Here is a 57,671-nt window from a genome sequence, read left to right as displayed (position 1 = left end):
TCAGGTTGACCGCGTTACTTGTACCTACAATGACAAAGTAAGTCAGAATGATATACATCAAACCAAGCTGCGGCATGATGTCTTTAAAGAATGGCACCACTAGCTGAGTTGCTGCTGTGTCTTTACCGTAAGCATACAATGCGAAAGCGACGACAAACGCGATCAACGACTGCCAGAAGTACTTCCAACGCGCGATCAAGCCATCGGTATTTTTGCGTACCACTTTACGATAATCATCAACAAATCCGACCGCACCGTAGCCAAGTAAGACTGTCAGTACCGCCCATACGTAAGGGTTGGATAAGTCTGTCCATAGCAAAATCGTGATTGAGATGGCCGCTAAGATCATGATACCGCCCATTGTTGGGGTACCACGCTTACTAAAGTGAGATTCAGGACCTTCGTTACGCACTACCTGACCAATTTGCAGCATTTGCAAACGCTTGATCATGATTGGTCCCATCCATAATGACAGACCTAGAGCGGTTAATACGCTTAGGATTGCTCGAAAAGACAAGTATTCAAACAATCGGAAAAAAGACAGGTATGGCTGTAGCAGCTCGGCAAGCCAAATAATCATTAATAATACTCCTTCAAAGCAGCAGCGACTTCAAACATACGTGCACCGTTCGCTCCTTTCACCAATATCGTATGGTTTTCAGGAACGGCTTGGTCTAGATGCTGCTTGATGTATTCAATCATCTCTTGGTGCGTCTCAAAATGAATGCCTTGGCAAAGATCACTGATCACCTTGGCGTCTGCACCATATGTGAGAACATGTTCAAATTTTTGTGGGGCAGCATGTTCCCCGACTTGACGATGAAGTGCAAGACTTTCCTCGCCCAATTCCGCCATATTACCTAAAATCAGCCAGCGTTGACCTGGGAAAGCGGCCAATAAATCAACTGCCGCTTTCATGGCTGGCACGCTCGCGTTGTAGCTGTCGTCAATCAATTTTATCTTTTCGCTCAGCGCTTCAACCTCGACGCGACCTTTCACTTTGTTCAAATGTTTAAGGCCAGCTCGAACCTCTTCTAATGTGGCGCCCATTTGTAACGCAATAATAGAAGCAGCGATGGCATTCGCAACGTTGTGTTGACCTATAATACCCAGAGACAGTTCAATTTCTTGTGAGCTTGCTGCGATATGTAAGTCAAAGCTTGCTTCACCTGCGGCGTTCAATACGATGTTAGAAGCGAAGAAGTCTGCATCAGTATTACTTTGTGAAAAAGTAATGACTTTCTTATCTGCTAACACTTCATCCCACTTGGCTTCACCATTGCTGTCTAGGTTAACAATCGCAATACCACCAGCTGAAAGGCCTTGGTAGATTTCACCTTTGGCTTGTTTCACGCCATCGATAGAACCAAAGCCTTCAAGGTGAGCGGCTGCTACATTGTTCACTAACGCGATATCTGGTTTTACTAACTGAGTCGTGTAAGCAATTTCACCTATATGGTTAGCACCAAGCTCAATCACGGCATAATCATCATCCTGCTGTGAGCGTAATAATGTCAACGGAACACCAATATCATTATTGAAGTTACCCGCCGTGAATAGCACTTTGCCTTTCAATTGCAGGATACTCGCAACCATTTCTTTTACGGTCGTTTTACCGCAACTTCCGGTGATCGCAACGGTAGGTGTTTGGCATGCTTGATGCACCCAAGAAGCAAATTCACCCAATGCAAGTTTGGTATCCGACACCACAATTTGCGGCACATTCACATCTAAGCGTTTTTCCACGAGTAAAGCACCGGCACCTGCATCTACCGCTTGTTGGCAAAAGTTGTGCGCATCAAAGCGCTCCCCTACTAACGCCACAAATAGAGCCCCACGCTCAATCGCTCGTGTATCAGTAGAAACCGCGTCGATAAGTAGATCGTCGCCGAATCGCTCGCCACGTGTGATGTCTGCAATTTGAGATAACGTTACTTTGATCATGAGGTCAATCCTAAAAGTTGCATTGCGGACTCGCGGTCGGAGTAATGAATCGTTTCGCCATTACGAATCTGATAATCTTCATGACCCTTCCCAGCTAACAAGATAATGTCGTTTGGCGAAGCATTTTCAATGGCATAAGACAGTGCTTTGAAGCGGTCATGCTGAACAATCGCTTCAGCAGGTTTTGACAGCCCAGCTAACATGTCTTTCACAATCTGAACCGGGTCTTCGCTGCGTGGGTTATCGTCAGTCAACACCACTCTGTCGCCTAGACGCTCTGCAATTTCCGCCATCATTGGGCGCTTACCTGCATCGCGATCGCCACCGCAGCCAAAAATAGCCCACAGCTGGCCTTCACAATGAACTCGTAAAGCTTGCAGCGCTTTTTCTAAAGCATCAGGAGTATGGGCATAATCAACCACGACTTTGGCACGATCCTCAGTTTGGAATAACTCCATTCGGCCGAGTACAGGTTGCAGTTGACCTGCGGTTTCGAGTAACGCTTGTTTCTCTTTACCTAAGCTTAATAAGGTCGCAAAAGCGAGCATTAAGTTGGTTGCATTAAACTCACCAATCAATGGCGCGTGCAATTCACCTGAGCCAAATTTACCATCGAACTTAATAGTAATCCCTGACTCCGCGTAACTGACTTCCGTCGCCCAAATTGCGCTTTCAAATTCAGTGTTCGGTTTGAGCGAAACAGCGACCGCATTACTTAACTGCGACGCCCATTGATGACCTACTTCATCATCAACATTGATAATGGCACGTTCACATTGGTGTTGCGTGAACAACCCAAGCTTTGCATTGGCATACTCTTCCATCGTGCCATGGTAATCAAGATGGTCACGACTTAAGTTAGTAAACACGCCCGCCGCAAATGATAATGCTTTGACACGACCTTGCGTCAGGCCATGGGAAGATACTTCTAGCGCGGTGTATGTGGCTTGTTGATTTGCGAGAGAGGAGAGCGTTTTCTGAATTTCAACGGCATTCCCCGTTGTATTCGCAGCTTGTTGCAAGTTATTGAGGAAGCCATTTCCTGTTGTTCCCATTACCGCCGCTTTATGGTCAAGCAGTTCTAGCCATTGCGCTATTAACTGGGTAATGGTGGTTTTGCCGTTGGTGCCGGTGACACCAATCAAATCCATATCAGGGTAAGCATAAAGCTTTCCAGCAATTGCGGATAAACGTTGGTCCAACCTATCAATGTAAATGACGGGAACATCATCAATGATTTCCACCGTACCATGTGTTTTGACATCGCAGGCTTGCGCCAGGGCTGCATTTGCACCTTGCTCAATTGCAGAGGCAATGAATTTACGCCCATCCACAACATGGCCAATCACTGCTACAAACGTGGTTCCAGGTTGAACTCTTCGGCTGTCGAGCTCCAATTCAGAAACAAGAACGGACGATAAGCTAGGGCAATCCACCCAAGGGGAAAGCAGCACGTCCATACTGATGGCTTTAGTCATATTTGTTCTCCGAGCTTTGGCTCAGGTTTTCTTAATTTTGTTTGCTCAGTAAACCACAGGGCTTACTGTTGGAATTTGTTTTCGTCAGGTGCAACATTGAGTATTTGTAGCGCGCCTTTCATGATTTCAGAGAAGACAGGAGACGCTACCGAGCCACCATAGTAGTCATCGCCTTGAGGCTCGTTTACGATCACTACTAAAGCAATTCGCGGATCGCTAACCGGAGCAAGCCCAGCCGTGTAGGTGATGTACTCGTCGCTGTACCCACCGGCAGAAGCTTTACGTGATGTACCCGTTTTCGCTCCTACTCGATAACCAGGAACTGCCGCTCTGCGAGCCGAGCCCCCTTTTTGAGTTACGGTTTCCAACATGTCTAATACTTGACGCGCATACTTCGCACTCACCACTTGACGTGACATGTCATGATCATTGCTTTCAATAATATGAATAGGCTCGTATTTGCCAAGGTTTCCAAGCGTCGCATAAGCATGGGCTAGCTGGATTGGTGTAATTGATAGACCGTAACCAAACGCAATCGTGGCGCGTTCAATTGGCGACCAACGAGTTCGTGTAGGAAAAATACCCGTCACTTCCCCAACTAGGTTTAGGCCAGAAAGCTCACCAAAACCCACTGAACTGTACATCCCAAGAAGCGCCTCTACCGGCATTTGCATTGCTAGCTTCGTCACACCGATATTACTCGACTTTTTAAGGATCGTGGTCAAGCTCGCTTTGCCTACGCGAGAGACATCTCTGACTCGACTACCACCTAAACGTAGGACACCATTACCGGTATCTACGATGGTATCTTTATCGGCTATCCCATTTTCTAAGGCGGCTAAAATAACGAAAGGCTTAATGGTCGAACCAGGCTCCATTGAGTCCGTGATCACTCGGTTACGCATTTGATAGCTTTGCCAATCGCTACGATTGTTAGGGTTGTAAGAAGGAGCATTAACCATGGCCAATACGGCGCCCGTTTTTACATCCAACATGACAACGGAACCTGAAGTGGCGCGGTGGTCCGCAACGGCTTGCTTAATCGCACGATACGCAATCGCCTGTAGGCGCTGATCGATGGTTAACTGAAGTGATTTACCTTCTTGCTTGTCTTGCCAAGCAATGTTTTCCACAACACGACCATAACGGTCTTTACGAATAGTTTTCTTACCCGCCGCGCCAGTGAGCCACTCATCGTAGCTACGCTCCACACCTTCTAGGCCATGCCCGTCAATGCCTGTTACACCGACTAAGTGAGCACTAACCTCACCTGCAGGATAATAACGACGAGATTCCGACTTAAGGCCAACACCTGGCAGCTTTAGCTCACGAATATAGTTCGCCATGGCCGGACTGACCTGGCGCTGCAAGTAGATAAAGCGGCGTTTTTCATTGCGCTTGATTTTGTCTATTAACCCTTGTCGGTCAATACCAAGAACATCCGCTAATGCATGCCAACTTTTGGTCTGGCTTAACGCGTTTTCTTTAAATATAGTGGCAGGATCTGCCCAAACCGCCTCAACCGGTACACTGACAGCAAGCGGCTCACCATTTCGATCCGAAATAATACCGCGAGCAGAAGGAATGGATTTAACACGAACCGAACGTAGGTCACCTTGTTTAATAAGGTTATCTGGCTCAATGATTTGGATGTAGGCTACGCGTGCCACCAAAAGGGCAAATGCACAAAAAACAAAAAACAGTAATAGATGGAAGCGCCAACGAATCAAGAAAGATTCTTCGACCGCCACTTTCACTGCTTTGTTATCGGTTTTCTTATCCCCCGTAGCCGCTTTCTCTTTTGCTACAGGTTTACGCTTATTGGCTTGTTTCGTGTTGGATTTTTTTCTAATCATTTGAGCGTGACAACCACTTCTTTATCGCCATCAGGTCGTTTCATTTCAAGTTCTTTTTTGGCAAGGTCTTGAACACGACTGTGTTCCGCGAGGGCAGTTTCTTCCAACATTAAGTTACGCCATTCGCTATCTAATCGTTCTCGTTCAACCAACGTATGGTCTTTCTCGGTAATCGCTTGACGCGCATGGTGGGTAGCAAATACCACTCCCATTGCCGATGCCACGATCAATAGCAACAACAGTAATGGCCAGCGACCAACAGTGAGGAGATCTGTTGCAATCAACTTAGCAAGATTAGGAGTGGATTTCGTCATAATAATTAAAGCTTTTCCGCAATTCTTAACACAGAGCTGCGCGAGCGAGGGTTCATTTCAATTTCTTGTTTGCTTGGCTTAATCGCTTTGCTCACCGCTTTCATATTCGCACTACCAAGAGCACGAATTTGCTCTTCCGTCATTGGAATACCGTATGGCACTTCAGGCCCTTTGCTCTCTTTACGGATAAAACGTTTGACCATACGGTCTTCCAGAGAGTGAAAGCTAATCACAGATAAACGGCCTTCAGGAGCCAGAATGCTCGCCGCGCCTTTAAGTGCCGTATCAATTTCTTCTAACTCACTGTTGATGTAAATACGAAAAGCCTGGAAAGCACGAGTCGCAGGGTGTTTTTTCTCTTTAAAACTTTTCGGTGCGGCATCTGAAATCAATTTTGCCAGCTGACCAGTGCGAACCATTGGCTCATTTTCTTCGTCTTCACGGTAGGCAACAATCGCTTTTGCAATACGGCGCGCATGTTTATCTTCCCCAAACTCGCGAATGACCCAAGTGATATCATCGAGGTCTGCTTCCATCAACCATTGAGATACTGGAACACCTGATGTCGGGTCCATACGCATATCTAGCGGACCGTCTTTCATAAAGCTAAAGCCACGCTCTGCGTCGTCTAACTGAGGAGAAGAAACGCCTAAATCCAGCAGAACACCATCCACTTTTCCAACTAGCCCATACTCTTCAGCATACTCAGCAATACCAGAAAATGGACCATGAATAATGGTGAAGCGAGGGTCATTGATTTTGCCTGCCTCAGCGATCGCTTGAGGGTCACGGTCGATACTGTACAGTCGGCCATTTTCACCGAGTTTAGATAGAATTGTCCGGCTGTGACCGCCACGGCCAAATGTTCCATCAATATAGACGCCGTCTGGTTTGATAGCTAAGCCATCAATGGATTCATTTAATAACACGGAAATATGTTGGAAGGTTTCGGTCATAGCTTTCTCGTTGAATGATCTTGAAGCGATTCTTTAGTGTACTGATTTCCTACATCATCGCCACCACAAGTCTAAAGTTAGACGTGATTTACGCCAAGTTTATTGGTAATGACATAGTTTGCGTCAATTAAATGCAAAAAACCCATCACTACCGAAGTAGAGATGGGTCTCGAATAGGTGGAGCCGACACATAAGCCGGGTTCTGTTCCGCTTGCGCGGCGGTAGCCATTCGTCTAGGCCAGCAATCACTCACTGGCTCGAGCAACCTACCCGCCTCCTTACGCGAGCAACGCAATGTGGAGGCCTATTTGGTCTTGCTTCAGGTGGAGTTTACCCTGCTACGAACTATTGCTAGTCGTCCGGTGCGCTCTTACCGCACCCTTTCACCCTTACCTGTACCCTTACGGGCCATCGGCGGTCTTCTCTCTGCTGCACTTGTCGTAGGCTTGCGCCCCCCAGGCGTTACCTGGCACCTTGCTCTATGAAGCCCGGACTTTCCTCCCCTTTGTCAGTCTCCCGAAGGACGTCAACGTCAGTCTCCCAAAGGGACTTCGACGTCAGTCTCCCGAAGGACATCAACAAAGCAGCGACTACCCAGTCAGCTCCGAGGGCGGATTGTATAGAGTTCTCACTTCAGAGTCTAGTTAGATCACAGATATGATGAAATGAATGCACTAAGTGATGATTTTTTAGTCAACGTGCCAAAAATAGATAATAAAAAGGCCGATGCCTAAACATCAGCCCTCATTGACCATTTATCTCGCTAGTGGCACTTAGTCTAAGTTTTCTAAGCCCCATTTATATAACGCATTCTTCTTCAAGTTATGTATTTCTGCCACCAAAGCAGCTGCTTTTTTCAAAGGCAGCTCTTTGGTCAAAATGCCTAACGTGCGTAAAGCATCTTCAGGTAGTGAGTCGTCTGTTGTTTCACGATGGCCATGTACCAACAATACCATTTCACCACGCTGTTGGTTATCGTCACTTTTCACCCATTCAATCAGCTCACCTAACGGCATGCCTTGAATGGTTTCAAAGGTTTTTGTTAGCTCTCTTGCCAACACAACTTCTCTATCTGGGCCAAGAACGTCTAACATGTCTTGTAGAGAGTCTAAAATACGGTGCGGTGACTCGTAAAAAATACACGTACGCTCTACCGAAGCAATCTCTAGGAATTTATCCTTACGACCTTTGCTTTTCGGTGGTAAAAAACCTTCGAAGCTAAAGCGATCCGATGGCAAGCCAGAGGCACTTAACGCCGTAATGACCGCACAAGCACCTGGAAGAGGCACAACTCTAACGCCCGCTTGACGACATTTTGTCACCAAATGGTATCCTGGGTCGCTGATAAGTGGCGTACCAGCGTCAGAAACTAATGCGATAGACTGACCGGAAAGCAGCTTTTCTACCAAAACTTGTGCTTTTTGCTGCTCATTGTGGTCATGTAGAGCAAAAGTTTTGGTTTGAATATTGAAGTGAGACAGTAATTTGCCCGTATGTCGAGTATCCTCAGCGGCAATGATGTCCACAGTCGACAGAATTTCGATAGCACGTTGGGTGATATCCGCTAAATTTCCGATTGGAGTCGGTACGATATAGAGAGTTGGCCCCTCATTCGGCAACTTATTTTTATCTGTCATTTGTTTACCATCACTTCAACGATTAATATAGAGACAATTTTGTACAAAATTATAGAGAACTCACGGCAATGATTAACCATAAGAGACTCAGTGTACCACGCATACTTACTCCTGTTGCACTAGCAATTACGCTCGCCGCCTGTTCTTCAGGTCCAAGACAGCCTGATGGCGTTGATGTAACACTTGAGCCTACTCAGTCTGTTCAGAACTATATGATCCAAGCTGATAGCACGGAAGGCAGTTTACAAAATGACTGGTTGATCATGGCAACCAAAGCCGCGATTCAAGCAAACCAGTTTGATCAAGCAGAAATGTTGATCAAGCGCCTGGCTCGTCAACAGTTAACCGAAGTTCAGCAAGCAGAGTGGCAACTAGCGCGTGCGACCATACAGCAAAAACAGGGTAATTACTCTCAGTTGCTGCAATTGTTGAATTTTAAACCTTGGTGGAAGTTGCCAAATGAGCAATGGAAAGACTATTACTTGATGCGTGCCGACGCTTATCAAGGTCTTAACCAAGCGTTTGAGGCAAACCGCCAACTGGTTGCATTTGGCCAATATGCATCGTCCGCGGAGCAGAGAGAGATTTCTAGCCGTATTTGGATGAACTTTGGCAGCTACTCCGAGTACGAACTGACCTCATTAGAAACAGAGCCAAATGAAGATGTTTTGGATGGTTGGCTACAACTCGCTATTTATGCGAAAACGCTGTCGGGCAACTTATCCCAACTAAAAAATACCCTAGAACGCTGGTTAAACGAGAACCCATCGCACCCAGCCGCTATCTACACACCAGAAGAGATTCAAAACATTCTCTCTCTAGACATCGTTAAACCAAACAACACCGCTTTGTTACTGCCGCTTACTGGTAAATTCTCGCCACAAGCGCAATTAATTCGTGATGGTTTTGTGTTTGCGATGATGAATGATCGTAACCGTGATCCAAGCGCTACCCTCACGGTAATAGACACTAATGCGTATAACGCCGACCAAATTAAACAACGTTTGATCAATGAAAACATCGATTTTGTTGTTGGTCCTCTAGAAAAAGAGAACGTTGAGCTATTGCACACAACCATGGATGGCTCAGAAAATGGTCCTACGATTCCAGCCCTTGCGCTAAATATTCCCGAAGATGTGCAACCAGATAGCAATATTTGCTACTTGGCATTATCACCGGAACAAGAAGCCGCACAAGCAGCGAAACACTTGTTCAGCGAAGGCTATAACTTCCCTCTGATTCTGGCACCAAAGGGCAGCTTTGGTGAACGTGTAACTGAAGCGTTCAACAAAGAGTGGCGCAAGTACAGCTCTAATAAAGTCGCAGCAAGTTATTTTGGTGACAAGCGCCAACTTCAAAAAGACATCAATGAAGTATTTGGTCTGCAAGAAAGCAAACAACGTATTGCTCAGATGCAATCACTAATGCGTATCAAGCTTGAAACACAGCCACGTAGCCGTCGTGATGTCGATGCGGTTTATATTGTTGCTAGAAGCACGGAACTGACTTTGATTAAGCCGTTTATTGAGGTAGCGATTAATCCAGACGCCAAAGCGCCACAAATTTTCTCTAGCTCGCGTAGCAACAGTGGCGGCGCGACTTACGAAGATCTAACAGGCATCATCTACAGCGATATTCCATTGCTGATTGACCCAGACCCTAGCGTGACCGCTGAAATGAACGAGTTGTGGTCAGAGCAATCTAACATGGAAAAACGTTTGAAAGCACTGGGTATGGATGCGTATAAATTGATTGGGGAGCTGCCACAAATGAAGGTCGTTCCGGGCTACTCAGTTGGCGGCCAAACCGGTATTTTAAGTATCGACAATAATTGTGTTGTACAGCGTGAGCTAAGCTGGGCTGAGCGTGGGGCTCTTTAGCAAGCGCCAAATCGGAAATCAATATGAAGCTCTGGCGAAGCAGTATTTACAACGCCAGGGCTTAAACTTTATTGAACAAAATTTTCTGACTAAGGTCGGTGAGATTGATTTAATCTTCCAACAAGGTGAAACTATTGTGTTTGTTGAAGTCAAATACCGTAAGAACAATCACTTTGGCTCGGCAGCAGAAATGGTGACGCACGCTAAAATGCGCAAGCTAGTCAAAACCGCACAAGTTTGGCTTAGCCAACAAAAGCGCTTAAAACACAATATCGATTATCGATTTGATGTCATCGCCATTCATGATAATGGTCGAGATATCAACTGGATAGAAAACGCAATCTCTGAAGGATAAGCGATGCTAGACAGCATTAAAGACAGCTTTACAGAAAGTATTCAAATTCAAATCGCAGCAGCAGAGGCGCTGCCTGATGCCATTACTCATGCAGCTCAAGCGATGGTGTCGAGCCTGCTTAATGGCAATAAAATTTTATGTTGTGGTAATGGCGGCAGTGCTTCAAACGCTCAACAATTTGTTTCTTGTCTTTTAAACCGTTTTGAAACTGAGCGCCCTAGCCTACCAGCAATGGCCTTAACCGCCGATAATACCACCCTAACCGCAGTGGCCAACGATTACCACTACCAGGAAATCTTCTCAAAACAGGTACGAGCGTTTGGTCAACCAGGCGACATTTTGCTTGCCATGTCGACTAGCGGTAACAGTAAAAATATTATCAAAGCGATGGAAGCAGCCGTAACTCGAGACATGACGATTATCGCGCTAACAGGAAAAGATGGCGGAGAGATGGCAGGACTGCTCGGTGAGAACGACGTCGAAATTCGTATTCCATCACACCGCACTGCACGTATTCACGAAGTACATATGGTAACACTCCATTGCCTTTGTGATCTTATTGACCAGGTGCTTTTCCCTGCTCACGAAGAGTAACCAAGACTGAGAGTCAGAATTATGATACGTAGCCTTGTTATCTTATTAACAGCATTGAGTTTAAGTGGTTGCGCAGGTTTGTTTATCGCAGGTGCAGCAACCACAGCGAATATTGTCACGGACACACGCACGACAAAACAAATCTGGCAGGACAATAACATTGAATTCGAAGTTGCGGCGATCGGCAATAAAGCACCGTTTAAAGGTGAAGTACGTGTCGTTGCCAGTTCATATAATGGGACTGTAGTCCTTATGGGACAAGCTCCGACACAAGACCTTATCCTTGCTTTAGAGCGAAGGGCTCGAGAAGTTAGTGGTGTAAAAGTCATACACAATCAAATCAAACAAAAAGAGCCACTCACTGTTACCCAGATTAGCAATGACAGCTGGATCACAACCAAAGTAAAGTCAGCTTTGCTTACTGATTCTGAGCTTAATGGTGTTAAGGTTAAAGTGATCACCGAAGATGGCGACGTTTTTCTGTTTGGTTATGTCACGCCAGAGCAAGGCGATCGAGCGACAGAAATCGCGCGTAATATCTCAGGCGTAAAACAAGTCATTAAAGGGTTCCAATACGGCGAAATGGAGCCTGTTGAAGTAGACTTACCGAGTGACGGTGTACAAACAATAGAAAGTGAGGCAAGTACAGAAAGTGAAGAGAACGTCGAAGTCTTTACGATTAGTGAGTAATTTCCAAAGTCTGGCTTGAAATCATCTTCAACAAGTTAAAAAGAAAAAAGCAGCGTTACGCTGCTTTTTTATTATTTAATCACTCTTAAGCTTGGTTTGCCTTTTGGTCGAGGAGCATCGTCCTCTTCGGCATCTGAATCAGAAACTAACTCAGAAGGCTCATCGCTAACCGTTGTGAACGATGGGGATGATTCTTCCTCGGTCATCGCTTCTTCTTCGATGTGAGTGTACGCTTCTTCTGGTTCAAACATAGTACCAGCACCATTCTCACGTGCATAAATAGCTTGAACAGCATACACAGGCACGATCACTGAGTGCGGACGACCGCTAAAGCGAGCATGGAAGGTAATCGCATCATTACCTAACTCAAGATTACCCACTGCACGTGGCGCAATATTCAAAATAATTTGACCATCTTGAATAAATTCAACCGGGACACGCACCCCTGGCATTGTTGCATCCACAACCAAGTGAGGAGTCAAGTCATTGTCTACTAACCAATCGTAAAATGCGCGAAGCATATACGGGCGGCGAGCAGTCATTTTTGCAATATCCATAACGTGTTTTAAATCGCTTAGCGAACTAGGCGCATTTCACGTTCAGCTTCAGTCAAAGAAGCAAGGAACGAATCACGTTCAAATACGCGGTTCATGTATACCTTGATTTCTTTTGAACCAGGGCCAACAAGATCGATACCAAGTTGAGGCAAACGCCACAATAGTGGTGCTAGGTAACAATCGATCAAGCTGAATTCTTCGCTCATGAAGTACTCATATTCAGCAAAAATTGGCGCTAACGTCAGAAGATCATTACGCAGCTTTGTGCGTGCTTTTTCTGATTCTTCCGCATTACCTTTCATCACTTTTTCAGCGAGTGAATACCAGTTGCGTTCGATACGGTACATCATCAAGCGGCTGTTGCCACGAGCAACAGGGTAAACCGGCATTAGAGGTGGATGAGGGAAGCGCTCGTCCAAGTACTCCATGATGATTTTTGAATCGTAAAGAGCTAGCTCACGGTCAACAAGAGTTGGCACTGATTTATATGGGTTTAGCTCAACAAGCTCAGCAGGAAGGTTTGCTTCGTCAACAAGCTCAACTTCAACACTTACGCCTTTTTCAGCTAGTACAATGCGAACCTGATGGCTATACAAATCTGATGCACTTGAGAAAAGAGTCATCACAGAACGTTTATTGGCAGCTACAGCCATGGAGCCCTCCAGTACACTTACAAATAAAAACAATGGAGGCTAAGCCTCCATTGTACATCAATTAAAATTGGGAATTAGCACGGTATTTTAGCACAATTAATGCACATCGCGCCAATACTCTTTCTTGAGCATCACAACAACGATGGTTAGAAGCACTAAGAAGCCCATTACCCACCAGCCTAGAGCATGACGCTCAAGCTGCACTGGGTCACCTGAATAAACTAAGAAGTTAACGAGATCGCCAACCGCTTTGTCATATTCGCCTTCACTCAGCTCACCCGTGCCATCGGTTTCAGTACCAACAACAACTTGTACTTCTTCGCCATCTACGATTTTCGTATCGTAAATCGGCGTCGGGATGCCCTGTAGCTCTTCAAGCACATGCGGCATACCAACACTCGGGAAGACGATGTTGTTCACGCCGAATGGACGAGATGGATCAACATAGAAAGAGCGTAAGTAAGTGTATAACCAATCAGCACCACGAACTCGTGCAACCAACGTAAGATCTGGTGGTGGAGCACCAAACCAGTTTGCCGCTTGCTTCGGTGGCATAGCATTGACCATTAGATCACCGATTTTCGCTTCAGGATTGAAAATCAGGTTTTCTTTCATTAAGTCTGTTGGAATTTCCAAGTCTGTTGCTACACGCTCGTAACGCTGGTATTGCGTAGAGTGACAAGCAAAACAGTAGTTCATGAACAACTTCGCGCCGTTTTGTAGCGAAGCTTTATCCGTAAGGTCAACATTCGCTTTATCCAGCGGAACATTGGCCCCAGCTGCCATCGCTAGTGATGGCAACATAGCAAATAGAATTACAATCCACTTCTTCATTTGAATGTCACCCTCTCTGGTAATGGTTTGGTTGCTTCATTTTTGCTGTAGAAGAACAGCAACACAAAGAACATGAAGTAACACAAGCTAAAGATCTGAGATAGTAGTGTGTACGTTGGTGTCGCTGGTAACGCACCTAAAATACCTAGAGCGATAAAGGCGATAGTGAACTGTACAATATTCAATAGATGAAGTTTGCTACGGTAACGGTATGAACGAACTTTACAACGATCCAACCAAGGTAGAACGAACAGCACTGCAATTGACGCGCCCATTAGGATAACACCTAATAGTTTGTCTGGAACCGCACGTAGGATTGCGTAGAACGGCGTGAAGTACCATACCGGAGCAATATGCTCTGGTGTCTTCAATGGGTTTGCAGCTTCAAAGTTAGGCGGCTCAAGGAAGTACCCACCCATTTCTGGGTTAAAGAACAGCACGTAACAGAAGAAGAACAAGAAACCAGCGACACCGACCAAGTCCTTAACCGTGCCGTACGGATGGAAAGGAATAGAATCAATGATGTCATATTTCTTCGTGTAGTAATCATGGAACTTGAATTGCGTTTTGTAATCGTCGCCCATTGAGCCTTTTGGCAGCTTAGTTTCGATACCATCCGGGTTGTTTGAGCCTACTTCGTGCAGCGCCAATACGTGCAGAACAACAAGAAGAAGCAAAACGATAGGCAGTGCAATAACGTGTAGTGCGAAGAAACGGTTTAGCGTTGCACCAGAGATGATGTAGTCACCACGAATCCAAAGCGTTAGGTCATCACCGATAACAGGAATAGCACCAAACAGGGAAATGATTACCTGCGCACCCCAGTATGACATCTGACCCCATGGAAGTAGGTAACCCATGAACGCTTCAGCCATGAGAACAAGGAAGATCAACATACCGAAGATCCACAATAGTTCACGAGGTTTTTGGTATGAACCGTAGATCAAACCACGGAACATGTGAAGATACACAACAACGAAAAACGCTGACGCGCCAGTGGAATGCATGTAACGCAGAAGCCAACCGTACTCTACATCACGCATAATGTATTCGATAGACGCAAATGCACCGTCACCTGAAGGAACATAGTTCATCGTTAGCCAAATACCCGTTAGGATTTGGTTAACAAGAACCAGCATCGCCAGAGAACCGAAAAGGTACCAAAAGTTGAAGTTCTTAGGCATTGGGTATTCAGACAAATGCTTTTTATAAGCATTCATTGCAGGAATACGCTTTTCAACCCAATCTAACATTGCTTGCATTATGCATCTCCCTCATCAACACCCACAATGAGCTTGGTATCGCTCAAATACATGTGCTTAGGAACGACAAGGTTCAACGGAGCAGGTACTCCTTGGAACACTCGACCAGCCATGTCGAACTTAGAACCATGACAAGGACAGAAGAAGCCAGATCTTACTCCCTGCACCTGCTCTGAGAAAGAGTCAGGTAGATAGGTTGGTGAACAACCTAAGTGGGTACAGAAACCAACTGCGACGAAAAACTCTTCCTTAATCGAACGAAACTCATTCTGAGCGTACTCAGGCTGCTGCTCCATTTCAGATTGTGGATCGCGAAGCTTATCACCGATCGATTTTAAGTTATCCAGAACGCTTTGAGTGCGGCGAACAATCCATACAGGTTTTCCCTGCCACTCAACACGAACCAGCTGACCTGGTTCAATTTTACTTATATCCACTTCCACCGGTGCGCCCGCCGCTTTGGCTTTAGCACTCGGATTCCATGATTTGATAAAAGGCACGGCGACGGCGACTGCCCCTAACCCACCAACAACTGCCGTTGTAGCGGTTAGAAAACGCCTGCGACCGTTATTTAAAGGCGCGTTGCTCATCCAAACATTCTCCCATTTGCTCCCTTTGGATCGTTATTATTCCGCTTATAAGAGCATGGCTAACAAATAATGAATTTAGTTCTATTTATTGGAGGGAAATGATAAAGAAAACCCTACTTTTTGACAAGATAAAGCTACCTTTTTGTAACATTTGTGAGGCAAATCGCTCGCGTCGTCACAAAAGCGGCAGAATTATAAAAAATTGATGTGATTTGTAACAAGAAAGCACCACATAGAAGCCCCGCTGAAAGCGGATAAAACCTTTTATCTTGGTAGTTTTCAGTTAATTACACAGAGAAATATTTCGTATTACGCGTTCAGCTTGCTGTGTTTATATTTTCAATTTTGTAGCACGCAGAATACTCAAAAAGGAGCGTAAGTCATTTTAAAACATGTTACAGGGAGAATAAGATACAAAGACATTCTTGCTGATGAATACATCTATGCTGCATCGCAAGAGAAAGCGTGGTGAGTCGCGATTAAATAAGGCACACATATAAAACGGCACTGGCAACCTTTCGACGAAGAGGACGAATAAGAAGGCCTACTCGGAATGTGATGATAAATGAAGACTGTTCGTTGCTTGAAGACAAGTATGATGTCTTTAAATACAAAAAAGCCCGGCATAGAGCCGAGCTTTTGGTACACAGTTTCCAGAGTAACTCTGAAAAGCATAATTCCCGATAAGAGGAAATTAACGCTTAGAGAACTGTGGACGACGACGTGCTTTACGTAGACCAACTTTCTTACGTTCAACGCAACGAGCGTCACGAGTAACGTAGCCAGCTGCGCGTAGAGCAGGACGTAGAGACTCATCGTATTCCATAAGCGCGCGAGTGATACCGTGACGGATAGCACCAGCTTGACCAGAAATACCGCCGCCTTTAACTGTTACGTAAAGGTCTAGCTTTTCAGTTAGTTCAACTAGCTCTAGAGGTTGTTGTACAACCATACGTGCTGTTGGACGACCGAAGTATTCGTCAAGGTTACGCTTGTTTACTACAATGTTACCGCTGCCTGGTTTAATGAAAACACGTGCAGCTGAGCTTTTGCGACGGCCAGTGCCGTAGTATTGATTCTCTGCCATTTTCGAAATCCCCAATTAGATGTCTAGTACTTGTGGTTGTTGAGCAACATGGTTGTGCTCAGCGCCCGCGTAAACTTTTAGCTTACGGTACATAGCACGGCCTAGAGGACCACGTGGAAGCATGCCTTTAACTGCAAGCTCAAGAGCCATCTCAGGTTTACGATCGATCAACTTTTCAAAAGTGATAGATTTTAGACCACCTGGGAATTCAGAGTGACGGTAGTACACTTTGTTCTTAGCTTTGTTACCAGTTACAGCAACTTTCTCAGCGTTGATAACGATGATGTAATCACCAGTGTCAACGTGAGGAGTGTATTCAGCTTTATGTTTGCCACGTAGGCGAGATGCAATTTCACTTGCTAGACGGCCAAGAGTTTTACCTTCAGCGTCTACAACGTACCAGTCGCGTTTTACAGTTTCTGGTTTAGCAACGAAAGTTTTCATGCTAACAATAACCCGTTAATTAAATTTTAAACTTTAAAGGAACACCCAATAGTGCTCCCACACTGTCTAAGAGCCCAGTCATCACCCCTTCGAGTCGTTGGTACTCTCGACCTTCAATTTCGAAATAACTTCGATAATCAGGTCTGCAGTAACGGTGGGTCGCAGGATTATAGAGAAGAGCGAAGAAAAAATCACCTTTTTTTGCGCCAAATCACTAATTTTTTCTTCACTTTTTTAAGAATCCTTTGGATCTAGGCCAAATGTTCACGCGCGAGATACTCATGACTTTGCATCTCAGTAAGCCGAGACAAACAGCGCTTAAATTCGAACTCTAACTGCCCATCAGTATATAAGTCGGACATTGGCACTTCAGCAGAAATAATCAACTTAACATTGCGCTCGTAAAACTCATCGACTAGCGCGATAAAGCGTCTCGCCGCATCATCTATTTTTCGGTTCATTTGTTGAACATCTGCCAGTAATACAGTGTGGTAAATACGAGACAATTCAATGTAGTCATTTTGACTGCGAGCAGTTTGACACAACTGAGCAAACGACGCATGCAGCACCCCGTCGCTTGCTTCAATCACCGCTAGTTGACGGTGGTTAACTTCGATTTGATGAGCAACAAACTGACGCTCTCCAGTCAGCTGCTGATAATATTTGTTAAGGTTTATGCTAGCCTGCTCATCAAGCGGGTAATGGTATATTTCAGCCTGTTCTAACGTTCTTAAGCGATAATCAACGCCACTATCGACATTCAACACTTCACAACGTGCCAAAATCATATCGATCGCGGGCAAAAAGCGCGCTCTTTGCAAACCGTTACGATATAAGTTCTGCGGCTCAATGTTTGAAGTCGCGACTAGGATCATCTGCCGCTTGAACATTTCTTGAAGTAGCGTTGCAAGGATCATCGCATCAGTAATGTCGGAAACAAAAAATTCATCAAAGCAAACCACATCGGCTTCTTCTTTAAATTTATCCGCCACTTTTGATAGCGGATTTTCGACATCACCTAACAGCTTCAACTCATCATGTACTCGATACATAAATCGATGGAAGTGGACGCGCATTTTTCTTTGGGTCGGTAAAGCATCAAAAAATGCATCCATAAGGTAGGTTTTACCGCGACCTACCCCACCCCAAAAGTAAAGACCTTTTGGTGGTTCAGGCTTGTCGATTTTTTTCCCCATTAGCTTTTGCCATTTGGAAAGCTGAGGAACAGGCGCTGACTGAAATTCAACGATAGCATGGTAAAGCTTGTCTAATGCAACGACCGCTTGATACTGAGCTTCATCACGCTGAAACCCGTGTTCTGCTATGTCTTTTTGATATTGTTGTAGTGGTGTCATCGTATTAAGTCGTATAGAGGTATAGAGAAAAGGGTTACCTCGGGGTCAACTTTGAGAATAGAGAGAAGTAGTTATCAGTCCCCGAAGACATACTGCTATTTTTCTTTATCGGCTGTTCAAGCCATAGTAACATGGACGAGCACCGCGTGTAACTAAGTAGTAAAAGACTTGTTAAAACAACTATAAGGAGCAGTTATGCCTTGGATTTATGCCATTGTGGGTTTGCTGGTCGGTACAATCGTAGGCGTAGTCATTAGTAGACTAACCACCCCTGAATACAAGAAACAAAAGTCTGTGCAGAAAGAACTTGAAGCGGCCAAGTTTGAATTAGAGCAACAACGTCAAGAGCTCGTCGATCACTTTGCACAAACCGCAGAAATGTTGGACACCCTAGGTAAAGATTACACCAAGCTATACCAACATATGGCCAAGACCTCTTCTGAGCTTTTGCCAAACTTACCAGAACAAGACAACCCGTTTGATAAGAAAACGGCAATGTCGTCTGAAACCATTGCAGAAGATCAACCAGAGTTTAACGAACAACCAAAAGACTACGCTAATGGCGCCACCGGTCTTTTGAAGGATCAAGAGAAAGAAATCATTAATGCTCCCGAAGCGGTAACCGCAAAAGCATCATAATCCTCTCTTACTTCTATCTAGGGCCGATACATTTGTATCGGCCCTTTTTTGAACTTTTTCCCCTCACCTTCGCTCTAACTTGGGTGTGCACTGCCTCCCCTTTTGATTGTCCGAACTAGACCCTATATTAGTTATTAACAAAGTGAACTAACCGTTCGGATATTTCTTTTTGGCAGACATGTTTCAAGAGGAGTTATTGGATGAAAAAACCACTGCTTGCGCTCACCGTTCTATCTCTGAGTTTGGGTTCGATTATTGCCCCAGTTCAAGCCACTGCCGCATTACCTTTGAATGTGGATGGCCAACAGTTACCTAGCTTGGCACCAATGCTTGAGAAGGTGACCCCAGCTGTTGTGAGTATTGCTGTAGAAGGTAAACAAGTACAAACCAGCCGCATTCCCGAGCAATTTCAATTTTTCTTTGGCCCAGATTTTCCTATGGAACAAAGGCGAGAGCGCCCGTTCAGAGGTTTAGGGTCTGGTGTCATTATTGATGCGAAGAAAGGCCATATTGTCACTAACTACCATGTGATCAAGGGCGCAGATGAGATTCGAGTTCGCCTCTTTGACGGGCGCGAGTATGACGCTACGCTCGTTGGCGGTGATGAAATGGCCGATGTTGCGTTACTTAAATTAGAGAAAGCGAAAAACTTAACGCAGATTAAAGTCGCGGATTCCGACAAACTGCGTGTCGGTGACTTTACGGTTGCGATTGGTAACCCATTTGGGCTCGGTCAAACCGTAACTTCGGGTATTGTTTCAGCCCTTGGCCGCAGTGGCTTAAACGTTGAAAACTTCGAAAACTTCATCCAAACCGATGCCGCAATTAACAGCGGTAACTCTGGTGGTGCATTGGTCAACCTTAATGGTGAGCTGATCGGTATTAATACTGCGATTTTAGGCCCTAACGGCGGTAATGTGGGTATTGGCTTTGCGATTCCATCAAACATGATGAAAAACCTCACTGATCAAATTCTAGAGTTTGGTGAAGTCAAACGCGGCATGTTGGGTGTGCAAGGTGGCGAAGTAACCTCTGAGCTAGCTGATGCATTGGGTTACGAGTCGAGTAAAGGGGCCTTTATTGGTCAAGTCGTACCGGACAGCGCAGCCGATAAAGCAGGGTTAAAAGCCGGTGACGTAATTGTATCGGTGAACGGCAAAGCGATTAATACTTTCTCAGAGCTCCGCGCAAAAGTGGCAACACTGGGCGCAGGTAAAGAAATCACATTAGGTGTGGTTCGAGATGGTAAGAATAAAACCTTTGATGTAACGCTTGGCGAATCTACGAATATGAAAGCTAAAGCGGAGACATTACATGAGGGACTCAAAGGTGCGGAGTTAAGCAATACAACACCAAGTGATGTAATTCAAGGTGTTAAAGTATCGAACGTTGCAGATAACTCTCCAGCAGCTCAATATCAATTACAACAAGGTGACATTATTATCGGTGTGAACCGTCAACGAGTGAAAAACCTTGCCGAGCTTCGTACAATCGTAGAGAAACACAAAGGTGTACTGGCTCTTAATATTCAACGTGGTGAACGTACTATTTATCTTGTCATTCGTTAACCACTTTCAAAGTGATAGAAAATAAGGTTTTCGATGCATAATGCTGAGTGATAAGGCTCGATCACTTTTCCTTATCGCTCAATAACTAATGAAAAGGGCAGCGCGATGACGTGCTGCCCTTTTGTTATTTTTCAATGTAATGCTATTCTTCATCTTCGATGCCATTTTGGCGCTCACGCATGGAGAGGATATGCTCAGCTTTTTATTACGTTCTGTCTTTTTAGGCTTGGCTACTGCCGCAGTGGTATTACTGGCGGTTCCATCTTTGCGCAACAACGTAATTCCTGCCGCGCTTGATCCTCAACCTGTTAATATCGCATCAGTCGAGTTGACGTTTAATCAAGCGGTCCGAAGAGCAGCGCCTGCAGTGGTAAACATCTACAGTCGTAAGTATGTTGAGAATGATCGCAGTAAACTCTCGACTCAAGGCCTGGGGTCAGGTGTCATTGTTAGTGAGAAAGGCTACATCATTACTAACTATCATGTGGTTGCTCAAGCTGATCAAATTGTTGTGGCATTACAAGACGGCAGAGCCGCAGCGGCTCAGCTCGTAGGGACAGACAAACGTACTGATATAGCCGTGCTGCGTGTCGAAGGTTCGAATTTGCCCGTAATCCCTCTGAACTCTAATTACAAACCACAAGTGGGCGACGTAGTACTAGCCATCGGTAACCCATACAACCTTGGACAAACCACAACGTTCGGCATTATTTCTGCTACAGGTCGTTCATCTATTAGCGACGGTCGTCAAGCATTCATTCAAACCGATGCCGCCATCAATGAAGGTAACTCTGGTGGAGCCCTAGTGAACACACAAGGCGAGCTCGTCGGCATTAACACCGCCTCTTTTCAGCAAGCGACAGACTTAGAAACTTACGGTATTTCTTTTGCGATCCCTGCGCCGCTAGCGAGTAAGATCATGCAGAAAATCATCGCTGATGGCCGCGTGATTCGTGGTTATATTGGAATCGACGGCCAAGACATTAATGCGGTCACTGCTCGCCTACTTGGAAATGAACACATAGGTGGTATTGTCGTACTTGGTATTGATCCAAATGGTCCAGCCAATGCGGCAGGCTTCCAAAAGCAGGACATCATTATCAGCATTGATGGCAATAAAGTGCAAGGGCGTCAGAGCGTTATGGATATCGTCACCGATTTACGTCCTGGCACCACCGTGGACGTCGGTATCATTCGCAAAGGAAAAGAGATGACCTTGAAAGTCACCATTGCCGAAGACAAGCAAGAAGCATAAAAAATCCCAGCCATTGGCTGGGATTTTTATTTGTGCGTTACTCGCTATCGCTCGGTGTTTCCGTCGTATCGGAATCATCTAGCTCAACTTCAATGCGAGTGACTCGCTGCAAACCTCTCGGTAATAACCCACCTCGGCGACCACGTTCGCCACGGAAGTTATCAAGATCAGACGGTTTAAGACCCAACTTTCGCTTACCCGCGTACAGCGTTAACGATGCACCTTTTGGTAAAGACATTAAGTGAGATAGTACTTCTTCTCGCTCTTTTGCTTTAGCAGCAGGAATGTTGATGATCTTATTCCCTTTACCTTTCGCCAGTTGTGGCAAGTCTTTGATTGGGAACAGCAGCATGCGACCTTGGTTAGTGATTGCTAAGATTTCATCAGAGTCTAAATCTTCAATCTCTTTTGGCGTCATTATCTCAGAGTTGGCAGGTAAAGTGACGAGCGCTTTACCACTGCGGTTTTTAGACAGCAAGTCCGCGCCTTTACATACAAAGCCGTAACCTGCATCTGAGCCCACCAGCCACAGCTGATCTTCTTCACTCATGATGACTTGGCGAATACTGCTACCAGCCGTAATATTCAAGCGCCCGGTAATCGGCTCACCTTGACTACGAGCAGAAGGCAGTGAGTGCGATTCCAGAGAGTAACTTCGACCGTCACTACCTAGGAATACCGCAGGCTGATTACTCTTACCTCGAGCATGCGCTAAATACTTATCACCCGACTTATAGTTTAAGCCTTCGGCATCCACGTCATGGCCTTTCGCGTGACGAATCCAACCTTTCTCAGAAAGCACAACCGTGATTGGCTCACTTGGTACGAGGTCACGTTCAGTCAGCGCTTTTGCTTCTGCACGCTCAACCATTGGAGAGCGACGGTCATCACCGTATTTCTCTGCGTCTGCTTTGATTTCTTTTTTCAGTAGTGTGTTCAGACGACGCTCAGAACCGAGTAGCTGTTCTAGCTTCTCACGCTCTTTCTCTAGCTCGTCTTGCTCACCACGGATCTTCATCTCTTCTAGTTTTGCTAGATGACGAAGTTTGGTATCTAAAATTGCATCCGCTTGGATATCGGTAATACCAAAGCGTTCCATCAGCACCGCTTTTGGATCGTCTTCAGTACGGATGATCTCAATCACTTCATCTAGGTTGAGGTAAGCAACCAACAAACCTTCCAAGATGTGTAGACGAGCCATTACTTTGTCTAGGCGGTGTTGTAGACGACGACGCACAGTCGTACGACGGAACTCGATCCACTCAGACAGAATTTGCACCAGACCTTTAACTTGAGGACGGTTATCCAAACCAATCATGTTCAAGTTAACGCGGTAACTGCGCTCAAGATCCGTTGATGCGAACAAGTGGTTCATCAACAAATCACAATCGACGCGGTTTGACTTAGGCACCACAACGATACGCGTTGGGTTCTCGTGATCCGATTCGTCACGAAGATCGTCAACCATTGGCAGCTTCTTCGCACGCATCTGGTTAGCGATTTGCTCAAGCAGTTTGGCACCCGATACTTGGTGAGGCAAAGAAGTGATAACAATATCAGAACCTTCTTTATGCCAAACCGCGCGCATTTTGATGCTGCCACGACCGTTGCGGTAAATCTTCTCGATATCCGCTTGCGGCGAGATAATTTCTGCTTCTGTTGGGTAATCTGGACCTTTGACATACTGCATCACGTCCGGCAGTTCTGCTTTCGGGTTGTCGATCAAATGAATAGTCGCATCTGCGATTTCACGAACGTTGTGCGGTGGGATGTCTGTTGCCATACCAACGGCAATGCCGGTTACACCGTTAAGCAGGATATGAGGCAGACGTGCTGGCAACATTTGTGGCTCTTTCATTGTGCCATCAAAGTTAGGTTGCCATTCAACCGTGCCCTGGCCAAGTTCGCCAAGCAATACTTCAGCAAACTTAGACAGTTTTGCTTCGGTATAACGCATTGCCGCAAATGATTTCGGATCATCTGGCGCACCCCAGTTACCTTGACCATCCACTAATGGATAGCGGTAAGAGAATGGCTGAGCCATCAATACCATCGCTTCGTAACACGCTGAATCACCGTGCGGATGGTATTTACCTAGCACGTCACCAACGGTACGTGCAGATTTTTTGTATTTTGCTGATGCAGAGAGACCAAGCTCTGACATCGCATAAATGATGCGTCGTTGAACCGGCTTTAAGCCATCACCAATGTATGGCAAGGCGCGGTCCATGATTACGTACATCGAGTAGTTCAGATAAGCGTCTTCAGTGAACTTGCGCATTGGCAATTGTTCGACGCCATCGTAGGTAATTTCTGTAGACATCCGTTACACCTCTGCCAAGTCGCCGTTGTTTTGTAGCCAAGAACGACGGTCATCTGCACGCTTTTTACCTAGCAGCATGTCCATCATTTCCATGGTCGCCGTAGAGTCGTCAATGGTTAACTGCACTAAGCGACGCGTGTTCGGATCCATGGTGGTTTCACGCAACTGAAGTGGGTTCATCTCACCCAGACCTTTGAATCGTTGCACGTTGATTTTGGCTTTCTTCTTCGACAAGCGCTCTAAAATGCCATCTTTTTCATCGTCATCGAGGGCGTAGAACACTTCTTTCCCGCAGTCGATTCGATACAGAGGCGGCATCGCCACATAGATATGACCCGCTTCCACTAGTGCGCGGAAGTGACGAGTAAATAGAGCACAAAGCAGCGTTGCGATGTGAAGACCATCCGAGTCCGCATCGGCAAGGATACAGATCTTACCGTAACGAAGACTCTCGAGGTTGTCGCTATCTGGGTCAATACCCAAAGCAACAGAGATATCGTGTACTTCTTGAGACGCAAGAACTTGATCGGCAGAGACTTCCCACGTGTTCAAGATCTTACCACGCAGTGGCATCACAGCTTGGAATTCACGGTCACGTGCCTGTTTTGCCGAGCCACCCGCAGAGTCACCCTCCACAAAGAAGATTTCCGTGCGACTTAAGTCCTGTGCAGAACAGTCGGTCAACTTACCTGGCAGTGCCGGGCCGGACGCTACTTTCTTACGTACGACTTTTTTCGCCGCTCTCATACGACGGTGCGCGTTAGCGATACAGACTTCTGCCAATTGCTCTGCGAGCTGAGGCTTTTCGTTCAACCAAAGACTGAACGCATCTTTTACAACGCCAGAGACAAATGCCGCGGTTTGACGAGAAGACAGACGTTCTTTGGTCTGGCCTGCAAATTGCGGGTCTTGAATCTTAACCGACAGCACGTAAGAACAGCGGTCGAAAACGTCATCACCCGTTAGCTTCACGCCACGAGGTAATAGATTACGGAACTCACAGAATTCGCGCATCGCTTCCAACAAGCCTTGGCGTAAACCATTAACGTGCGTACCACCTTGAGCGGTTGGGATCAGGTTAACGTAGCTTTCGGTGATCATCTCACCGCCTTCTGGCTGCCAAATTACCGCCCAGTTTGCCGCTTCAGTATCCGCCAAGAACTCACCAGTAAATGGTTCTTCAGGAATAACTGGGTAGCCTTTTACGCCTTCCGCAAGATAGTCTTTAAGACCGTCTTCGTAGTACCACTTATAGTCTTTGCCATTAACTTTGTCGGTTAATGTGATTTCTAAGCCCGGACACAAAACCGCTTTTGCGCGCAGGTTGTTGACTAAGCGCGTCACAGAGAAGTTAGCCGAATCGAAGTACTTCGCATCAGGCCAGAAATGCACGCTGGTACCGCGATTGCGACGACCACATGTGCCAGTTACGGTCAGATCAGACACTTTCTCGCCGTGTTCAAATGCAATTTCATACACTTGACCATCACGACGAACTGTTACTTCAACGCGTTTTGACAACGCGTTTACTACAGATATACCTACCCCGTGCAAACCACCAGAGAATTGGTAGTTTTTGTTAGAGAACTTACCACCCGCATGTAGCTTACATAGAATTAGCTCTACGCCTGATACTTTCTCTTCTGGGTGGATATCAACAGGCATGCCTCGACCATCATCGATCACTTCGAGTGATTGGTCAGCATGTAGGATGACTTGTACTTTTGAGGCATGTCCGGCTAGCGCTTCATCGACACTGTTGTCGATAACTTCTTGGCCCAAATGGTTTGGGCGCGCTGTATCCGTATACATCCCTGGTCGGCGACGTACTGGCTCTAAGCCATTCAGTACTTCAATGGCACCAGCATTATATTGTTCAGTCATAATACGGAATTATTCTCAAAGTTTACTTGTTGCCTGAGTATCACCAATGGGCGTACCCATACTCAGGAAACGAAAAAGCCACCCTGTTCACATCACTAAGAGTTTGTAAACATGATGCATAACAAAGTAGCCAGGGTCCTCGACCCTTAAGATCTTTTGGCAAAACATAGTCGGAAAGCATACCGCCCATGTCAAGAAACGGTTGGATATATCAATAAAAACTATGAGCCTTTTCCAATCGCTTTCGAATTACAGTTCTAGAAATTCGATAATCTGTGCAGGATAACGCTCAAAGCCTACAAAACTGTGATCACCGCCTTGTTCTACTGTTTGCTTAGCGTCTGCAAACTTATCTACCGCTTGTCGATAGTCTAAAACCTCATCTTCTGTTTGTTGCAATAACCAAAAAGAATGTGGCGACGCGATGCTTTGTACATCAAGAGCTTTTAACTCGTCAATATGACAAGCTTCAAGTGTATAGGTTTCATGCGTATATGGGTTAGTTTGCTTACCCAAATAATCTACTAGCAACTCATAAGGCTTGACTGCGGGGTTAACCACTACCGCTTTAAACCCAAACTTGTCATTTAGCCACGTTGACATAAAACCGCCTAATGAGCTGCCCACTAGACCAATTTTATAGTCATCTTTATATTGCTCGATAATATCCAACAACATTTTCGCCGCTTGCTGAGGATAACAAGGTAACTGGGGAACAATCACCTTGATATCAGACCTATGTTGCTCGCAGTAGGCTCTCATCACATTCGCTTTCATGGAGAGTGGAGAGCTATTAAAGCCATGGATATAGAGAAGAAGTGAAGGTTTACTCATAGATATCTCGCACAAAAAAGCGAGCCCGAACAGAGAGCTCAGGCGCGTTAGTAGCCGTTAGAAGAGAAGTCTGGTTGGAACTGGCCATCAGGAAGCCGACCTACTTGGGTCGTAATATCGCCACAAGCGTGTAGTTGCAGTTCCCGCCAACCAGGCGAAGTGGTATCAAGGGCAAAATCATCCGAGTTAGGCTTAAACTGAACACAAGTTGAGGGTGTTGCCATCACTCGAATGCCCTTGTGAAGCACATTCATATCTTGATGAACATGGCCACAGAGAATGCCTTTCACGTTATCAAAACGCTCGACAACCTGCCAAAACGCTTCGGCATCTTTTAAAGTATGTTGATCAAGCCACGCGCTTCCCACCAGTAACGGGTGATGATGCAACAAAACAAGTGTGTGTCTTTCTGGGTGTTCGGCTAGCTTTTCTTCGAGTAGCGTTAATTGCTGATCACTCAAGCGCCCATGAGGAACGCCAACCACTTGCGAGTCTAAAAGAATTAACTGCCAATACTCGCCAAGCAATACATGCTCTGCGGCTTTGATTTGTGGCGAAGGCAAAACACTGCCCATATTAGGCTTGTAATCATGATTACCAGGTAGCCAAAAACAGTCTTTCTCTAGCGGTTCAATGCCGTTGGCAAAGCGCTGATAAGATTCTGCACTATGGTCTTGGGAAATATCGCCCGTCGCCAAAATGTAATCAAACGCCACGTTGCGGCGTAAAACATCAGCAACAACAGCATTAAAGCTATCGACTGTTTTTACGCTTAGCAAACTTCCCTCATCGGCAGCAAACAGATGAGTATCCGTAATTTGTAAAAGTTTGATGCTGTCACTAGATGATTGCAAAATGAAAACCTGATTCGTCCACTATATCGATATTTGTTATTTTCCTTTAGTGACGTGACGATCAATTGAAGGCAAGTGGTGTTCTACTGATACCACTTCGTAAACAAAACGTCAGCCATTCACCGAGGAATGTGTTTAATTGATGCTTTTCATCTTTCTGCATCAGTTGGTCATTGGGATAATCATACTTAGCTTTTATGCGAGAGAACTCTCCGCTTGAGCATACTTCGGCTACTCTCGCATCATGATAAAGCCTGACAGACATCGTCGGTAAAGGAAACACTGGCGTTTCATCACTCTGACATATCTCAACAACTGTGGTGTATTTTGTGATTTCATTCACGGTCAATTGGTAAACCATGTTCGCCGCTTGGTAGCAACGTACATCCCCAACTTCGGCAGAAGCAGGCAATAAGGCGTTCAACTTAGCGTAGTTGGTCTCATAGGTTCTCATAAGACCAGCCAAATCAACATGATATTGTTGTTTTTCAGCCAATTGTGCCATTACTCACTCTCCACCGTTTGGGATAGTCCCCATTCTGACTTTAACTCTTGATGGTGTAATTGCAGCCATTGCAACGCAATAATCGACGCACCATTTTCAAATTTTCCGTCCTTCACCCATTGATACGCCGTTTCACGACTCATGACATGAACGCGGATATCTTCATTCTCATAGTCTAAACCATGAATGCCGTGCGCTTTAGACGCATCCACTTCACCAACAAAGACGTCTAGCTTTTCCGAGCAACCACCAGCCGAAGGATAATAGGACGTAACAGGTACAACGCGCCCCACCTGAATCCCCGCTTCTTCGACAGCCTCTCGACGAATTACGGCTTCAGCAGATTCATCGCGGTCAATCATACCGGCGACAATTTCTAGCTGCCAAGGGTGTTCATGTTCCAACGCGCCAATACGAATCTGTTCAATGATTACGACCTGGTCCGTCTTTGGATCATAAGGAAGCATCGCTGCTGCGTGACCACGCTCGAACATTTCTCGTTCGACAACTCCACTCCAACCACCAGCAAATAGCCTATGCTGAAAGCGGTATTTCACCATTTTGAAAAAACCTTCAAATAAGGTTTCTTTCGAGATGACTTTTACATCTCGCGAAGTAAAATCTTGTTGTTGTTTGTCACGCTGTTGCATTCAACACCTCTCTGAGTGAATCCTGTAGTTTACTCATTGTTATTCGCTTGCTCAAAGGACTTGGCTCAACTTTTTGTATAATAGTTACAAATTAATTTAAGTCTTTGCTAAAAATTTATTGCACAAGTGGATAATTACGTGTAAAAAAGTGCAAACTTTAGAGTAAATATCGTGCAAATTGAGTTAAACTACTGAGAATTAACCAATCTATGGACCGCGGGAATAGAAAATGAAAAAATTGCTTCCACTATTTATCAGTGCAGCGCTAGGTAGCATGAGTACGTCTGCGTTCGCAGACTCTTTGGCTGAAATCTACGACTTGGCAAAACAAAATGATCCACAATTGCTCAGTGTAGCAGCACAACGTGACCAAGCTTTCGAAGCAATCACCTCAAGCCGTAGTGCTCTATTACCACAGATCAACCTTACTGCGGGTTACAATTTAACTCGTGGTGATACTGAATACGATTCAAATCTAATTAGTGACGTATCAAACGATGGCAACGCGCTAACCGCTGGCGTTAGCTTTTCACAAGCACTTTACAACCGCGCATCTTGGATCTCTCTAGATACTGCTGAGAAAAGTGCTCGCCAAGCAGACGCAACTTACGCAGCGACGCAACAGGCACTGATTCTTCGCGTGTCACAAGCGTATTTTGAAGTTCTACGCGCACAAGATAATCTTGTTTTCGTACGTGCAGAAAAAGCCGCGGTTGGCCGTCAACTTGAGCAAACTAAACAACGTTTTGAAGTAGGTTTGTCTGCAATCACTGACGTGCATGACGCACAAGCTCAGTACGACCAAGTGCTAGCGGACGAAGTGTTGGCAGAAAACGCGCTAACTAATAGCTACGAGTCACTGCGTGAAATTACAGGCCAAGAGCACAAAGATCTCAACATTTTGGACACTGGCCGCTTCACTGCTAGCCCATCGACCGTACCAGCTGAATCGCTCATTGATGAAGCAAAAACCAAAAACCTGACCTTGCTATCTTCACGTATTCTTCAAGACATTGCGCGTGACAATATTTCACTAGCAAGCTCTGGCCACCTACCAACGCTCTCTCTAGACGGTGGTTACAACTACGGTGATACTTCTCATAGCTCTCGTGATAACACGACAGACAACTTCAATATTGGTGTGAACCTTGCAGTACCGCTATACACAGGTGGTAACGTAACCTCTCAAACCAAACAAGCTGAATACGCGTACGTGGCAGCAAGCGAAGATCTTGAAGCACAGTACCGTAGCGTAGTCAAAGATGTTCGCGCACAAAACAACAACATTAACGCCTCTATCGGCGCATTACGTGCGTATGAGCAAGCGGTTATTTCTGCACGCTCTGCACTAGAAGCAACAGAAGCTGGCTTTGATGTAGGTACTCGTACTATCGTTGATGTACTGGACGCGACTCGTCGTCTATACGATGCGAACAAAAACCTATCGAACGCTCGTTACGACTACATTTTAAGTGTTCTTCAGCTACGCCAAGCAGTTGGTACGCTAAGCGAACAAGACATCTTGGACGTTGATGCAGGTTTGAAAGCGGCAAAATAACCGCTAACTGAATACTTCAGGTCTTAATAAATAAAAAACGCCAGTTGAGTTATCAGCTGGCGTTTTTTATTACTTGTAGTTCAGAGCCTAAAAGTGTCTCTGAGCATCAAGTATCAAAAAGGCCGCACTTAGCGACCTTTATGAGCAAATAGCATTTCAATGCTAACAAACAGCAGGCTTAGCCCTTACCGCCTTTGATTGCATTAATGATTTCACTGGTCGAGCAGCCATCTTCAAAGTTCAATACACGAACTTCACCACCCGCCGCAATGACTTCTTTACCACCAGCAATCTCTTCTGGTTTGTAGTCACCGCCTTTTACTAGCAAGCTTGGTAGAACTTCTGAGATCAAACGCTGCGGCGTATCTTCACTAAATGGTACAACCCAATCCACAGCGCCCAAACCTGCCAACACCGCCATGCGGCGATCGGTTGGGTTTACCGGACGACCAGGGCCTTTAAGGCGTTTTACTGACTCATCGGTATTTACCGCAACGATTAGGCGATCGCCCAGTTCAGCAGCATGGTTTAAGTAAGACACATGCCCAGCGTGCAGAATATCAAAGCAGCCATTTGTCATAACGACTTTCTCGCCACGAGCTCGTGCTTTTTTCACCGCTTCGATCAGTGCTTTTTCTGAAATCACACCGTAATCCGTGTCTTGGCTGCCATGTACCGCTTCTGCTAATTCAATCTCAGAAAGCGTTGACGTGCCTAGTTTACCAACTACAACACCTGCCGCTGCGTTTGCTAGTGCACACGCTTCTTCAAATGATTTGCCTGCGGCAACAGACGCTGCCAATACAGAGATAACCGTGTCGCCCGCACCTGTCACGTCGTACACTTCTTTCGCTTGAGTTGGAAGGTGGAACGGTTCCTGACCACGACGAATCAAGGTCATTCCGTTTTCGCTGCGTGTCACTAAAAGCGCTTCAAATTCAAACTCTTCAACCAAAGCCAGCGCTTTCTCTACTAGCTCTTGGTCAGATTTCACTTTACCTACAACGTCTTCGAACTCTTTCATGTTTGGCGTAAGAAGTGTTGCGCCACGGTAGCGTTCAAAATCCGCACCTTTCGGGTCAATGAAAACCGGAATATTTGCTGCGCGCGCTTTTTGAATGTATGCCTGAACATGCTCTAACGAACCTTTTGCGTAGTCAGACATAATCACGGCTTTAACGTTTGGCAGTGCGGCATCCATACGCGATAGCACAGGTGCAGAATCTGTGTTTTCAAACTTGTCTTCGAAGTCGAGACGAATAAGCTGTTGTCCACGGCTCATTACGCGAAGCTTCGTAATCGTTGGGTAATCAGGCAGTGCAACGAAATCGCACTTCACATTGAGTGAGCTCAGCGTCTCCGTCAGCACTTTTGCAGGCTCATCTTCCCCAGTTAGACCAACAATGTGAGCATGGCCACCTAGTGATGCGATGTTCATCGCAACGTTCGCAGCACCACCAGGACGCTCTTCATTGTTTTCTACTTTTACAACAGGAACCGGCGCTTCAGGAGAAATGCGTCCGGTTGGGCCATACCAGTAACGATCTAGCATGACATCACCGATGATGAGCACACCAGCGCTGTTGTAATCAGGTAGAATTGGTTTCATTGTTGGTCTCCAAAAATTAAATCGAAGTGAGTTTATCACAGCCCTTATCGAGGCTAAATATATGGTCTTAACTGAACCACTGATTCCAAGCCTGTTTTACCCACTCCCTTTCGGCAACAAACTTATCTTCCACCACATCAGCGTCTAAATTAAGTAGATTTCGGCGGTGTATTTCGTTTCGCATTGTCGTGTAAGCACGTATCAACTGCATTGCTTGGTCTTCGTCCATAACATCTTGCGCAATGAGCGTTTCAAAGATGCGCACATTATCACACCAACGCGTCAATTTCGGCTTATCGTGACTATAGTTGAGCACTAGGTACTGAGCGAGAAATTCGATATCGGTAATCCCACCTACATCTTGCTTGAGCATAAAGCGGCCTGGCTTTTTCCCCCCAAGATGACCGCGCATTTTTTCTCTCATTTCGACAACGTCTTTTTTCAGTTCAGCTTGATCGCGTGCTTTGCACAACACATCATGCCGCGTATTGTGAAATGCAATTGCCAGTGGTTCATCACCATAAATCATGCGCGCGCGGACAAGTGCTTGATGCTCCCATGTCCACGCGTCTTGATGTTGATAGTCGTCGAACGCGTCCGTTGGGCTAACCAACAAACCCGATGCACCGGACGGACGCAATCGGGTATCGACCTCGTATAAAATACCGGAAGCGGTGCGAGTGGAGAAAATATGAATGATACGCTGTGCTAAACGAAGGTAGAACTGACGACCATCAATCTCTTTTTTGCCGTCAGTGTAGACATTGACTGGGCAGTCATGCATGAAGACAATATCCAAGTCGGAGTTATAGCCGAGCTCCCACCCTCCGACTTTACCATAGCCAATTACAGCAAAGCCTTTACCTTCACGATCTTTCACATGCGTTGGCTCGCCGTACTTTTCAGACACTTGCAACCAAGCCTGACTGATCACCGCATCAACGATAGCTTCCGCTAAATAAGTTAAATGGTCACTCACTTTCATCACTGGCAATGCGCCAGCAATATCTGCCGCTGCAATACGCAAAATACAAATTTGCTTAAACTGACGCAACGCTTCCATTTGCTGTTCCATATCATCTTCAGGAATACGCGCCAAATAATCACGTAGCTCTGTACGGTAACTGTCTAATGGAATGGGATTGTACAGCTGCGCAGGGTCGATCAACTCATCAAGCAAGATAGGATAACGAGACAGCTGCTCTGAAATCATTGGGCTTGCGGTACACAAACGTACGAGCTGCACCAGAGCCGCTGGATGCTCATCCAATAATTCCAAGTAAGTCGTGCGAGTGCAGATGTTGTGTAGCAAGTGAAGTACACGAGATAAACCAAACTGTGCATCAGGATGGGCAAAGACCGCATCAAACACTTTCGGCATCAAACGGTTGAGCACTTCGCGTCCTCGTGGGCCTAACGTTTTTTTGGCCAGATCGGTTTTAAAGTTGATGATGGTTTTTGCGCATGAAGCAAAGTCTTCAATCTGAATATCCTGCTGCAAGATATGCTCAAGAACGTCTTGTTTGTCGGCCATATCCCATAGCTCATGAAAATGACGAGCAACGGTAGTCCCCTCGTCTTCTTCATCATCACCAATTAGTGATTCAAAAACTTGGTGAACATTTGCCATATGCTGCTGGGTTTGCTCAATCAATTGCTCCCAACAGCTCATTTTCATCGCGGTGGCGAGCTTTAAGCGTTCGGTTTCGCAATCAGGCAGCGTCTGGGTTTGCTTATCCGCCATTGCTTGCAACAAGTTTTCTAATTGACGCAAGTACTTGTATGCGGCTTCTAGATCGCTGACTTCTTGTGGAGTAAGCAATGCCAGTTCTTCAATGCCTTGCAGCGTTTCCAACAGCCCTCGATTACGCAAAGAAGGTTCTCGACCACCTCGAATCAATTGAAAAACTTGAGCGATAAATTCAATTTCTCGGATGCCACCCGCACCTAGCTTAATGTTGTTATTCAACCCTCGGCGGCGAACCTCGCTACTGATCATCGACTTCATTCGACGCAAAGATTGAATCGCACTGAAATCAATATAACGACGAAAAACAAAAGGGCGCAGCATTTGGCGTAGCTCTTGATACTGCGGGTACATCTCACATCCCATCACCCGAGCTTTGATCATCGCGTAACGTTCCCAATCTCGTCCCTGTTCTTGGTAATAATCTTCAAGTGCGGCATAGCTCATAACCAAGGGGCCACTTTCTCCAAATGGGCGAAGCCGCATGTCGACGCGGTAGCAAAAACCATCGAAGGTTTGTTGGTCGAGCGCTTTGATGATGCGTTGACCAAGACGAGTAAAGAACTGGGCATTGGCAATGCTTCGGCGTGCGCCTTGGGTTTCACCATTCTCTGGGTACGTGAAAATTAGATCAATATCGGAAGAAAAGTTTAGCTCGCCACCACCCAGTTTCCCCATGCCGATAATTAACATCGGCTGCACTTCACCGTCCTCACTTATTGGCGTGCCCCACTCCTGACAACACACTTGATATTGCCATTGATAGGTTTCAAAAATCATCGCTTCTGCCAACTCAGATAAGTGGCTTAAAGACGTCTCTAGAGACCATGCATGCGTGAAATCCTTCCACGCAATGTACACCATTTCTCGATTGCGAAACTGACGCAATACGCGATGACCAGACATCTCATCAGGACATTGTTCCAACAGTTCAGCAAGGCGTGAGCGGTAAGACTCCTGACGACTTGGCTGCGCTAACATACTTGGCAACTCACGGGCTAGGACTTCATCGCGATGAATGGCTTCAGTTATAAACTGGCTTAAGCCCGCCACATAACGAAATTGCTGCGCAACCTCATCGGGCCAAAGGGGAAAATAACCTGCGTCTTGGGCGTTTTGTACGGCAGATTCAGCGATAGAAATCAGTGGCGAAGGCAGCTGCATTTTTCTTCCTTGTTTGAAAAGCACGGTAACTCATTCTTTATACCAGACTGAAAGCAAATAAAAACGCCCACAAAAGGTTTGTGGGCGTTTTATCAAAAGTTCGGGATCGAATATTAAACTTGGAAAGATTTGATCTTCTTGTCTAGCTCACCTGCATTATTTTGCATCATTTCAGAGGTTTCTAGCAGTTCGGTAACAACAACAACTGAGGCTTCAACCAACTCACGTACATTGGTGAGGTTTTGGCTCATCTCTTCTGCAACACTGCTTTGCTGACCAGACGCCGTCGCGATCTGGAAGTTCATGTCATTGATTTGCGTCACTTGCCCAACAATACCATCGAGCTCAGATCCAGCATTAGAAACCAGCTCGTTTCCATCTGCCGCTTCTACAACGCTTTTTTCCATGAGTTCTACCGCAGATTCAGCACTGGTTTGCAGCTGTGCGATCATCTCTTGAATTTCTACCGTCGCTTGTTGTGTACGTTGGGCAAGGTTACGAACTTCATCTGCAACCACAGCAAAACCCCGCCCAGCCTCGCCAGCTCGCGCCGCTTCAATCGCCGCATTCAGTGCAAGCAGGTTGGTTTGTTCAGAAATGCCTTGAATCGTCCCTACAACGCTACCAATGGCTTCAACACGTTCTTCAACTTGGTTAACCGCTTGTGCCGATGAAGCGATATCCGACGAAAGTTCACTCATTTTCGCCATTGTACTTTGCAAGAACTGCTGACCAGAAATTGCTTGTGCGGAAGCTTGCTCTGTTAGAGAAGATGCCGTCTGGGCATGTTCCGCAACCGTTTGGACCGTCGACGACATTTCACTCATCGCCGTAGCAAGTTGATCAATTTCGTTAAACTCTTCTTGCGCCGATTCCTTCGTTTCCGACATGCTCAGCGTCATGACTTCGGTGAGCGTTGATAATTCATCAGACGCATTAATTTGCATTTGAATAACATCGTGCAATTGTCGACGTGTCTTTTCTAATTCACGTGCCACGTCTCCGTATTCATCTTTACAATCCATACCAAATGGAACAGAGAGGTTCTTGCTCGCCATCAGTTTGATCGCGTCGCTCAGATACTGTGTTTGACGCAACATCACTCTAGCCGCCGCTAATAAGAGCACGACAAAAACCACAATCAATAAGGCGGTTTGCCAAGCAACTTGCGTTAAATATGCTTCATAATGCTGTTGGGCAACTTGCGCGTTTTGTGTCGCCGCTAAAAGTGAGTCGTAAAAAGTGTTTGCGTCCCACAGTTGTTTTGCCACGATCAGGACAGTACTGAAGACCATCAACATGACCATTTTAGGCACCAGTCGAATGTCGGATATGATCCTTTCCCATGGCTTAAATGCCAGCTTTTCCATTGTCAGTTCTCCACCGAGTCTTATATAGTCTTTATCTATAATCTTTATATTACTTATAGTTATGTTCGCGCTTTGCGTGGTTACGCGATTTATTTTGAGCTTCGTATGAAAAACAATGATATCAAAGACAGCACACGACCGATGGGCCTGTTGTCACTAATATTGTCTTTTATGGCACTATTTGTGATCTCTGGCTTGTTGTTTTTCCCGATCGATCACGAAACCCGTCAAGTTCTTATCGGTCTGGATTTCATAATCTGTAGTATTTTTCTACTACAGCTCACCATTGATTTGATCCGGTCCACAGATCGCTGGTTATTCCTTAAACGTCATTGGATAGATTTCGTGGCGAGTATCCCATTGATAGAGCCCCTGCGCTTTGCTCGTATTTTTCATATTATGCGAGTGGTATTAGTACTGCGTTCGTCAAAGTTCATTTTGCATCAGCTCAAAGAAAACCGCCGCGAAACCACGGTCGCCTCTATACTGCTATTGATGGTTATCCTCATAACACTCGGTTCTAGTGCAATGCTGTTTATCGAAGCGAAAAACCCAGAAGCGAATATTCGTACTGGCGCCGATGCTTTGTGGTGGGTATTTGTAACAATCTCAACGGTTGGTTACGGCGATCATTATCCAGTGACCTCCATAGGAAAGTTTTTGGCTGTCATTATCATTGTTTGCGGGGTGGGTATCTTTGGTATGATCTCGGGTCTTATCACCTCTATCCTTACTGCCCCAACGAAACAACAGACGCACAGTTCAATCAATAAAGAACGTATGCTCGAGCAGCTCCTAAGCCAACAAGCGCAAATACTAGAACGACTCGATTTCATGGAAAAAGAGCTACAACAACGTAAAACAGAGACAAAAAAATAGGACCATGCGGTCCTATTTTTTTGTTCTTATCACCAGAACGATCATTCACGCCAATAAGGCTGAACTTCCACACTGATCGCTCGGGTTTGATCCATTGCATGCAAAATTGAGCGCTCTTGACGGTGCAACCAGCGTTCTAACTGCTCTTTTTCTGCGTCTTCCAGCATATCAACCAACGGGAGTAAGTGGTTCAGCATTAGCAGATCATCGATACCATGCACTAGATCCGCCCATGGTAAACGGAAGCTGTTACGCTCATCCGAGTTATACAAACTCGCGAAACCAATACCAGTATAGAGGTTACGCAATAAGCGATAACGCTGATCAACGTACTCTTGCGCCGTCAGATCGCGCTCTGCTGGGAAAGCTTCCATTAGCTCAGCCCAAGTGCGATCGAGCTGAGTAACTGAAAACGGCATGATGTTACTTGCCATTTTTTCACGTGCTTTTTCATCAAGAAATGGCTGCCAACCGCGTGCTAAGATCCAGCGGCTTAGATCCAGCAGTAACCCTGTGTAACGCGCGGAATTGAGCAACCCTAGCACTTCTTCACGGCTTGGCAACTCTTGTAACTGCTGAGTCAGCTCAGATACTAAGAACTTACGCGCATCCAACTTACGCAGCACATTGCCTTTGTCATCTAAAAGCTCTTCAAGGTGTGCATGCTCATCTAACCAACTCAGTTCTTCTTCCAACCATTTAAGCTCTTGGCGCAGAATCGCACTCGCGCGACGAGGGACAATCCCGCCAAAAATGGTCAATGTTTGACGAATGAAACGAATGGCATTACTGATTTCACGCAGTGCTTCCACGCTGTCACGCTCAGCATAAATTTGCTCGTGATAATGCCAATGAGACAAAGCGTGCTCTAAAGAGTTGATCAAGCAAAATTCAACGGTATCCGTCGGACTACTGTCCACAAGTGCCAATGATTTTACTTCATCACCCGCATAACCGCTTGCAAGTCGATAACCTTTCGCCGCTTTGCTCAAGTTACCCAAGCGCATACCACCTTGCTCGCAAAAGCTGCGTGCCAGTGTGAATAAAGCTTCGGTTTGGCCAGACTTAAGTTCCAGTTCAACTTCGCAAATTGGCTCTTGCTTCTCTTCTTCGTCTTCACCTTTGGCTACAACTAAGCCTTGGTCAAAAGCAACTTCAATCTGACTGCCATCGGGCATGCCAATCAGCCATTGTTCACGTGTGAAGTTGGTCGAGAATAATGGCATAAGCTCGGATTGCAGCGTTTCTGCATCTTTACCTGGAGGCCAAATATCTAGAGGATGAAGCGACAGATTAGGCTCGTCGCTAGTGTGCTCAGCATTGTATTCTGGTCTTTGATGTAAGCCTGCGACGACGCGTCCTGCTGTCTTTACGGTTTGGACGAATACATCATCAAAACGGCGAATTCTTAAACCAATGTCGTGCTTTCTGAGCCATTTATCGGCAGTATCAAAATAGGTGTTACCCAAGTCACGACAACTATGCTGAAGTACTTTTGTCTCAGAAATTTTTTCTTTTAAAGTTTCTGAAAATTCAGGAGAAACAAAAAACTTCAGTTCTATTTCGGTTTCCATAGCTATACCTTTCAAAGCAGATAGAAACAGGATATTGCGTAATTTCTCACACGGCAAGAGAGAAATATCGCCGGAATGATGATCTAAAACAGTTTTAATGAGCGATTTAATGCGTTACCATGCGCGCCTTTATAGCCATCGCTCAACATTTCGCCAAGCACTCAGAAATGGTGTATGTTTTTTTAAGGTTATAGTTATTAGGTTGAATGACCATGCCAGTAAATACAATTATGGGGTTATTTGCAAAGTCCCCAATTAAGCCTTTGCAACGCCACGTTGTGTGTGTCAACGAATGTTGTTCACACTTGGTGAAATTCTTTGAAGTATCTTCAAAGGGTGATTGGGAAAAAGCAGCAGAAATCCGTGCACAAATTTCTCACCTAGAGAAAGAAGCGGATGTGCTGAAACGTGAAATCCGTCTAAAACTGCCTCGCGGTTTGTTCATGCCAGTCGACCGTACTGACATGCTTGAGCTTTTGACTCAACAGGACAAACTTGCAAACCTGGCAAAAGACATTGCTGGCCGTGTATATGGTCGTCAACTTGTCATCCCTGAGGCTCTCCAACCAAACTTCCTCGCTTACGTTCAACGTTGTCTTGATGCTGCCGATCAGGCGCAAAAGGTAATCAATGAACTTGATGAATTGCTAGAAACCGGCTTCAAAGGCCGTGAAGTGACGCTCGTCGCTGAAATGATTCATCAATTAGACGTTATCGAAGATGATACCGATGCCATGCAGATTGAACTTCGCCAACAGTTGATGGTGATTGAAGCTGACATGAACCCTATCGATGTCATGTTCCTATACAAGATTCTTGAATGGGTAGGTGGTATTGCCGACCAAGCGCAGCGCGTAGGTGCTCGTTTGGAAGTCATGCTATCTCGATCTTAAAACATAAAGTTAACGACATAACGAAGAGCATAATTAACACGTGTCATAGGGACGATGACTATTTTCATCGTCTTATGGTTTGGCGCGCGTAAAATTTTGTTCCGCTTGTTATAAAACAACTAGGTATTACGATGGATATCCTTGCGAACTACGGCACTGTCCTGATTATTGTTGCAGCGATTTTTGGTTTCATGATGGCGATTGGTATTGGCGCGAACGACGTTGCTAATGCGATGGGTACATCTGTAGGTTCAAAAGCGCTAACTGTAAAACAAGCTATCATCATTGCGATGATCTTCGAATTTGCAGGTGCTTACCTTGCAGGCGGTGAAGTAACCGACACTATCCGTAAAGGTGTAATCGAAACTTCTTTATTTGCCAGTCAACCAGATGTTCTTGTCTACGGCATGATGTCTGCGCTTTTAGCAGCAGGTACTTGGCTGCTTCTTGCTTCTTACATGGGCTGGCCAGTATCAACGACTCACTCAATCATCGGTGCAATCATTGGTTTTGCATGCGTATCAGTAGGTACTGAAGCGGTTGACTGGGGCAGCGTTCAAGGCATTGTTGGTAGCTGGATTATTACGCCAGTGATTTCAGGTTTCTTTGCTTACGTTATCTTTGTCAGCGCACAACGCCTGATTTTTGATACAGAGAACCCTCTGTTTAACGCGAAACGTTTTGTACCTGTTTACATGTTCATCACAACAATGGTGATTGCTCTTGTAACCATCAAAAAAGGTCTAAAACACGTTGGTCTTCACCTGACCAATGGTGAAGCTTGGATGTGGGCAGCAGCAGTTTCAGCACTTGTGATGATTGGCGGCTACGTATACATCCAGAAAAAATTCGCTAATCGCGAAGAAGACCGCAGCTTTTCTGGCGTGGAAGGTATCTTCAGCGTTCTGATGGTTATCACCGCTTGTGCGATGGCATTTGCACACGGTTCAAACGACGTTGCAAACGCCATTGGTCCACTGTCTGCTGTCGTATCGACTGTTGAACACATGGGCGAAATCAGCACGAAAAGTACCATCGCTTGGTGGATTCTACCTCTTGGCGGTATTGGTATCGTGGTCGGTCTTGCAACACTGGGTCACAAAGTAATGGCAACCGTTGGTACTGGCATCACTGAGCTAACGCCTAGCCGCGGTTTTGCAGCACAGCTAGCAACAGCATGTACGGTAGTTCTAGCGTCTGGTACAGGCCTGCCAATTTCAACCACTCAAACATTGGTTGGTGCGGTTCTCGGTGTTGGCTTTGCTCGTGGTATCGCAGCACTGAACCTAGGCGTAGTTCGTAACATCGTGGCATCATGGATCGTTACACTACCAGCGGGTGCGTTATTGGCCGTAGTATTCTTCTACGGACTTCAAGCGATGTTCGCTTAAGACACTCGTCAATAGAATGTAAGCGCTTTGTCATTATTGACTCAAACGCACAGAAAGGGAGGCTTTGCCTCCCTTCTTTGTTGCACCGAGGTTTGAAACTGCATACTATTCGTCTATTTCCGGCCCCAATCATTCGGTGCCAACGCTGTCTCCAAGAAAAATCGTTAAGGGATTTACTGTGAAAAAACTAATCATCACGGTTTTGTTTACTTTGCTAGCAGCGCCAGCGGCCCTAGCAGCAGACCGTTATATTTCTGATGACCTCTTCACTTTTATGCACTCAGGTCCAAATAACACCTACCGTATTATTGGTAGTGTTAACGCCGGTTCTAAAGTACAACTGATTAAAACCAACCGAGATACTGGCTATACGCAAGTTCGTGATGACCGTGGTCGCACTGGTTGGGTACAAAGCAAGTTTGTGACAAACCAAGAGAGCATGGCAATTCGCCTTCCTCGTATTGAGAAAGAGCTAGCCGAAGTAAAAGAGCAGCTTGCTAATGCTCGTCAAACTTCTGATGCAGAGAAAGCCGGTCTTGTTACCTCTCTCGAAACACGTAACCAACAAATTTCAGATCTAGAAAGTAAATACTCTGAGATCAGCGATCAGCTTACTTCTGTTGAAACAGAAAACCGCGAGCTACGCGCAAAACTGGATACACAAAAAGATGACATGCTGCTTAAGTACTTCACTTATGGCGGCGGTGTTGCAGGTTTAGGTTTACTATTTGGTTTGATTCTTCCGCATGTCATGCCTCGTAGAAAGCGCTCTCCTGCGGGTTGGGCATAAACCCTTACGCTTTTATCTTTAAAAAGAACGCAAAAGCCAGTCGATATTGACTGGCTTTTTAGTTTGCTTCGTTTGACAGAAGTGAGTACTACTCCCCCATTGAACTAGAGGCTCGACGACGATCCGTTGCGCCATAAAGCTTGCCATCTTTTAGCTCAATTGCATTCAAACCGCTTACCACTGGAATAACGTGCACTGGGTAGCCAAGCTCCATAAACTCAGGCACCAACATTTCTGCGAACGTTTTCTTTTCCACCAGCAAACCAGTCGGGTCATAAGACTTGGTGCGGTCTATCTTAGTGCCATACTGGATGTTTGGTAAGTCAATAGCCTCTTGCGCTGATAAATTCCAATCCAGCACCCCAACCACGGTTTTGAGTACATACCCCGGGATTTGTGAACTACCTGGTGACCCAACCACCAAACGCAAGTTATCATCACTGTCCATCACCATTAATGGCGTAATAGCCGAACGTGGACGCTTGCCCGCTTCAATTGAGTTTTGCGTAGGCTTGCCGTTAACCGTTGGCTGAGGTGAGAAGTTCGCCATTTGTGCATTCAAGATAACGCCATCAACCATGACACCAGATCCCATTCCCGTGCCAACGGTGCTGGTCATCGCAATTGCATTTCCATCTCTATCGACGATAGAAATATGCCCTGTATCTTTGCTCTCGAAGCCTTGATATTGCGCATACTGAGTTTGCGTTATCTGTCCTGCTTGTGGATCCTCTTTTGAAGTGCCATTATCAGGGATTAAATCACGTCTCTGATCTAGATAGGCTTTAGACAGCAACTGTTCAACTGGCGCTTCCACATAATCCGGATCTCCGGCATACGCAATACGATCGGCTTTTGCAATTCGCATCGCTTCAGTCATGAGACGCCAAGGTTCCACATCCGTTTTCGCCATATGGGCAATGCCATAGGGTGCAAGCAGTTCAAGACTCTGAGCGACCATCACACCGCCCGAAGCTGGGTAACCAAAAGAGACGATTTTATTCCCACGGTAGTCGCTCTCAATGATGTCACGCTGCTTCACTTGGTAATGTTTAAAATCTTCTAAAGACAACTTCTCGTGTTGGTCGTCAATACGACTATTAACCGTCTCTACGATGTGCTGACCAAGCTCACCACCATAAAGGTAACTATCGCCTTGTTGCGCGATCTTCCTCAGCGTCTCAGCCATCTTAGGGTTCTTCATCAAGGTTCCCGTCGGTTTAATATCGTCCCCTTGCCAATACAAGGCTTTCACTTCCGGATCTTGCTCAAGTCGGCTTTGCTCTCTTACTACGATGTCGTAGGTGTAGCTGTTCATCGCGTACCCATTGCTCGCCAATGTAATTGCCGGCTTAATCAGCTCTGCCCATGGCAACTTGCCGTATTGTTCATGAGTGGTGTAAAGCAACCGCAACGTGCCCGGAACCGCAACAGAACGAGGGCCTAATATTTCGTTGCGACTGAGTACTTCCCCATTCTCAACAAACATTTCAGGGTTCGCGCTAGAGGGCGCTTCATCTCGACCATCAAGGGCCAGAAATTTTTTCTCGTCATGTTGATAAAACAGCGCGAAAGTCCCGCCGCCAATTCCGGTCATATCTGGCTCAACGACAGACATCACCATCTGCATCGCGACCATAGCATCAACAGCGTTACCGCCTTCTTTCAATATTGAGTAACCGGTACTGCTTACGTAAGGGTTCGTCGCACTGACCATGAAATCTTGCCCGCGACCATCTGGTGTAACTGGGAATGGGTATGGCTTTGCTGCATAGCTTGTCGATGCAACAATACTTAAAGAAAAAATCAGAATACGCATGTGTCTCTGTTTAGACTCCTATTATGTGATGGGGTCTAACGTGGACCAAGTCATTACTCCGAAGTTCGTGAAGATGGTGTCTTTTTACACAACGTTGACTGGAATCGCGCTATCAATAGATGAATGATATTGGTGCTATTTAAACGACTGAGAAAAGCTATATTTTGCTTGTTTGAGTATCTAAAAATCATCACCAGAATAGATGCAAAAGATGCTCTGAAAAATAAAAAGCCAGCGATATGATTTCGCTGGCTTGATGTGTTTCTACAAGAGTTACCCTTTCCACTCATACAACGCTGGTATACGAATTTGCTCACCTTGGAACTCAACAATCACCGCTTGCGGTTGTATTTCTCTTAGAGTGACCTGATCATCAACGACATCCCCTTGATGATATTCAATATTGTTAATTTTCACCCAACGGCGATTTTCATCACTAGCGTACATATGGGTTTGCAAATTAAGCGCAGGTAGACGCCCTTGCCACTGGTGAGCGTTGCGCTCTAAATCGTTCACGCGTGCCGTTTGTGATGAAGAATTGTCATCATCTCGGGATAAGGCATTTTCGACCTTCCTAGCTAAATCAGGAGATAATGAGGATAAATCCAGATCATCCAAAGACAACCCGAGGTCCTCTTCAGCAGCAGAAGTCGTTTGGGTTGATGCTGAGTTGCGTGTTTCATCTCTGCTTGGTGTATGGCTCGTGTATTCATCGGGGGTGGTAAATGTACCAAAATCACGCGATAGCTCTGCACTTGGCCACTCTCTTGGCAATTGGGCCAACTGGGTGTTCTCTGGATAGTCCAATACTTTGAAAGGTGATACCACTTCGACCTTTTCTATCGGGGACGTTGTATCTACTTCAACACTCGGTGCAAAGAGATCTAAGTACCAAGCGACTCCGATAGCAGAAGCAGTGATTGGCAGCAAGAACAGACCTATATGTTTCACAGCTGACATTATGCGTCCTCCTTCTCGATTCTCGCCAGTTGAGGCGCATCTGGCTGAACATTTTGCTGAAGTCGGTCTAGCGTTCGCTTACCTGCAATACCATCGACACCAATTCCTTGCCAACGTTGAAATAATTCGACTCGCTCTTTCATCGCACCATCAAAAATAGACGTTTCAAGCAGTGGCTCACTCACCGCTTCTGCTAATAATCGGTCTAATACTTCAATCGCAGGGCCTTCCATGTCTAAACGTAATGTTTCATTCAGCGGAGCATGCCACAGTTCGATAATATTGCCCTGCCACAACGGCTTTAGCCACGAAACTGGCAGACGAAGACGCTGCTTACCATTGAGCACTTCAGCTTGGTCATTACCGACGGCATATAGAATGACATACCCAACATCACCTTGATAATTCAACTCCAAGATCACAGGGCGATTTTGTTGCATCAACAGCGGCCAAGTCGCCATTTTACGCTCACAACGCATAGTCGACTGCGGTTCTGACAAACAAAGATTATCGCGAACCGATGCTTGATATCCCCACAAACGATACAAATCATTTACAGCGAGGTTCGACTGTTTTTGTGTTAACAATAAATCACGCTGCTCATCCGTTAACTGTTGGCTGACGACGGTTGGTGTTGACTCTACTCTTGGCTCCGTCACTTGTGTCAACCCTGACGTCGCTTGAGCTGGCATATAATTCACGACCGCCCACCCCGTACTTAATGCAGCAATAAGGCCTACCGTGACAGAGCCCCAAGCAGGCCAACGGAAAGTCCGGCGCTCTTTTTTATCTTGCTGATAAATATCTGCCTGAAACTGCATCACCTCTTCACAGGCCTGCTGAACGGTTTGCTTATCCACCACCACATTACCCTGGTGATAACTAATGTTGAGGGATTTGTCACAGATAAGGTTGATGAGCCGCGGTATACCGTGACTGTATTTGGCTATAAGTTTACAAGAAGCACGATTAAACAGTTGCTGGTCGCCACCTGCTGTATGTAGTCGAAATGCGATGTAATCTTCTGTCTCTTTTTCATCCAACGGCAACAGGTGATAACGCCCGGTAATACGCTGGGCAAGTTGGCGTAGTTGTGTTGTTTGTAATAACCGCTGCAATTCAGGCTGCCCGACCAACAACACTTTGAGCAATTTTCTGGTATCGGTTTCCAAGTTGGTCAACAAGCGCAACTGCTCTAGAACGTCGGCAGCAAGGTGTTGAGCCTCATCAATGACCAGCAATGTCTGCCAGCCTGAACGATAATTACGCAGCAAATATTGATGGATAACCTGGTTTAGCTGTTTGAGGTTTGCATCTGGCGGATAGGTGATTTTGAACTCATCGCAAATGGCTTCGAGCAAGTCTCTACTCGAAAACGTGGGATTGAGAATAAGACCCGCTTTGGTGTTATCACCCAAATTCGCCAGCATCGCTTTTGCGACGGTCGTTTTGCCTGTACCTACTTCGCCAGTAAGCATAGCAAAGCCACCGCCATCGCCTAGCCCAGCTTGGAGATGTGTGATTGCCTCTTTGTGACGTTGGCTTAAATACAAATAACGTGAGTTTGGAACAATCGAAAATGGTTGTTCGACAAACCCAAAAAAGTCCTTATACATTAGGCTCTCCAGCTAAAAAACCACCTGGGAATAGTCAGACATGGTATAAACGCTCTTCTTCTATTCTTAGGAGTAAAGAAAAGTACCATTGCTTGCTACAATGTCCAACGGCATATCCATAAATTAAGAGGTAATTCGTGCAAGTTTATTTAGTAGGTGGCGCAGTTCGAGATAAATTGCTCGGAATTGATAGTTATGACAACGACTGGGTGGTCGTAGGCGCGACGCCCGGGATGATGCTGTCCCAAGGATACACCGCCGTTGGTAAAGACTTTCCTGTATTTCTGCATCCCAAAAGTAAAGAAGAATATGCCCTTGCACGAACAGAGAGAAAGTCAGGTTCTGGTTACACTGGTTTTGAATGTTTCTTCGATCAAAACGTCACCTTAGAAGAAGATTTGATACGTCGTGATTTAACCATTAACGCGATGGCAATGGAGAGTGATGGCACGATCCATGACCCATATGGTGGCCAGCAAGATCTCAACGATAAACTGCTACGCCATGTATCAGACGCCTTTATTGAAGACCCTCTACGCGTTTTACGTGTCGCTCGCTTCGCAGCGAAGCTTGCTGATCTAAACTTTACGGTTGCCGACGAAACCATGCGGTTAATGCGTCACATGGCAGAGTCCGGAGAGCTGAGCACACTGACTCCCGAGCGTGTTTGGCAAGAATGGCATAAATCTCTCTCTACTCCTCGCCCTGATATTTTCTTATCGGTTCTACGAGACTGTGGTGCATTAACCGTGGTGTTACCTGAAATTGATGCACTATTTGGCGTACCTCAACCTGAGAAGTGGCATCCAGAAATCGATACTGGCATCCATACTTTGATGGTGGCAGAGCAAGCCGCAAAATTGAGTAACTCACTCCCCGTCAGGTTTGCCGCCCAAGTGCATGACTTGGGTAAGGGCGTGACGCCAGAGAGCGAATGGCCAAGCCACAAAATGCATTGCCATACAGGATTAAAACTGATCAAAAAGCTGTGCGAACGTGTCCGGGTACCAAATGAGTTTCGTGATTTAGCCTTGATGGTGTGCGAACAGCACTCCAATATTCATCGCGCGGCTGAACTTAAACCACAAACCATAATTAAAATACTCAATAAACTTGATGTGTGGCGTAAGTCCGAACGTCTGCAAGATATCTTGCTTTGCTGCCAAGCGGATCACGCTGGTCGTAAAGGACTGGAAACGCAACCATATCCACAGGCGGATATTTTTAGGCAAGCCTACCAAGCAGCAGCGGCAGTTGACGTTCAAGCCATTATCAAAGAGGGCTTTAAAGGCCCTGCGATTCGTGACGAGCAAGAAAAACGACGTATTGAAGCAGTGAAAGCAGCACTTAAGAAGTAACGAACAAACAAAAAAGCCCGCGGATTTCGCGTGCGTTTTTCGTTAACATCAATTATGCACTTAATAGAAAAGCGAACAAACCGACGCCCAAAATGAGACGGTAAATCACAAACGGTGTCATGCCCATTCGTGAAATCATCTTCAAGAAGAAGTGGATACAGATGTACGCACTGATAAACGATGTGATAATGCCAGTCATTAAGAAACCAACATGGACAGGTTCACCACTGGTCACTAACTTCATGCCTAAGTAGCTACCAGCTAATGTAATGATTGGGATCGACATTAAAAACGAAAATCGGGCAGCCGCTTCTCGAGTAAAGCCAAGGTAAAGCGCTGCTGTGATGGTCGCCCCTGAACGTGAAGTTCCAGGAATCATCGCTAAGGCTTGAGCAATACCGATAAATACAGCTTTCTTCCAACCCGTTTGGTATTCATCGGCAACGAGTTTAGCGTTTTTGTCTACCCACCATAGCAACAGGCCAAATACGATCGTAGTAGTCGCGATGACGTAAGCGCTACGTAGATACACTTCAATGATGTCTTTCATCAATAAGCCGAACACACAAGCTGGAATCGTCGCAATCACGATCATCCAAGCCAATTTAGCTTCTTTACTGCGATCTCCTTTAAAGATCGAAGCAAATAACGCTTGAAACAAAGTGATTACTTCATGACGAAAATAGATCACGACAGCCATTAATGTACCGACGTGAACAGCAACATCAAAGGCTAGACCTTGGTCTTCCCATCCTAAAATAGCGGAAGGCAGGATCAAATGGGCAGAGCTTGAAATAGGCAAAAACTCTGTCAGCCCCTGAATCAGAGCCAAAATAAAGGCTTCAAAATAACTCATGTAAACAACTCAAATTAAAAATGAAAGGAAACGGGTTTGAGCGAATCGACTGGCTGCATAGCATGCCAAATGTCTGCGACTGTGCGTCCATCGCCTGGGATCACTAATTGCGGTTCGAGATCATACAGCGGCTTTGTGACAAAAGGATATTTGTAGATATCACTGCGAGGTAGCTCAGGTTTTTTCTTGGAGACGCGCTCACCGAACAACACTATATCGAGATCCAGTGTTCGATCCTGATACTTTTGCGCGTTTTCTTCGCGTCCCCACTTAAATTCAATCTCGCGTAGTTGATGGCTCAACTCTTCTAATGACAACTCGGTACGCATTGCAACGACAAAGTTGTAGAAATTCTTGCTGCTAAAACCAATAGGTTCGCATTCATATATCGGTGATACGAGGAGATTTTCTCCAAGCCGTTGCAGCTCCTGATACGCAGCAAGCACATGTTGCTCTCTTTCTACGTTCGTCCCAACACCGATATAGGTGGTGATCATGCTCGGCCTCGCTCAATCACCACACCAACAGCACGTGCTTGCGGCACGGCGCCAGGCTTCGCTAGGCGGATTTTCACCCAAGGCACTGAGAAACGCAGCATGATAAGCTCTGCTACTTCTTCAGCCACGCGCTCGACCAGTAAGAAACGACCATTTTCAATGTGGTTAAGTACCGCCTCACTCACCTGCGAATAATCCAGTGCATCTTGCACATCATCACTTTTGCCCGCAGGTTTATTATCGTGTGCCATTTCAATATCTAGAACCAACTTTTGTTTGATTTGTTGCTCCCAGTCGTACACGCCAATTGTGGTGATTACTTCTAACTGTTCAATAAAAACTTTATCCAGAGCCATCTTATGTCCTTCTATTACAGAGGTCGGATACCCGTGAGGGGTAATTTGATCGTAGTATTCTATACCTAAGTAACATTTACTTTGGTCATCACAATGTTACTTAGGTATAAACTGCGAAAGCATCTTTATATACAAGAAATCACATAATGCAAGCTCTATCACAGTGAGGATTTCTGCATTATGTAAATTCGGGGTATGATAGCAACTACGCGGGAACCGAGCATTAAATTCCAATCCATCAAGGACTTCTATGGACGCACTGGCACTGATAATGACAATGGCCGCCTATTTATTAGGTTCGGTTTCCAGTGCGGTTTTGATCTGTCGACTCTTAAAACTGCCAGACCCACGCAGTGTGGGATCTAACAATCCTGGAGCAACGAACGTATTGCGTATTGGCGGACGAGGAGCCGCTGTTTCAGTCTTGTTGTGCGATATGCTCAAAGGCACTATCCCCGTGTGGGGCGGATACTTTCTTGGTATCGACCCTATCATTCTTGGCGTCATCGCCATTGCTGCCTGTCTTGGCCACATGTACCCCATCTTTTTCCACTTTAAAGGCGGAAAAGGTGTCGCAACCGCGCTTGGCGCTATCGCTCCGATTGGTTTGGACTTAACAGGATTGGTGATGTTAACTTGGCTGTCAGTAGCCGCGCTATTCCGCTATTCATCCTTAGCGGCTCTCGTCACGGTTTTGGTCACTCCGTTTTATACTTGGATGTTTAAACCGCAATACACGTTACCTGTTGCTATGCTGTGTTGCTTAATCGTATTTAAGCATCATCAAAATATTCGTCGGCTTTTGTCTGGCGACGAGCCAAAAATCGGCGAGAAGAAACTGACACAAAAAAACTCGGCTTAATGCCGAGTTTTTCGTTTAAAGAGGGATGCATTGGTTACGCATGAACTCGATTCAGGAAGTTCAACAACATTTGGTTGACGAACTCCGGCTGTTCTAAACAACTGATGTGTCCCGCTTGCGGAATTTCTACCAACTCACTGCCCGTGATACAGTCTTTCATTAAATACGATTCGAAAACCGGGCGAGGCTTATCTTCACAGCCCACCGCAATTAACGTCGGCAGAGCGAATTTTTCCGAATCTTCAATCACATCACGGCGACCAAACACCATGCGCCCCATGCGAGCTACTTCCACCGCACGCTCACCGTTCAGCTCTTCTAAACTGCGTTTGAATGAAGCGACAAGTTTAGGGTTATCCTGATTGACGTTGTTGGCAAAGAACAGCGGCACAACGGCTTCAATAATTGGCGCAGGCACTGCTTGGACTTGGCTGATGGTATCAAGCATTGCAAAATACTTTTTATACGTAACTTCTGGCTCCCAGCCAATGAAGGTATCCATCAATACCAGTGACTTAACACGTTGCGGCGCTTGAGCCGTTAGCTCAGCTCCCCACATGCCGCCAACAGATAAGCCCACTATCGAGAATTCTTCGATATCTAAATGATCCATCAATGCCAACATATGTTGTGCATAGTCGGCCAATGACTGTGTCGATGCAGGTGCAGCGTCCGATTCACCATGTGCCCAAAGATCTGGCACAATACAACGGAATGACTGGCTTAAAACCTCAACTTGTGGCGCCCACATTTGGCTATCCCAAAGGTAACTATGACCAAATAGAAGCACAGGGCCCTCACCTTTATCTAGATAAGCAAGTTGCTGACCTTCAATTTCAAACTTATTCATTGTTATATCCATTTCTTATTCTTCCACGTCATCCTAGCACTGAAACAATCGCGAACTGATCGCATCAGTCAGAATGTAAAACGAGGCGGTTCATTGAATAATTAAAAATAAAGGCCTCTGAGGAGCAGAGACCTTTATTACAAAGAACCGGTTTCAAACCTACCGCATAAATTTGACTAAGCGACAGGTGTTAGTTGATCAATTGGCCAACGTGGACGAGCCTCTACTGACATATCAGCCACTTCGCCATTCTTCAAGCGCTGCATGCCTGCGTAAGCGATCATCGCACCGTTATCTGTACAGAACTCAGTACGTGGGTAGTAAACTTCGCCGCCAACTTTCTTCGCTAACTTCTCTAACTCAGCTCGCAAACGACGGTTAGCACTCACACCACCAGCAATAACAATGCGTTTCATGCCTGTTTGCTCAAGCGCGCGCTTACATTTAATAGCCAACGTAGCACACACAGCCTCTTCAAATGCCAATGCGATGTCCGCGCGGGTTTGCTCGTCATCACCGTTTGCAGCAATCGTGTTAGCCGTAAAGGTTTTTAGACCAGAGAAACTCATGTCCAAACCTGGCACATTCGTCATTGGGCGCGGGAACTTAAAGCGGCCCGGTGTACCTTTTTCCGCCAGTTTAGATAATAGTGGACCGCCTGGGTAATCCAAACCCATTAGCTTCGCTGTTTTATCAAACGCTTCGCCCGCCGCATCATCAATCGACTCACCTAGAATTTTGTACTCACCGATGCCTCTCACTTCCACCATCATAGAGTGACCGCCCGATACTAATACCGCCACAAACGGGAACGGTGGAGGGTTATCTTCCAACATTGGGGCCAATAGGTGACCTTCCATATGATGAACAGGTACCGCTGGCACTCCCCAAGCATAAGCAATACTGCGACCGATAGTCGCGCCCACTAATAGCGCCCCAACAAGACCAGGCCCCGCGGTATACGCGACACCATCGATGTCTTTTGAAGTTAAGTTCGCTTCTTTTAGTGCCTCTTTAATAAGAGGAATGGTTTTCTTTACGTGGTCACGTGAAGCCAACTCAGGCACCACACCGCCGTAATCTGCGTGCAGTTTTACTTGGCTGTATAGCTTGTGTGACAAGAGACCGTTTTCATCGTCATAAATTGCGATGCCAGTCTCGTCACAAGAGGTTTCAATACCAATAATGCGCATGGTTTTCTCAGTATGCTTTCTGTATAGAGGAAATTTGGGCGTCATATTACCTCGCCTTGGTGCTGCAAACAAATTTTGTACAGACAATAATCGACAAAAGGCTTTACAAAGTAGTTGTGATCGGATTAAAATTCCGCACCATTTTTGATCAAGCTGGTAAGAGACCTAACAATTGTGATTTGGTCTGTTGAATACCAGCGTTAACGAATAACCCCTGAGGTGAAAGGCATATGCCAGTAGTTAAAGTACGTGAAAACGAACCGTTCGACGTTGCTCTACGTCGTTTTAAGCGCTCTTGCGAAAAAGCAGGTATCCTTTCTGAAGTGCGTCGTCGTGAGCACTACGAAAAACCAACTACAGTTCGCAAACGCGCTAAAGCAGCGGCTCAAAAGCGTCACGCTAAGAAGCTAGCTCGCGAAAACGCTCGTCGCGTTCGCCTGTACTAATAACTGAGCTCCAAAAGGAATTTAGTTATGGCTCTGATTGATCAACTCAAAGAAGAGCAAAAATTAGCGATGAAAGCCAAGGACAAATTGCGCCTTGGTACTATTCGTTTAGCCCTATCAGCAATCAAGCAACGTGAAGTTGACGAACAGATTACTCTGAACGATGACGACATTCTTGCAGTATTGACCAAGATGGTTAAACAACGTCGCGACTCTGTAGCGCAGTTTGAAGCAGCGGGTCGTCAAGATCTTGCTGATGCGGAACAAGCAGAAATTACCGTTCTTGAGGACTTTATGCCTCAACCACTGACAGACGAAGAAGTAGCGGCTCTCATCGAGAACGCGATTGCTGAATCTGGCGCAGCTGGCATGCAAGACATGGGCAAAGTAATGGGCGTTCTGAAACCGCAAATTCAAGGGCGTGCAGATATGGGTAAAGTAAGCGGTTTAGTTCGCGCTAAATTGGCTTAAGGTACCCCACCCAATTGCAGCAAGCCGTGCTATCCTTTGGAGCGCACGGCTTGTTTGTATCTGGATGGATGGAATGAAATCAATGGGCAATACGCTCATTCTTTTAAGGCATTCACTCCACTCATCATCTTCTTTTTTTGTTAGGTTTTATGGCTGGACACATCCCTCGCAGTTTTATCGATGACCTTCTAGCTCGACTTGATATTGTCGATATCATCGACGCACGTGTGAAACTTAAGAAAAAAGGCAAAAACTACGGCGCATGCTGCCCGTTCCACAACGAAAAGACACCCTCATTCAGTGTCAGTCAAGAAAAGCAGTTCTACCATTGTTTTGGTTGTGGCGCGCATGGAAATGCCATCGATTTTTTGATGGAGTTCGACCGACTAGAATTCGTCGAAGCCATTGAAGAACTCGCTTCATACTTGGGTTTAGATGTTCCTCGCGAACAACGTAGCGGCGGTAATGGTTCGTTTCAATCAGGCCCACAAGCAAGCAGCAGTGAAAAACGTAACCTATACGACTTAATGGGCAGCATTGCTCAATTTTATCGTAACCAACTCAAACAGCCAGCAAGTAAGGTGGCGATTGAGTATCTAAAAGATCGCGGCCTGTCTGGTGAAATCGTCCAGAAGTTTGGCATCGGCTATGTGGCTGATGAATGGGATTTAGTTCGTAAGAACTTTGGTCAGAATAAAGAAAACCAAGACATGCTCGTCACTGGCGGCATGTTGATTGAAAACGATAAAGGCAACCGCTACGACCGATTCCGTGGTCGAGTGATGTTTCCTATTCGAGATAGACGCGGCCGAGTAATAGGCTTTGGTGGTCGAGTATTAGGTGATGGGACACCAAAATATCTCAACTCACCCGAAACCCCGATATTTCATAAAGGTAAAGAGTTGTATGGCCTATATGAAGTACTACAAGCGTATCGTGAGCCACCACAAATTTTAGTGGTTGAAGGCTATATGGATGTTGTCGCGCTTGCTCAATATGGCGTAGATTATTCCGTTGCCTCATTGGGAACCTCGACAACGGGCGATCACTTGCAGGTGTTATTCAGGCAAACAAGCACCGTCGTGTGTTGTTATGACGGTGACCGCGCAGGCCGTGAAGCCGCGTGGCGTGCCATGGAAAATGCATTGCCTTACCTAACGGATGGTCGCCAGTTAAAATTCATGTTTTTGCCGGACGGAGAAGATCCCGACTCTTATATCCGACAAAACGGAAAACAAGCATTTGAGCAGCAAGTGTCTAATGCGATGCCCTTGTCTGAATTCATGTTCAGCTCATTGACTCAGCAGGTCGATATGAGCACGAAAGAAGGCATGGCAAAACTGAGTACTCTTGCGGTTCCTCTCATTGATAAAGTCCCTGGCGGCACTTTAAGACTATACTTGAGAGAATTGCTTGGCCGCCGTTTGGGTTTGGTTGATGAACGCCAACTACAGCAGCTAATTTCAAAACAAGGTAAAGAGGATAAAAGGCCTCAACCTCATAAAGAAATCAAGCGAACGCCGATGCGAGAAGTGATCGCGTTACTGATTCAAAACCCACAATACGTAAGTATGGTGCCAGATCTAACTAGCGTTAGAGATTTGCCCATTCCTGGTCTAAGTTTATTTGTTGATGTACTTGATAAATGCCAAGCGCATCCCCATATCAACACAGGCCAATTATTAGAGCATTGGCGAAACAGCCAAAATGAGACCCTTCTGTCTCGTCTCGCGAGTTGGGACATTCCACTCGATGAGGACAACCAAGAAGAAATCTTTTTAGACTCACTGGATAAAATTATTGCCCAGTGCGTAGAAAAACAAATTGAAAACCTGCAGGCCAAAGCAAGAAGTGTCGGTTTATCAGCCGAAGAGAAAAGGGAGCTGCTAGCACTTATGCTAGATTTAAAAGCGTAACCCTGTTTAATTAGTCAGCAACGATTTAATTTGTTATAGTAAGTGGTTTGCATTTCGCATACTGATTCCTTCACCAGATTACGAAGTTGGATACCGTCTATGGATCACAATCCGCAGTCACAGCTAAAGTCACTTGTTATTAAAGGCAAGGAACAAGGCTATCTGACCTACGCCGAAGTAAATGACCACCTACCTGCTGAAATCGTAGATTCAGAACAGGTAGAAGACATCATTCAGATGATCAACGACATGGGCATTAAGGTAGTAGAAACTGCTCCTGATGCTGATGATTTAGCACTGAACGATGACACAAATATTACCGATGAAGATGCAGCCGAAGCTGCAGCCGCTGCACTTTCTAGCGTAGAGAGTGAGATTGGTCGTACAACAGACCCAGTACGTATGTACATGCGTGAGATGGGTACTGTCGAACTTCTAACTCGCGAAGGCGAAATCGACATCGCAAAACGTATTGAAGAAGGTATTAACCAAGTTCAATCGTCTGTTGCTGAATACCCAGGCACAATTCCGTACATTCTTGAGCAATTTGACAAAGTTCAAGCTGAAGAACTACGTCTTACAGACCTAATTTCAGGTTTTGTAGATCCAGATGCTGACGACACCGCTGCACCAACGGCAACACACATCGGTTCTGAACTGACTGAATCTCAGTTAGAAGAAGAAGACGATGAAGACGTTGATGACGACGAAGATAGCGATGACGATTCAGATGATTCTGAAGAAGATGTAGGTATCGATCCAGAATTAGCGCTAGAGAAATTCAACCAACTACGCAGCACCTATCAAAATCTTCAATTAGCAATCAACGAGTACGGCTATAACAGCCCGAAAGCAACCGTTGCTAATGAAATGATGCTAGACGTATTCCGCGAGTTTCGTCTAACGCCTAAACAGTTTGATCACCTAGTGAATGAACTGCGTACTGCTATGGATCGCGTTCGTACACAAGAGCGTCTGATCATGAAGTCAGTGGTTGAATACGGCAAAATGCCGAAGAAATCATTCATCGCGCTGTTCACTGGTAATGAATCAAGTGAAGCTTGGCTGGATGAAGTTCTTGCTTCAGACAAGCCATACGCTGAAAAGATCAAACGTAACGAAGAAGAAATCCGTCGTTCAATCGCTAAGCTAAAAATGATTGAAGAAGAGACTTCTCTAAACGTACAGAACATTAAAGACATCAGCCGTCGTATGTCTATCGGTGAAGCAAAAGCTCGCCGTGCGAAGAAAGAGATGGTTGAAGCGAACTTGCGTCTTGTAATTTCTATCGCGAAGAAATACACCAACCGTGGCCTACAGTTCTTGGATCTGATCCAAGAAGGTAACATCGGTCTGATGAAAGCGGTAGATAAGTTCGAATATCGTCGTGGTTACAAGTTCTCGACTTACGCAACGTGGTGGATCCGTCAGGCAATCACTCGTTCAATCGCGGACCAAGCACGTACGATTCGTATCCCGGTACACATGATCGAAACGATCAACAAGCTAAACCGTATTTCTCGTCAAATGTTGCAAGAGATGGGTCGCGAGCCACTACCGGAAGAACTGGCAGAGCGCATGCAAATGCCAGAAGACAAGATTCGTAAAGTTCTAAAAATCGCTAAAGAGCCTATCTCAATGGAGACACCAATCGGTGACGACGAAGATTCGCATCTAGGTGATTTTATCGAAGATACAACGCTAGAACTTCCGCTAGATTCTGCAACAGCAACTAGCCTTAAAGTGGCAACAAAAGACGTGCTTGCAGGTCTAACGCCACGTGAAGCGAAAGTACTTCGTATGCGCTTTGGTATCGACATGAACACTGACCATACTCTAGAAGAAGTTGGTAAGCAGTTCGACGTTACTCGTGAACGTATCCGTCAGATCGAAGCAAAAGCACTACGTAAACTTCGTCACCCAAGCCGCTCAGAGACTCTGCGCAGCTTCCTAGACGAATAATCGCAGCGCATATAAGCTTTTAGAAATCAAAAAAGGTGACTTTAGGTCACCTTTTTTATTATCTACTGTTCTAAGTGGATAAAAACTAAGCGCAATTGCCCTAGTTGGTATCTAGACACCTTGCAACGCTTCCCCTATAATCGTTGTCCTATTAAGGCCCCTTAGCTCAGTGGTTAGAGCAGTCGACTCATAATCGATTGGTCCGCAGTTCAAGTCTGCGAGGGGCCACCATATTCAGAAGGCTCGTAAAGAAATCTACGGGCCTTTTTTCGTTCTAGTCCTTTCCATATCCGGTCCGCAATTACTTCCTGTACGCTCTGGTCCATTAGGTCAGCCGAAACACGCCACGTAGTCACCACAGAGTCACACTTCCTCTGTCAGAGTGATATCCACCATCAGAACCTCTCTCGTCTGTACAACGCGAATCAGAGCAGATACATACCACTCAACATCAGACCGGAACCCCAGAAAAACTTCGCGCTGGAACCAACAAAAATATAACCAACATCCTGTCCATTAGCTGAAGTTATTAATTT

51 protein-coding genes, 1 tRNA gene and 1 other RNA gene (1 of these 53 running past the window's edge) are annotated in these 57,671 nt (G+C 45.8%); 19 read left to right on the top strand and 34 right to left on the bottom strand.

Annotation, left to right across the window (positions count from 1 at the left end; translation table 11 throughout):
* The 8 genes from mraY to rsmI all read right to left on the bottom strand — a co-directional run.
* On the bottom strand, window positions 1–580 hold the 5' portion of the coding sequence (mraY, locus tag R7R24_RS14675) for a phospho-N-acetylmuramoyl-pentapeptide-transferase (protein ID WP_005372931.1). It extends 503 nt beyond the left edge of the window; only the first 580 of its 1,083 coding nucleotides appear in the window; its start codon is at window positions 578–580; its stop codon lies beyond the left edge, outside the window.
* On the bottom strand, window positions 580–1,944 hold the full coding sequence (locus R7R24_RS14670) for a UDP-N-acetylmuramoyl-tripeptide--D-alanyl-D-alanine ligase (protein ID WP_054574276.1): 1,365 nt from the start codon (window positions 1,942–1,944) through the stop codon (window positions 580–582). The genes mraY and R7R24_RS14670 overlap by 1 nt, the downstream gene beginning before the upstream one ends.
* Complete coding sequence (gene murE / locus R7R24_RS14665) at window positions 1,941–3,422, bottom strand: UDP-N-acetylmuramoyl-L-alanyl-D-glutamate--2,6-diaminopimelate ligase (protein ID WP_054578500.1); 1,482 nt, start codon at window positions 3,420–3,422, stop codon at window positions 1,941–1,943. The genes R7R24_RS14670 and murE overlap by 4 nt, the downstream gene beginning before the upstream one ends.
* Window positions 3,423–3,484: 62 nt before the next feature.
* Window positions 3,485–5,278 carry a penicillin-binding transpeptidase domain-containing protein gene (locus tag R7R24_RS14660; protein ID WP_155486339.1) on the bottom strand — a complete coding sequence of 598 codons (1,794 nt, stop codon included), beginning with the start codon at window positions 5,276–5,278 and terminating at the stop codon, window positions 3,485–3,487.
* Window positions 5,275–5,592, bottom strand: coding sequence for a cell division protein FtsL (gene ftsL / locus R7R24_RS14655; protein WP_005372920.1), 318 nt, complete (start codon window positions 5,590–5,592; stop codon window positions 5,275–5,277). The genes R7R24_RS14660 and ftsL overlap by 4 nt, the downstream gene beginning before the upstream one ends.
* A gap of 5 nt (window positions 5,593–5,597) precedes the next feature.
* Window positions 5,598–6,548 (bottom strand): 16S rRNA (cytosine(1402)-N(4))-methyltransferase RsmH, encoded by a 951-nt coding sequence (gene rsmH / locus R7R24_RS14650; protein WP_054578499.1) that lies wholly within the window; start codon window positions 6,546–6,548, stop codon window positions 5,598–5,600.
* A gap of 175 nt (window positions 6,549–6,723) precedes the next feature.
* Window positions 6,724–7,154, bottom strand: an RNA gene (gene rnpB, locus R7R24_RS14645) — RNase P RNA component class A.
* A gap of 167 nt (window positions 7,155–7,321) precedes the next feature.
* Window positions 7,322–8,185, bottom strand: a complete 864-nt coding sequence (rsmI, locus tag R7R24_RS14640) for a 16S rRNA (cytidine(1402)-2'-O)-methyltransferase (RefSeq protein ID WP_005372907.1) — start codon at window positions 8,183–8,185, stop codon at window positions 7,322–7,324.
* Between the two features lie 68 nt (window positions 8,186–8,253).
* Here rsmI and R7R24_RS14635 point away from each other — a divergent pair, with 68 nt between their 5' ends.
* Genes R7R24_RS14635 through R7R24_RS14620 form a run of 4 tightly spaced genes read left to right on the top strand, consistent with a single transcriptional unit; the run spans window position 8,254 to window position 11,704 of the window.
* Window positions 8,254–10,065 (top strand): penicillin-binding protein activator, encoded by a 1,812-nt coding sequence (locus R7R24_RS14635; RefSeq protein ID WP_005372905.1) that lies wholly within the window; start codon window positions 8,254–8,256, stop codon window positions 10,063–10,065.
* On the top strand, window positions 10,052–10,420 hold the full coding sequence (locus R7R24_RS14630) for a YraN family protein (protein ID WP_005372903.1): 369 nt from the start codon (window positions 10,052–10,054) through the stop codon (window positions 10,418–10,420). The genes R7R24_RS14635 and R7R24_RS14630 overlap by 14 nt, the downstream gene beginning before the upstream one ends.
* Before the next feature lie 3 nt (window positions 10,421–10,423).
* Entirely contained in the window at window positions 10,424–11,014 is a 591-nt protein-coding gene (locus R7R24_RS14625) for a phosphoheptose isomerase (RefSeq protein WP_005372901.1), read from the top strand.
* 21 nt (window positions 11,015–11,035) lie between these two features.
* A complete protein-coding gene (locus R7R24_RS14620) occupies window positions 11,036–11,704 on the top strand; it encodes a BON domain-containing protein (protein WP_017633609.1) in 669 nt (222 codons plus the stop codon).
* Between the two features lie 71 nt (window positions 11,705–11,775).
* On the opposite strand, the gene sspB is transcribed toward R7R24_RS14620, so the two are convergent.
* The 8 genes from sspB to zapE form a co-directional block, all read right to left on the bottom strand.
* Complete coding sequence (gene sspB / locus R7R24_RS14615) at window positions 11,776–12,261, bottom strand: ClpXP protease specificity-enhancing factor (RefSeq protein WP_005387408.1); 486 nt, start codon at window positions 12,259–12,261, stop codon at window positions 11,776–11,778.
* A gap of 17 nt (window positions 12,262–12,278) precedes the next feature.
* Window positions 12,279–12,914 (bottom strand): stringent starvation protein SspA, encoded by a 636-nt coding sequence (gene sspA / locus R7R24_RS14610; RefSeq protein ID WP_005372897.1) that lies wholly within the window; start codon window positions 12,912–12,914, stop codon window positions 12,279–12,281.
* A 96-nt stretch (window positions 12,915–13,010) separates the two neighbouring features.
* Complete coding sequence (locus R7R24_RS14605; protein ID WP_005372881.1) at window positions 13,011–13,748, bottom strand: cytochrome c1; 738 nt, start codon at window positions 13,746–13,748, stop codon at window positions 13,011–13,013.
* Entirely contained in the window at window positions 13,745–15,010 is a 1,266-nt protein-coding gene (locus R7R24_RS14600) for a cytochrome b (RefSeq protein WP_005372880.1), read from the bottom strand. The genes R7R24_RS14605 and R7R24_RS14600 overlap by 4 nt, the downstream gene beginning before the upstream one ends.
* A complete protein-coding gene (petA, locus tag R7R24_RS14595; protein ID WP_005372877.1) occupies window positions 15,010–15,600 on the bottom strand; it encodes a ubiquinol-cytochrome c reductase iron-sulfur subunit in 591 nt (196 codons plus the stop codon). The genes R7R24_RS14600 and petA overlap by 1 nt, the downstream gene beginning before the upstream one ends.
* Window positions 15,601–16,294: 694 nt before the next feature.
* On the bottom strand, window positions 16,295–16,687 hold the full coding sequence (rpsI, locus tag R7R24_RS14590; RefSeq protein ID WP_005372876.1) for a 30S ribosomal protein S9: 393 nt from the start codon (window positions 16,685–16,687) through the stop codon (window positions 16,295–16,297).
* Window positions 16,688–16,702: 15 nt separating this feature from the next.
* Window positions 16,703–17,131 (bottom strand): 50S ribosomal protein L13, encoded by a 429-nt coding sequence (rplM, locus tag R7R24_RS14585; protein ID WP_005372872.1) that lies wholly within the window; start codon window positions 17,129–17,131, stop codon window positions 16,703–16,705.
* A 251-nt stretch (window positions 17,132–17,382) separates the two neighbouring features.
* Window positions 17,383–18,486 (bottom strand): cell division protein ZapE, encoded by a 1,104-nt coding sequence (gene zapE, locus R7R24_RS14580; RefSeq protein WP_054578498.1) that lies wholly within the window; start codon window positions 18,484–18,486, stop codon window positions 17,383–17,385.
* A gap of 195 nt (window positions 18,487–18,681) precedes the next feature.
* Between zapE and zapG the strand changes: the two genes are divergently transcribed.
* From zapG to degS, 3 genes are all read left to right on the top strand, one after another.
* Window positions 18,682–19,125: a Z-ring associated protein ZapG gene (gene zapG, locus R7R24_RS14575; RefSeq protein ID WP_005379861.1), complete on the top strand. Its 444-nt coding sequence runs from the start codon at window positions 18,682–18,684 to the stop codon at window positions 19,123–19,125.
* A 200-nt stretch (window positions 19,126–19,325) separates the two neighbouring features.
* Window positions 19,326–20,693: a Do family serine endopeptidase gene (locus R7R24_RS14570; protein WP_033906086.1), complete on the top strand. Its 1,368-nt coding sequence runs from the start codon at window positions 19,326–19,328 to the stop codon at window positions 20,691–20,693.
* A gap of 190 nt (window positions 20,694–20,883) precedes the next feature.
* Window positions 20,884–21,948 (top strand): outer membrane-stress sensor serine endopeptidase DegS, encoded by a 1,065-nt coding sequence (degS, locus tag R7R24_RS14565; RefSeq protein ID WP_017633606.1) that lies wholly within the window; start codon window positions 20,884–20,886, stop codon window positions 21,946–21,948.
* A gap of 37 nt (window positions 21,949–21,985) precedes the next feature.
* On the opposite strand, the gene parC is transcribed toward degS, so the two are convergent.
* The 6 genes from parC to nudF all read right to left on the bottom strand — a co-directional run bounded on the left by parC (window position 21,986) and on the right by nudF (window position 28,998).
* Complete coding sequence (parC, locus tag R7R24_RS14560; protein ID WP_017633605.1) at window positions 21,986–24,271, bottom strand: DNA topoisomerase IV subunit A; 2,286 nt, start codon at window positions 24,269–24,271, stop codon at window positions 21,986–21,988.
* Window positions 24,272–24,274: 3 nt separating this feature from the next.
* Window positions 24,275–26,155 (bottom strand): DNA topoisomerase IV subunit B, encoded by a 1,881-nt coding sequence (parE, locus tag R7R24_RS14555; protein WP_005387417.1) that lies wholly within the window; start codon window positions 26,153–26,155, stop codon window positions 24,275–24,277.
* A gap of 249 nt (window positions 26,156–26,404) precedes the next feature.
* The gene (gene yqiA, locus R7R24_RS14550; RefSeq protein WP_005379875.1) at window positions 26,405–26,989 is read right to left on the bottom strand and encodes an esterase YqiA; all 585 of its coding nucleotides are present in this window, start codon (window positions 26,987–26,989) and stop codon (window positions 26,405–26,407) included.
* A 47-nt stretch (window positions 26,990–27,036) separates the two neighbouring features.
* Window positions 27,037–27,843, bottom strand: coding sequence for a 3',5'-cyclic-AMP phosphodiesterase (gene cpdA / locus R7R24_RS14545; protein WP_047101984.1), 807 nt, complete (start codon window positions 27,841–27,843; stop codon window positions 27,037–27,039).
* 61 nt (window positions 27,844–27,904) lie between these two features.
* Window positions 27,905–28,348, bottom strand: a complete 444-nt coding sequence (locus tag R7R24_RS14540; protein ID WP_017633603.1) for a DUF1249 family protein — start codon at window positions 28,346–28,348, stop codon at window positions 27,905–27,907.
* Entirely contained in the window at window positions 28,348–28,998 is a 651-nt protein-coding gene (gene nudF, locus R7R24_RS14535) for an ADP-ribose diphosphatase (protein WP_017633602.1), read from the bottom strand. Before nudF ends, R7R24_RS14540 begins: the two co-directional genes overlap by 1 nt.
* A 229-nt stretch (window positions 28,999–29,227) precedes the next feature.
* On the opposite strand from nudF, the gene tolC reads away from it, so the two are divergent.
* Window positions 29,228–30,556 carry an outer membrane channel protein TolC gene (gene tolC / locus R7R24_RS14530; RefSeq protein WP_005379884.1) on the top strand — a complete coding sequence of 443 codons (1,329 nt, stop codon included), beginning with the start codon at window positions 29,228–29,230 and terminating at the stop codon, window positions 30,554–30,556.
* A gap of 178 nt (window positions 30,557–30,734) precedes the next feature.
* Here the strand turns inward: tolC and hldE are convergent, their stop codons facing one another.
* From hldE to R7R24_RS14515, 3 genes are all read right to left on the bottom strand, one after another.
* Window positions 30,735–32,165 (bottom strand): bifunctional D-glycero-beta-D-manno-heptose-7-phosphate kinase/D-glycero-beta-D-manno-heptose 1-phosphate adenylyltransferase HldE, encoded by a 1,431-nt coding sequence (gene hldE / locus R7R24_RS14525; protein ID WP_017633601.1) that lies wholly within the window; start codon window positions 32,163–32,165, stop codon window positions 30,735–30,737.
* A gap of 67 nt (window positions 32,166–32,232) precedes the next feature.
* Window positions 32,233–35,076 carry a bifunctional [glutamate--ammonia ligase]-adenylyl-L-tyrosine phosphorylase/[glutamate--ammonia-ligase] adenylyltransferase gene (gene glnE, locus R7R24_RS14520; protein WP_054578497.1) on the bottom strand — a complete coding sequence of 948 codons (2,844 nt, stop codon included), beginning with the start codon at window positions 35,074–35,076 and terminating at the stop codon, window positions 32,233–32,235.
* A 113-nt stretch (window positions 35,077–35,189) separates the two neighbouring features.
* Entirely contained in the window at window positions 35,190–36,446 is a 1,257-nt protein-coding gene (locus R7R24_RS14515) for a methyl-accepting chemotaxis protein (protein ID WP_176311261.1), read from the bottom strand.
* Between the two features lie 105 nt (window positions 36,447–36,551).
* Between R7R24_RS14515 and R7R24_RS14510 the strand changes: the two genes are divergently transcribed.
* Complete coding sequence (locus tag R7R24_RS14510; RefSeq protein WP_005387432.1) at window positions 36,552–37,325, top strand: potassium channel family protein; 774 nt, start codon at window positions 36,552–36,554, stop codon at window positions 37,323–37,325.
* A 41-nt stretch (window positions 37,326–37,366) separates the two neighbouring features.
* On the opposite strand, the gene R7R24_RS14505 is transcribed toward R7R24_RS14510, so the two are convergent.
* Window positions 37,367–38,899: an inorganic triphosphatase gene (locus tag R7R24_RS14505; RefSeq protein ID WP_005379894.1), complete on the bottom strand. Its 1,533-nt coding sequence runs from the start codon at window positions 38,897–38,899 to the stop codon at window positions 37,367–37,369.
* 212 nt (window positions 38,900–39,111) lie between these two features.
* Between R7R24_RS14505 and R7R24_RS14500 the strand changes: the two genes are divergently transcribed.
* The 3 genes from R7R24_RS14500 to R7R24_RS14490 all read left to right on the top strand — a co-directional run bounded on the left by R7R24_RS14500 (window position 39,112) and on the right by R7R24_RS14490 (window position 41,973).
* Entirely contained in the window at window positions 39,112–39,792 is a 681-nt protein-coding gene (locus R7R24_RS14500) for a TIGR00153 family protein (protein ID WP_005379896.1), read from the top strand.
* Window positions 39,793–39,923: 131 nt separating this feature from the next.
* Window positions 39,924–41,183 (top strand): inorganic phosphate transporter, encoded by a 1,260-nt coding sequence (locus R7R24_RS14495; protein ID WP_005379898.1) that lies wholly within the window; start codon window positions 39,924–39,926, stop codon window positions 41,181–41,183.
* A 178-nt stretch (window positions 41,184–41,361) separates the two neighbouring features.
* The gene (locus tag R7R24_RS14490) at window positions 41,362–41,973 is read left to right on the top strand and encodes a TIGR04211 family SH3 domain-containing protein (protein ID WP_054578495.1); all 612 of its coding nucleotides are present in this window, start codon (window positions 41,362–41,364) and stop codon (window positions 41,971–41,973) included.
* 88 nt (window positions 41,974–42,061) lie between these two features.
* Here R7R24_RS14490 and ggt read toward each other — a convergent pair whose 3' ends face one another.
* The 3 genes from ggt to R7R24_RS14475 form a co-directional block, all read right to left on the bottom strand.
* Window positions 42,062–43,792 carry a gamma-glutamyltransferase gene (gene ggt, locus R7R24_RS14485; RefSeq protein WP_054578494.1) on the bottom strand — a complete coding sequence of 577 codons (1,731 nt, stop codon included), beginning with the start codon at window positions 43,790–43,792 and terminating at the stop codon, window positions 42,062–42,064.
* A gap of 273 nt (window positions 43,793–44,065) precedes the next feature.
* Window positions 44,066–44,752: a general secretion pathway protein GspB gene (locus tag R7R24_RS14480; RefSeq protein ID WP_047101974.1), complete on the bottom strand. Its 687-nt coding sequence runs from the start codon at window positions 44,750–44,752 to the stop codon at window positions 44,066–44,068.
* Window positions 44,752–46,368, bottom strand: coding sequence for an ExeA family protein (locus R7R24_RS14475; RefSeq protein WP_047101972.1), 1,617 nt, complete (start codon window positions 46,366–46,368; stop codon window positions 44,752–44,754). The genes R7R24_RS14480 and R7R24_RS14475 overlap by 1 nt, the downstream gene beginning before the upstream one ends.
* A 137-nt stretch (window positions 46,369–46,505) precedes the next feature.
* Here R7R24_RS14475 and R7R24_RS14470 point away from each other — a divergent pair, with 137 nt between their 5' ends.
* Entirely contained in the window at window positions 46,506–47,726 is a 1,221-nt protein-coding gene (locus R7R24_RS14470; RefSeq protein ID WP_054578493.1) for a multifunctional CCA addition/repair protein, read from the top strand.
* A gap of 52 nt (window positions 47,727–47,778) precedes the next feature.
* Here the strand turns inward: R7R24_RS14470 and R7R24_RS14465 are convergent, their stop codons facing one another.
* Genes R7R24_RS14465 through folB form a run of 3 tightly spaced genes read right to left on the bottom strand, consistent with a single transcriptional unit; the run spans window position 47,779 to window position 49,435 of the window.
* Window positions 47,779–48,582 carry an undecaprenyl-diphosphate phosphatase gene (locus tag R7R24_RS14465; RefSeq protein WP_017820255.1) on the bottom strand — a complete coding sequence of 268 codons (804 nt, stop codon included), beginning with the start codon at window positions 48,580–48,582 and terminating at the stop codon, window positions 47,779–47,781.
* A 14-nt stretch (window positions 48,583–48,596) separates the two neighbouring features.
* Window positions 48,597–49,079: a 2-amino-4-hydroxy-6-hydroxymethyldihydropteridine diphosphokinase gene (gene folK, locus R7R24_RS14460; RefSeq protein ID WP_005387457.1), complete on the bottom strand. Its 483-nt coding sequence runs from the start codon at window positions 49,077–49,079 to the stop codon at window positions 48,597–48,599.
* The gene (folB, locus tag R7R24_RS14455) at window positions 49,076–49,435 is read right to left on the bottom strand and encodes a bifunctional dihydroneopterin aldolase/7,8-dihydroneopterin epimerase (protein ID WP_005379859.1); all 360 of its coding nucleotides are present in this window, start codon (window positions 49,433–49,435) and stop codon (window positions 49,076–49,078) included. The genes folK and folB overlap by 4 nt, the downstream gene beginning before the upstream one ends.
* 250 nt (window positions 49,436–49,685) lie before the next feature.
* On the opposite strand from folB, the gene plsY reads away from it, so the two are divergent.
* A complete protein-coding gene (gene plsY / locus R7R24_RS14450; RefSeq protein WP_005379857.1) occupies window positions 49,686–50,297 on the top strand; it encodes a glycerol-3-phosphate 1-O-acyltransferase PlsY in 612 nt (203 codons plus the stop codon).
* Window positions 50,298–50,331: 34 nt separating this feature from the next.
* Here the strand turns inward: plsY and R7R24_RS14445 are convergent, their stop codons facing one another.
* Both R7R24_RS14445 and tsaD read right to left on the bottom strand, forming a co-directional pair.
* Window positions 50,332–51,147: an alpha/beta fold hydrolase gene (locus tag R7R24_RS14445; protein WP_005379855.1), complete on the bottom strand. Its 816-nt coding sequence runs from the start codon at window positions 51,145–51,147 to the stop codon at window positions 50,332–50,334.
* A gap of 176 nt (window positions 51,148–51,323) precedes the next feature.
* Window positions 51,324–52,340, bottom strand: a complete 1,017-nt coding sequence (tsaD, locus tag R7R24_RS14440; protein ID WP_005379854.1) for a tRNA (adenosine(37)-N6)-threonylcarbamoyltransferase complex transferase subunit TsaD — start codon at window positions 52,338–52,340, stop codon at window positions 51,324–51,326.
* 230 nt (window positions 52,341–52,570) lie between these two features.
* Between tsaD and rpsU the strand changes: the two genes are divergently transcribed.
* The 5 genes from rpsU to R7R24_RS14415 all read left to right on the top strand — a co-directional run bounded on the left by rpsU (window position 52,571) and on the right by R7R24_RS14415 (window position 57,366).
* A complete protein-coding gene (gene rpsU / locus R7R24_RS14435) occupies window positions 52,571–52,786 on the top strand; it encodes a 30S ribosomal protein S21 (RefSeq protein ID WP_001145625.1) in 216 nt (71 codons plus the stop codon).
* 27 nt (window positions 52,787–52,813) lie between these two features.
* Window positions 52,814–53,257, top strand: coding sequence for a GatB/YqeY domain-containing protein (locus R7R24_RS14430; protein ID WP_005379720.1), 444 nt, complete (start codon window positions 52,814–52,816; stop codon window positions 53,255–53,257).
* A 149-nt stretch (window positions 53,258–53,406) separates the two neighbouring features.
* Window positions 53,407–55,173 carry a DNA primase gene (gene dnaG / locus R7R24_RS14425; protein ID WP_005379719.1) on the top strand — a complete coding sequence of 589 codons (1,767 nt, stop codon included), beginning with the start codon at window positions 53,407–53,409 and terminating at the stop codon, window positions 55,171–55,173.
* A 99-nt stretch (window positions 55,174–55,272) separates the two neighbouring features.
* Window positions 55,273–57,135 (top strand): RNA polymerase sigma factor RpoD, encoded by a 1,863-nt coding sequence (rpoD, locus tag R7R24_RS14420; RefSeq protein WP_005395986.1) that lies wholly within the window; start codon window positions 55,273–55,275, stop codon window positions 57,133–57,135.
* A gap of 155 nt (window positions 57,136–57,290) precedes the next feature.
* Window positions 57,291–57,366: transfer RNA gene (locus R7R24_RS14415), tRNA-Ile, on the top strand.
* Window positions 57,367–57,671: the final 305 nt, after the last annotated feature.

This window comes from Vibrio sp. 704 (genome assembly GCF_033339295.1).
Note: the sequence above shows the minus strand (reverse complement) of the source record. Positions and strands in the feature narration are given on the sequence as shown.

Excerpts from the sequence above, each read along its gene's own strand:
- R7R24_RS14670 (WP_054574276.1), bottom strand. The coding sequence starts at position 1,944 with ATGATCAAAGTAACGTTATCTCAAATTGCAGACATCACACGTGGCGAG.
- murE (WP_054578500.1), bottom strand. The coding sequence starts at position 3,422 with ATGACTAAAGCCATCAGTATGGACGTGCTGCTTTCCCCTTGGGTGGAT.
- R7R24_RS14660 (WP_155486339.1), bottom strand. The coding sequence starts at position 5,278 with ATGATTAGAAAAAAATCCAACACGAAACAAGCCAATAAGCGTAAACCT.
- ftsL (WP_005372920.1), bottom strand. The coding sequence starts at position 5,592 with ATGACGAAATCCACTCCTAATCTTGCTAAGTTGATTGCAACAGATCTC.
- rsmH (WP_054578499.1), bottom strand. The coding sequence starts at position 6,548 with ATGACCGAAACCTTCCAACATATTTCCGTGTTATTAAATGAATCCATT.
- rsmI (WP_005372907.1), bottom strand. The coding sequence starts at position 8,185 with ATGACAGATAAAAATAAGTTGCCGAATGAGGGGCCAACTCTCTATATC.
- R7R24_RS14635 (WP_005372905.1), top strand. The coding sequence starts at position 8,254 with ATGATTAACCATAAGAGACTCAGTGTACCACGCATACTTACTCCTGTT.
- R7R24_RS14625 (WP_005372901.1), top strand. The coding sequence starts at position 10,424 with ATGCTAGACAGCATTAAAGACAGCTTTACAGAAAGTATTCAAATTCAA.
- R7R24_RS14620 (WP_017633609.1), top strand. The coding sequence starts at position 11,036 with ATGATACGTAGCCTTGTTATCTTATTAACAGCATTGAGTTTAAGTGGT.
- sspB (WP_005387408.1), bottom strand. The coding sequence starts at position 12,261 with ATGGATATTGCAAAAATGACTGCTCGCCGCCCGTATATGCTTCGCGCA.
- sspA (WP_005372897.1), bottom strand. The coding sequence starts at position 12,914 with ATGGCTGTAGCTGCCAATAAACGTTCTGTGATGACTCTTTTCTCAAGT.
- R7R24_RS14605 (WP_005372881.1), bottom strand. The coding sequence starts at position 13,748 with ATGAAGAAGTGGATTGTAATTCTATTTGCTATGTTGCCATCACTAGCG.
- R7R24_RS14600 (WP_005372880.1), bottom strand. The coding sequence starts at position 15,010 with ATGCAAGCAATGTTAGATTGGGTTGAAAAGCGTATTCCTGCAATGAAT.
- petA (WP_005372877.1), bottom strand. The coding sequence starts at position 15,600 with ATGAGCAACGCGCCTTTAAATAACGGTCGCAGGCGTTTTCTAACCGCT.
- rpsI (WP_005372876.1), bottom strand. The coding sequence starts at position 16,687 with ATGGCAGAGAATCAATACTACGGCACTGGCCGTCGCAAAAGCTCAGCT.
- rplM (WP_005372872.1), bottom strand. The coding sequence starts at position 17,131 with ATGAAAACTTTCGTTGCTAAACCAGAAACTGTAAAACGCGACTGGTAC.
- zapE (WP_054578498.1), bottom strand. The coding sequence starts at position 18,486 with ATGACACCACTACAACAATATCAAAAAGACATAGCAGAACACGGGTTT.
- zapG (WP_005379861.1), top strand. The coding sequence starts at position 18,682 with ATGCCTTGGATTTATGCCATTGTGGGTTTGCTGGTCGGTACAATCGTA.
- R7R24_RS14570 (WP_033906086.1), top strand. The coding sequence starts at position 19,326 with ATGAAAAAACCACTGCTTGCGCTCACCGTTCTATCTCTGAGTTTGGGT.
- degS (WP_017633606.1), top strand. The coding sequence starts at position 20,884 with ATGCTCAGCTTTTTATTACGTTCTGTCTTTTTAGGCTTGGCTACTGCC.
- parC (WP_017633605.1), bottom strand. The coding sequence starts at position 24,271 with ATGTCTACAGAAATTACCTACGATGGCGTCGAACAATTGCCAATGCGC.
- parE (WP_005387417.1), bottom strand. The coding sequence starts at position 26,155 with ATGACTGAACAATATAATGCTGGTGCCATTGAAGTACTGAATGGCTTA.
- yqiA (WP_005379875.1), bottom strand. The coding sequence starts at position 26,989 with ATGAGTAAACCTTCACTTCTTCTCTATATCCATGGCTTTAATAGCTCT.
- R7R24_RS14540 (WP_017633603.1), bottom strand. The coding sequence starts at position 28,348 with ATGGCACAATTGGCTGAAAAACAACAATATCATGTTGATTTGGCTGGT.
- nudF (WP_017633602.1), bottom strand. The coding sequence starts at position 28,998 with ATGCAACAGCGTGACAAACAACAACAAGATTTTACTTCGCGAGATGTA.
- tolC (WP_005379884.1), top strand. The coding sequence starts at position 29,228 with ATGAAAAAATTGCTTCCACTATTTATCAGTGCAGCGCTAGGTAGCATG.
- hldE (WP_017633601.1), bottom strand. The coding sequence starts at position 32,165 with ATGAAACCAATTCTACCTGATTACAACAGCGCTGGTGTGCTCATCATC.
- glnE (WP_054578497.1), bottom strand. The coding sequence starts at position 35,076 with ATGCAGCTGCCTTCGCCACTGATTTCTATCGCTGAATCTGCCGTACAA.
- R7R24_RS14515 (WP_176311261.1), bottom strand. The coding sequence starts at position 36,446 with ATGGAAAAGCTGGCATTTAAGCCATGGGAAAGGATCATATCCGACATT.
- R7R24_RS14510 (WP_005387432.1), top strand. The coding sequence starts at position 36,552 with ATGAAAAACAATGATATCAAAGACAGCACACGACCGATGGGCCTGTTG.
- R7R24_RS14505 (WP_005379894.1), bottom strand. The coding sequence starts at position 38,899 with ATGGAAACCGAAATAGAACTGAAGTTTTTTGTTTCTCCTGAATTTTCA.
- R7R24_RS14500 (WP_005379896.1), top strand. The coding sequence starts at position 39,112 with ATGCCAGTAAATACAATTATGGGGTTATTTGCAAAGTCCCCAATTAAG.
- R7R24_RS14495 (WP_005379898.1), top strand. The coding sequence starts at position 39,924 with ATGGATATCCTTGCGAACTACGGCACTGTCCTGATTATTGTTGCAGCG.
- ggt (WP_054578494.1), bottom strand. The coding sequence starts at position 43,792 with ATGCGTATTCTGATTTTTTCTTTAAGTATTGTTGCATCGACAAGCTAT.
- R7R24_RS14480 (WP_047101974.1), bottom strand. The coding sequence starts at position 44,752 with ATGTCAGCTGTGAAACATATAGGTCTGTTCTTGCTGCCAATCACTGCT.
- R7R24_RS14475 (WP_047101972.1), bottom strand. The coding sequence starts at position 46,368 with ATGTATAAGGACTTTTTTGGGTTTGTCGAACAACCATTTTCGATTGTT.
- R7R24_RS14465 (WP_017820255.1), bottom strand. The coding sequence starts at position 48,582 with ATGAGTTATTTTGAAGCCTTTATTTTGGCTCTGATTCAGGGGCTGACA.
- folK (WP_005387457.1), bottom strand. The coding sequence starts at position 49,079 with ATGATCACCACCTATATCGGTGTTGGGACGAACGTAGAAAGAGAGCAA.
- folB (WP_005379859.1), bottom strand. The coding sequence starts at position 49,435 with ATGGCTCTGGATAAAGTTTTTATTGAACAGTTAGAAGTAATCACCACA.
- plsY (WP_005379857.1), top strand. The coding sequence starts at position 49,686 with ATGGACGCACTGGCACTGATAATGACAATGGCCGCCTATTTATTAGGT.
- R7R24_RS14445 (WP_005379855.1), bottom strand. The coding sequence starts at position 51,147 with ATGAATAAGTTTGAAATTGAAGGTCAGCAACTTGCTTATCTAGATAAA.
- tsaD (WP_005379854.1), bottom strand. The coding sequence starts at position 52,340 with ATGCGCATTATTGGTATTGAAACCTCTTGTGACGAGACTGGCATCGCA.
- rpsU (WP_001145625.1), top strand. The coding sequence starts at position 52,571 with ATGCCAGTAGTTAAAGTACGTGAAAACGAACCGTTCGACGTTGCTCTA.
- R7R24_RS14430 (WP_005379720.1), top strand. The coding sequence starts at position 52,814 with ATGGCTCTGATTGATCAACTCAAAGAAGAGCAAAAATTAGCGATGAAA.
- dnaG (WP_005379719.1), top strand. The coding sequence starts at position 53,407 with ATGGCTGGACACATCCCTCGCAGTTTTATCGATGACCTTCTAGCTCGA.
- rpoD (WP_005395986.1), top strand. The coding sequence starts at position 55,273 with ATGGATCACAATCCGCAGTCACAGCTAAAGTCACTTGTTATTAAAGGC.